Origin of the sequence: Cryobacterium sp. M23 (genome assembly GCF_002929655.1) — a bacterium.
In the GTDB taxonomy this organism is placed as follows: domain Bacteria; phylum Actinomycetota; class Actinomycetes; order Actinomycetales; family Microbacteriaceae; genus Cryobacterium; species Cryobacterium sandaracinum.
In genome coordinates, this window is sequence record NZ_PJJV01000072.1 from 57672 (window position 1) to 100862 (window position 43191).

At 69.1% G+C, this 43191-nt stretch carries 36 protein-coding genes and 2 tRNA genes (1 of these 38 cut by a window edge); 23 read left to right on the forward strand and 15 right to left on the reverse strand.

Annotation, left to right across the window (positions count from 1 at the left end):
* The 6 genes from CXY82_RS09795 to CXY82_RS09820 form a co-directional block, all read right to left on the reverse strand.
* Positions 1-566, reverse strand: partial view of a UTP--glucose-1-phosphate uridylyltransferase gene (locus CXY82_RS09795; protein ID WP_104170778.1) — the 5' portion only. It extends 340 nt beyond the left edge of the window; 566 of the gene's 906 nt are visible here — the first part of the coding sequence; it begins with the start codon at positions 564-566; its stop codon lies beyond the left edge, outside the window.
* A 537-nt stretch (positions 567-1103) separates the two neighbouring features.
* A complete protein-coding gene (locus CXY82_RS09800; protein ID WP_104170779.1) occupies positions 1104-1589 on the reverse strand; it encodes a VanZ family protein in 486 nt (161 codons plus the stop codon).
* A gap of 222 nt (positions 1590-1811) precedes the next feature.
* Positions 1812-3281: a DHA2 family efflux MFS transporter permease subunit gene (locus CXY82_RS09805; protein ID WP_104170780.1), complete on the reverse strand. Its 1470-nt coding sequence runs from the start codon at positions 3279-3281 to the stop codon at positions 1812-1814.
* Positions 3282-3406: 125 nt separating this feature from the next.
* Positions 3407-3480, reverse strand: a tRNA-Pro gene (locus tag CXY82_RS09810).
* An 80-nt stretch (positions 3481-3560) separates the two neighbouring features.
* Positions 3561-4544, reverse strand: a complete 984-nt coding sequence (locus CXY82_RS09815; protein ID WP_104170781.1) for a metallophosphoesterase — start codon at positions 4542-4544, stop codon at positions 3561-3563.
* Positions 4541-7135, reverse strand: coding sequence for a transglycosylase domain-containing protein (locus tag CXY82_RS09820; RefSeq protein ID WP_104170782.1), 2595 nt, complete (start codon positions 7133-7135; stop codon positions 4541-4543). The genes CXY82_RS09815 and CXY82_RS09820 overlap by 4 nt, the downstream gene beginning before the upstream one ends.
* Before the next feature lie 50 nt (positions 7136-7185).
* Between CXY82_RS09820 and CXY82_RS17040 the strand changes: the two genes are divergently transcribed.
* The gene (locus tag CXY82_RS17040) at positions 7186-7350 is read left to right on the forward strand and encodes a DUF4177 domain-containing protein (protein ID WP_134342594.1); all 165 of its coding nucleotides are present in this window, start codon (positions 7186-7188) and stop codon (positions 7348-7350) included.
* Positions 7351-7353: 3 nt separating this feature from the next.
* Entirely contained in the window at positions 7354-7824 is a 471-nt protein-coding gene (locus CXY82_RS09825; protein ID WP_104170783.1) for a RidA family protein, read from the forward strand.
* Between the two features lie 87 nt (positions 7825-7911).
* On the opposite strand, the gene acs is transcribed toward CXY82_RS09825, so the two are convergent.
* A complete protein-coding gene (acs, locus tag CXY82_RS09830; RefSeq protein WP_104170784.1) occupies positions 7912-9867 on the reverse strand; it encodes an acetate--CoA ligase in 1956 nt (651 codons plus the stop codon).
* A gap of 438 nt (positions 9868-10305) precedes the next feature.
* Here acs and CXY82_RS09835 point away from each other — a divergent pair, with 438 nt between their 5' ends.
* The 5 genes from CXY82_RS09835 (at position 10306) to CXY82_RS09855 (ending at position 13950) form a co-directional block, all read left to right on the forward strand.
* Positions 10306-11499: a TadA family conjugal transfer-associated ATPase gene (locus CXY82_RS09835; protein ID WP_104170785.1), complete on the forward strand. Its 1194-nt coding sequence runs from the start codon at positions 10306-10308 to the stop codon at positions 11497-11499.
* A 32-nt stretch (positions 11500-11531) separates the two neighbouring features.
* A complete protein-coding gene (locus CXY82_RS09840; protein ID WP_104170808.1) occupies positions 11532-12536 on the forward strand; it encodes a type II secretion system F family protein in 1005 nt (334 codons plus the stop codon).
* Positions 12537-12903: 367 nt separating this feature from the next.
* A complete protein-coding gene (locus CXY82_RS09845) occupies positions 12904-13068 on the forward strand; it encodes a DUF4244 domain-containing protein (protein ID WP_233191137.1) in 165 nt (54 codons plus the stop codon).
* Complete coding sequence (locus tag CXY82_RS09850) at positions 13049-13507, forward strand: TadE family protein (RefSeq protein WP_104170786.1); 459 nt, start codon at positions 13049-13051, stop codon at positions 13505-13507. The genes CXY82_RS09845 and CXY82_RS09850 overlap by 20 nt, the downstream gene beginning before the upstream one ends.
* A gap of 56 nt (positions 13508-13563) precedes the next feature.
* Positions 13564-13950, forward strand: coding sequence for an Rv3654c family TadE-like protein (locus CXY82_RS09855; RefSeq protein WP_233194002.1), 387 nt, complete (start codon positions 13564-13566; stop codon positions 13948-13950).
* A 34-nt stretch (positions 13951-13984) separates the two neighbouring features.
* Here CXY82_RS09855 and CXY82_RS09860 read toward each other — a convergent pair whose 3' ends face one another.
* Positions 13985-14224, reverse strand: a complete 240-nt coding sequence (locus tag CXY82_RS09860; protein WP_104170787.1) for a hypothetical protein — start codon at positions 14222-14224, stop codon at positions 13985-13987.
* Positions 14225-14362: 138 nt separating this feature from the next.
* On the opposite strand from CXY82_RS09860, the gene topA reads away from it, so the two are divergent.
* The 16 genes from topA to CXY82_RS09945 all read left to right on the forward strand — a co-directional run bounded on the left by topA (position 14363) and on the right by CXY82_RS09945 (position 33961).
* Complete coding sequence (gene topA / locus CXY82_RS09865; RefSeq protein WP_104170788.1) at positions 14363-17386, forward strand: type I DNA topoisomerase; 3024 nt, start codon at positions 14363-14365, stop codon at positions 17384-17386.
* Positions 17383-18039: a dTMP kinase gene (gene tmk, locus CXY82_RS09870; RefSeq protein ID WP_233199283.1), complete on the forward strand. Its 657-nt coding sequence runs from the start codon at positions 17383-17385 to the stop codon at positions 18037-18039. Before topA ends, tmk begins: the two co-directional genes overlap by 4 nt.
* Positions 18040-18358: 319 nt before the next feature.
* Positions 18359-19522, forward strand: a complete 1164-nt coding sequence (locus CXY82_RS09880; protein ID WP_104170791.1) for a DNA polymerase III subunit delta' — start codon at positions 18359-18361, stop codon at positions 19520-19522.
* Positions 19523-19553: 31 nt separating this feature from the next.
* The gene (locus tag CXY82_RS09885; RefSeq protein WP_233199284.1) at positions 19554-21107 is read left to right on the forward strand and encodes an alpha/beta hydrolase; all 1554 of its coding nucleotides are present in this window, start codon (positions 19554-19556) and stop codon (positions 21105-21107) included.
* A gap of 45 nt (positions 21108-21152) precedes the next feature.
* The gene (locus CXY82_RS09890) at positions 21153-21791 is read left to right on the forward strand and encodes a TetR/AcrR family transcriptional regulator (protein ID WP_104170792.1); all 639 of its coding nucleotides are present in this window, start codon (positions 21153-21155) and stop codon (positions 21789-21791) included.
* 45 nt (positions 21792-21836) lie between these two features.
* Positions 21837-21912, forward strand: a tRNA-Thr gene (locus tag CXY82_RS09895).
* Between the two features lie 473 nt (positions 21913-22385).
* A complete protein-coding gene (locus CXY82_RS09900; RefSeq protein WP_104170793.1) occupies positions 22386-23384 on the forward strand; it encodes a Gfo/Idh/MocA family protein in 999 nt (332 codons plus the stop codon).
* Positions 23385-23651: 267 nt separating this feature from the next.
* Positions 23652-25952 (forward strand): bifunctional diguanylate cyclase/phosphodiesterase, encoded by a 2301-nt coding sequence (locus CXY82_RS09905; protein WP_146069102.1) that lies wholly within the window; start codon positions 23652-23654, stop codon positions 25950-25952.
* A 97-nt stretch (positions 25953-26049) separates the two neighbouring features.
* Positions 26050-27468: a D-alanyl-D-alanine carboxypeptidase/D-alanyl-D-alanine-endopeptidase gene (locus CXY82_RS09910; protein ID WP_233199285.1), complete on the forward strand. Its 1419-nt coding sequence runs from the start codon at positions 26050-26052 to the stop codon at positions 27466-27468.
* 28 nt (positions 27469-27496) lie between these two features.
* Positions 27497-28087, forward strand: coding sequence for an isochorismatase family protein (locus CXY82_RS09915; RefSeq protein ID WP_104170795.1), 591 nt, complete (start codon positions 27497-27499; stop codon positions 28085-28087).
* A 155-nt stretch (positions 28088-28242) separates the two neighbouring features.
* The gene (locus CXY82_RS09920) at positions 28243-28944 is read left to right on the forward strand and encodes an alpha/beta fold hydrolase (RefSeq protein WP_104170796.1); all 702 of its coding nucleotides are present in this window, start codon (positions 28243-28245) and stop codon (positions 28942-28944) included.
* A gap of 533 nt (positions 28945-29477) precedes the next feature.
* Positions 29478-30764 (forward strand): MFS transporter, encoded by a 1287-nt coding sequence (locus CXY82_RS09925; protein WP_198415673.1) that lies wholly within the window; start codon positions 29478-29480, stop codon positions 30762-30764.
* A 154-nt stretch (positions 30765-30918) separates the two neighbouring features.
* Positions 30919-31758 (forward strand): DUF4397 domain-containing protein, encoded by an 840-nt coding sequence (locus CXY82_RS09930; protein ID WP_104170797.1) that lies wholly within the window; start codon positions 30919-30921, stop codon positions 31756-31758.
* A gap of 28 nt (positions 31759-31786) precedes the next feature.
* Positions 31787-32446: a class F sortase gene (locus CXY82_RS09935; protein ID WP_104170798.1), complete on the forward strand. Its 660-nt coding sequence runs from the start codon at positions 31787-31789 to the stop codon at positions 32444-32446.
* Positions 32447-32475: 29 nt separating this feature from the next.
* A complete protein-coding gene (locus tag CXY82_RS09940) occupies positions 32476-33132 on the forward strand; it encodes an RNA polymerase sigma factor (RefSeq protein WP_233199286.1) in 657 nt (218 codons plus the stop codon).
* Complete coding sequence (locus CXY82_RS09945; RefSeq protein WP_104170799.1) at positions 33119-33961, forward strand: anti-sigma factor domain-containing protein; 843 nt, start codon at positions 33119-33121, stop codon at positions 33959-33961. Before CXY82_RS09940 ends, CXY82_RS09945 begins: the two co-directional genes overlap by 14 nt.
* A 19-nt stretch (positions 33962-33980) precedes the next feature.
* Here the strand turns inward: CXY82_RS09945 and hpaD are convergent, their stop codons facing one another.
* The 7 genes from hpaD to CXY82_RS09980 form a co-directional block, all read right to left on the reverse strand.
* Positions 33981-35057: a 3,4-dihydroxyphenylacetate 2,3-dioxygenase gene (gene hpaD / locus CXY82_RS09950; protein WP_104170800.1), complete on the reverse strand. Its 1077-nt coding sequence runs from the start codon at positions 35055-35057 to the stop codon at positions 33981-33983.
* 59 nt (positions 35058-35116) lie between these two features.
* A complete protein-coding gene (gene hpaE, locus CXY82_RS09955; protein ID WP_104170801.1) occupies positions 35117-36658 on the reverse strand; it encodes a 5-carboxymethyl-2-hydroxymuconate semialdehyde dehydrogenase in 1542 nt (513 codons plus the stop codon).
* A 3-nt stretch (positions 36659-36661) separates the two neighbouring features.
* Entirely contained in the window at positions 36662-37621 is a 960-nt protein-coding gene (gene dapA / locus CXY82_RS09960; protein WP_104170802.1) for a 4-hydroxy-tetrahydrodipicolinate synthase, read from the reverse strand.
* Between the two features lie 113 nt (positions 37622-37734).
* Positions 37735-38568: a GntR family transcriptional regulator gene (locus CXY82_RS09965; protein ID WP_104170803.1), complete on the reverse strand. Its 834-nt coding sequence runs from the start codon at positions 38566-38568 to the stop codon at positions 37735-37737.
* The gene (locus CXY82_RS09970) at positions 38565-40124 is read right to left on the reverse strand and encodes a fumarylacetoacetate hydrolase family protein (protein WP_104170804.1); all 1560 of its coding nucleotides are present in this window, start codon (positions 40122-40124) and stop codon (positions 38565-38567) included. The genes CXY82_RS09965 and CXY82_RS09970 overlap by 4 nt, the downstream gene beginning before the upstream one ends.
* Before the next feature lie 13 nt (positions 40125-40137).
* Complete coding sequence (locus CXY82_RS09975; RefSeq protein ID WP_104170805.1) at positions 40138-41493, reverse strand: MFS transporter; 1356 nt, start codon at positions 41491-41493, stop codon at positions 40138-40140.
* Positions 41494-41738: 245 nt separating this feature from the next.
* Positions 41739-42476 (reverse strand): IclR family transcriptional regulator, encoded by a 738-nt coding sequence (locus tag CXY82_RS09980; protein WP_104170806.1) that lies wholly within the window; start codon positions 42474-42476, stop codon positions 41739-41741.
* Between the last annotated feature and the right edge of the window lie 715 nt (positions 42477-43191).

The following is a 43191-nucleotide window of genomic DNA, read 5'->3' on the forward strand; positions in this document are numbered from 1 at the left end:
CCGGTCACGCGCACCACGTCGGGGTCGTCGGTGGGCTCGATCGCGGCACAGCCGTAGAGGTGGATCTGCGACGGATCGACCTCCATCAGCGCCACGATGCTGGCGTTGCGCGCGCCCTGCTCCACCAGCATCCGGGCCAGCAACGGGTCACGGATGTCGATCAGGTCATCACCCAGCAGCACCGCGAACGGCTCGTCGCCGACGTGCATCTTCGCGCGTAGCACCGCATGACCGAGTCCGAGCGGGTCGCCCTGGCGCAAGTAGTGGATGTCGGCCAGCCGGGTGGGGTGCCGCACCTTCGCCAGGCGGTCGTGGTCGCCCTTCTTCTCGAGCAGCGACTCCAACTCGGTCATGCGGTCGAAGTGGTTCTCCAACGCGTTCTTATGCCGCCCTGTCACCATCAGCAGGTCGGTCAGGCCGGCCGCGGCTGCCTCCTCGACCACGTACTGGATCGCGGGCTTGTCGACGACGGGAAGCATTTCCTTCGGCATGGCCTTGGTCGCCGGTAGGAAGCGTGTTCCCAGTCCTGCCGCGGGAATGACGGCCTTGGTAATCTCGGAGCTCATGAGACTCAGACTAAGGGCGCAGTGTTGCCGCCGCATCTCCCACCGCGGATCTTTCGGTCTGGCGCCGTGATCTGTCTCGGCCACCGGCCACTGCCCGTGAGGTCACCTGCCGCCCGCTCTGTGCCGCCTTGCCGTACCCCTGAGTCGGGCTGGCAGCTGCGGCTAATTCAGGAGAAACCCGGCCACAGTCATCCGTTGCGCCGGGTTTCCGGGGGCTGTGCCGGACATCCAGCCCAGATCTCCTGAGTTAGCCACCAGTGAGGCCGGTGGCCGGTGCCTCAGCTGGCATAACTCCTGCAATTTGCGGCCGGAGGGTCACGCCAGGCCGAATCGGGCACATCCGTCAGAATCTGCAGGAGTTATGCGCGCCCGGAGGGGGCTAACTCAGGAAAACCGGGCCGGCTGCGGCTTGCGCCCCCGGAATTACGCAACGGATACCGAGGCCTATCCCGGATCTCCTGAGTTAGCCACAGAAAAAGCACGTGCACGTGCCGACGGGCACCCCGGCGCACACCCGCACCCGACCTGCAGTCCCCGTCAGCGCCCGCGGCCGCCGCGCAACAGAACCAGCCCGAGCACCCCGCCGACGGCGGCCCCAACCGTGTTTGCGACCACGTCGGCGAGGGTGGCGAAGCGGTCCGGAAGGAAGATCAGCTGCCCGAGTTCGATGGTGCAACTCGCCGCGAACCCGACCAGCACGGCCAGCCACCACCGTCGTGCGCCGGCCACGAGCACGACGAACAGGCCGACCGGCACGAACAGGGCGATGTTGGCGATGAACTCGACCAGGCTGTAGCGCACCCAGCCCGGCGCGCCGTGTTCCTGCAGCCAATCGATAAGGGCCAGCAGTGAGTCGTACGCCGCCCGGTCGACCGGCACCGGCCAGAACGCGATGAAGGCCAGCGCGACCAGATAGGCGAGCATGAGCCAAGGCGCCCACCGACGCAGCCGGGTGTGCGCGGCTCCGCCCGCCGCGGGAGGGCCCGGCGGTGTCGGCGGGAGAGTGCGACTCGCGTCGGTCATGTCTCGCCTCCCGGTACGTCACGGTCGGCGAACCGACGGCGCCGGGACCTGACCGCAACACTGTCGATCTACCTACCCTAGACGCGTGCGTGCGCGGGGGGTCGCAAATACGCTCTGAGCCGAAGGATGCCCACCGCCGACCGTTTCCATTCCGGTCGAGAGTGACCGGTAAAGGGGGCACTCTCGACCGGAACGGGCACCCTCACGACGGGAACCCCGCCCCTAGCGCCCGGCCGACACCCGCTTCGGCAGCACGAAGACGAGCAGCAGTGCCAGCACGCTGAACGCGGCGCTCACGCCCATCGCCGCGGTGGCGCTGTCGGTGAAGCCGGCGGCGACGGCCTCCGCACCGGGGCCGGCCACGACCAGCGTGCCGAAGAAAACGCTGCCGATCACGGCGATGCCCACGGCGCTGCCGACCCGCTGCATCACGCCGACCACGCCGCTGGCCGCACCGGCCTCGGAGCGGTCCACGGTCGCCACGATGAACTGGGCGTTCGGCGCGATGAAGAATCCGCTGCCGAGACCCGCGATCAGCAGCGGCGGCAGCAGCTCCCAGTTGGTGATCGCCGGGCCGATCAGGAGCAGGGCGAGCCAGACCCAGACCAGGCCGATGGTGACCAGGGACACGCCGATGATCAGCACGGTGCGGCCGAGCCGCTGCGCCAGCCGGTTGCTCTGCGAGGCGCCGATGATGGTTCCGATCGCGAACGGGATCGATACCAGCCCCGACTCGAGGGCGGTGTGCCCGAGGCCGGCCTGCCAGAGGATCGAAATGGTGAAGAAGATGCTGGTGAACGCGGCGAAGTAGACCAGGGCGAGCACGATGCCGCCGGTGAACGCCGGATGCCGGAACAGCCGCGGCGGCACCAGTGGGCTCTTGCCCCACCGGGTGTACGCCACCTCCCAGAAGCCGAATGCCACAATCAACAGCGCCCCCGCCGCCAGGGTCAGGTAGGTCCAGAGCGGCCAGCCCTGGTCCTCGCCCTCGATCAGGGGGACGAGCAGCGCCACGAGCCCGCCGGAGATCAGCAGCAGGCCCACCCAGTCGATGCCGCCGCTCGGGGTGCCCGGGGCACGTTCGGAGCCGGCCGGCAACAGGATCGCCGCCGCGACGAGGGCGACGATGCCGATCGGCAGGTTGACCCAGAAGACCAGGCGCCATCCGTTCTCGTCGCCGAAGGCCTCGATGATCAGGCCGCCGATGATCGGGCCGAGCGCCGTGGATACGCCGATCACCGTGCCCATGATCGCGAACGCCTTGCCGCGGGTGGTGGGCGGGAACAGAAGCTGGATCACAGCGGTCACGGCCGGCACGAACATGCCGCCGGCAAGCCCCTGCACGACCCGGGCGATGATCAGCTGCAGATCGTTCTGCGCGAGCCCGCAGGCGAGGCTGGCCAGGGTGAACAGCAGCAGACCGGTGAAGAAGACCCACTTGTGGCCGATGCGGTCGCCGAGCCGCCCGGCCGGGATCAGCGCGATCCCGAAGGCGAGCGCGTAGCCGGAGATGATCCAGGAGAGGGTGGCCTCCGAGGCATCCAGGCTGGTACGGATGGTCGGAAGCGCCACATTCACGATCGTGGTGTCGAGCAGCGCCATGAACATGCCGGCCAGCAGCACGATCAGGGCCTGCCAGGCGTGCCGTGGGATAGCGACAGGTGCGGGGAGACCCGGGCTGGAATCGGTCATGACATGATCCTCTCGCGCTTCTGGCCGCGCCGGCCCGGCCGCACCAAACACCAACTACCGAACACCAACTACCAACTACCAACTACAAAACCCCCACTCCGAAGAGTGAGGGTTTTGCATATCTGTCGGGGTAACAGGATTTGAACCTGCGACCTCGTCGTCCCGAACGACGCGCGCTACCAAGCTGCGCCATACCCCGATGGCCCGTAAGCCTTGACTAGTATAACCCCCCGGATGCCCTAACACGACCATCCGGCGCCGAGCCTGCCGAGACCCCCGCTACGCCGCCGTCAGCGTGAGCAGGGTCGCCTCCGGCGCGCAGGCGAACCGCACCGGCGCGTAGATCGACGTGCCGAGCCCTGCGGACACGTTGAGGTACGAGGTGTGCAGTCCGGAGTCCCAGAGGCTGAGGCCCTTGACCTGCTTGCGCGGGATGTCGCAGTTGGTGACGAGGGCGCCGTACCGGGGAACGCACACCTGCCCGCCGTGCGTGTGCCCGGCCAGGATCAGCTGGGCGCCATGGTTGACGAACGAGTTGAGCACCCGCTGGTAGGGCGCGTGGACGACGCCCACCGTGAGCGTCGACCGCGGCGGGGTCGCCTCCTCGGGGTCGGGCCAGTGCTCCTCCGACAACGGGTCGTTCGCGCGCAGGTCGTCGATCGCCCGGGTGATCAGGTCGAGGCGGTCGAGCCCGATGTGCGGGTCGTCCACCCCGAACAGCTCCAGGTGGGTGCCGTTGATGTCGAGCGCGGCTGCCGCGTTGTCGAGGTCGATCCAGCCGAGGTCGCCGAACACCCGGTGCAGGTGGGCGATGTCGAGCTTCTCGTGAAACGCCGAGCGAAGCGTCGACGGGGTACGGAAATACCGCATCGGGTTCTTCAACTGCGGCCCGTAGTAGTCGTTCGACCCGTTGACGAAGATGCCCGGAATGCCGCGGAACGGTTCGAGGACATACTCGATCCCGGAAATGCCGTCGGCGTGACCGAGGTTGTCGCCCGTGTTCACGATCAGGTCCGGTTCGAGGTCGGCCAAGCCGCGCACCCAGTCCTGTTTATCCCGCTGCCACGGTGCCATGTGCAGGTCGGAGAGGTGCAGCACCTTGATCGGGGCGGATCCCGGCGCGAGCACCGGAACGAGAACCTCGCGGAGGGTGAACATGCGGCGCTCCACGAGAGAGCCCCAGGCGAACGCGACGACTCCGGCCGCGGCTACCACCCCGGCGCTGACGGCCAAGGAGGTGCCTGCGGAGTTGGCGCGCGTCATCCGTTGCCCCCGCCGTTCGCGTCGGGTTTCGCGTCGGGCTTCGCGTCGGGCTTCGCGCCGGCGGCAAGCTTGCCGACCACGATCGTGACGGCGCTGCCCGCCGCGGCGCCGGAGCCGGCGGTCGGTGTCATGGAGAGCACCGTGCCGACCTGCTTCGGATCGGTGACGTCCTGCTCCTGCTTGGCGATGCTGAAGCCCGCCAGGGTGGAGGTAGCTTCGGCCTCGGTCTTGCCCACGACATCGGGCACGATCTTGAGCACACCGTTGCTGGAGTAGACGGTCACTGTCGAGCCGCGGCTGGCGCTGCTGCCGCCGGCCGGGTCGGTGCGGGCCACGGTGCCGGCGGGCATCTCGGAGTCGGTCACACCGCCGTCGACCACGTCGAAGCCGGCCGAGGTCAGGGTGGAGGCGGCTTCGCTCATCGACTTGCCGCGCAGGTCGGGGACCGGAATCTGAACGGCCTGCAGCACCTTGTTGGATGCCTCGGCGAAGGCGTCTCCGCCGTACTTCGCGTTCGCGACGCTCATCACCTCCGGCCACATGCGGTGACGGGCGGTGGCAGCCGTGCCGCCCTCCCAGTCGTCCACGAGACGCTGGTTGATGTCGCCGGTGACGCTGACGACGCCGATCACCGTGGCGACCTTGGTGCTCGCGCCGCTCATCCAGGTGTCCTTGTTGCCGTCGGTGGTTCCGGTCTTGCCGATCATCGGCACCTTCGGGGAGGTCGCGGAATTCGACGCGCGTCCCGAGCCTTCGGTCATCACCTTTTGCATGGCATACGTCATGCCGGCGTCGACCTCAGGGGTGACCGCCTGGGTGCACTTGGTCTGCGGCGGGGTCATGTCGACGCCGTCGCCGCCGACGATCCGGTCGATCACGATCGGGCTGCAGCTGACGCCGTTGTTGGCGATGCCGGCGAAGGCGATGGCCATGCTGAGCGGCGCGACCTCGTTCGTGCCGAGCACGGCCGAGGGACCTTGTTCAAGAGGCTTCAGGTCGGCGCGGCCCACTCCGAAGGCGTTGGCCATCGTGGCGATGCCGCACTGGTCCAGCTTCTTCGCCATGCCGATGAAGCCGGTGTTGATGGAGTCGATCGTCGACTGCAGCGCGCTGTAGTTGGTGCCGGGCTCGTTCGCGTCGTTCTTGGGGTTGAAGACATAGCTCTGGTTGCCTTCACAGCTGTTCTTGAACACGCCCCAGTCGCTCTTGCGGCGGGAGTCGACGCGCTCGTTGAGCGTGTGCCCCTGGGTCAGCCACTCGGCGAGGGTGAAGACCTTGTAGGTCGAGCCGGGCTGGAACCCGAGCGAGCCGCCCTCGTTGGAGTTGGTGTTGTAGTTGATGCCCGTGTAGTCATTATTGTTCTCGGTCACGGCCGGGTCCTGGCTGTAATCCTTGTTCTGGGTCATGGCCAACACTCGGCCGGTGCCCACCTCGACGCTGGTGATCACACCGCCCACGTCCCAGTCCCCGTACTGCTTCGGCACGTGCTTCTTCATGGTGGTCTCGGCGGCGTTCTGCAGGTCGAGGTCGAGCGTGGTGTAGATCTCGTAGCCGCCACGACGGAAGTTGGCCATGCGGGTGACTTCGTCTTCACCGAAGGAGGGGTCGTTCCGCAGGGTGTTGACGACCAGGTCGCAGAAGTAGGCGCTGCCGCCGGCTGTCGCACACCCGGTGCTGGGTTCCGTGATGGTGGGCTCGATCACGGTGGCCAGGGCGGCGTCGTGGTCTTCCTGGGTGATCTTCTGGTACTTGAGCATCTCGCCCAGGATGTAGTCGCGGCGTTCCTTGTTGGCGGCATACCCGTTGGCGACGCCGTTGGTTTCGCTGTCCGGGTTGTCGAGCTGGAACTTGACCGGGTTGTTCACGATCGCCACCAGGCTCGCCGCCTGCGCCAGTGACAGGCCCGCGGCGGTGGTGTTGTAGTAGTAGTTGGCGGCCGATTCGATGCCGTAGACCGTGCCGCCGAAACCGGTGATGTTCAGGTACTGGCGAAGGATGTCGTCTTTCGCGTACTGCTTCTCCACGCCGATGGCGAGGCGCATCTCCTTGAGCTTGCGGTCGGGGGTGGTCTCCGTGGCCGTGTCGTAGCAGCTCATGCGCTTCTTTTCGTCGGCTAGAGCCTCGCACTTCTGCACCTGCACGTTTTTCACGTACTGCTGGGTGATCGAGGAGCCGCCGCGCGCGGTGCCGGTGGCCACGGTGCTCACGACGCCCTTGACGGTGCCCTCGAGGTCGATGCCGCCATGCTCATAGAAGCGGGGGTCCTCGCCCGCGATCACGGCATCCTTCACGAACGGGCTGATCGCGTCCCACTCGACTTCCACCCGGTTCTGATCGTAGAACGAGGCCAGAAGCAGGGGGCTGCCGTCGGCGTTGGTCGCGTAGATGTTGCTCTTCTGCGCCAGCTGGTCGATCGCGAGGTAGTCGGGGAGGCTCTCGAACATGTTGATCGTGTTCGTGGCTGTCATGCCGGAGAGGGCCAGAGCGGGGGTGACAGCGGCGGCGACGAGGACGCCGGCCACGGCGCTCATCCCGACGAAACCGAGGAACCCGCCGAGCGCTCCACTAACCGTACGATTTTTGGCAGACATACTATTGAGACTAAGTGACAAATCTGAATAACCGCCTGAATCGGAGCCTTATGCCTGCCTGGGAGTACCTTACGACGCCGCTGATGATTCACAACACAGCTGCCATTTTGAACAACTGGGGCTCGGAGGGCTGGGAGCTCGTGCAGGTCGTTCCCGGACCCGAGGGTGGGCTTGTCGCCTACCTCAAGCGCCCCGTCGCCACCGAAGGAGCCTGAGGCGTGGCGCAGATCGCTGCTCGGCTGGCCGAGCTCGGCATCGAGCTGCCGAGCGTCGTGCCGCCCGTGGCCACCTACGTGCCGGCCGTGGTCTCCGGCTCGCTGGTGTTCACCAGCGGTCAGCTGCCGATGATCTCGGGGGCGCTGCCGGCCACCGGCAAGGTCGGCGACGGCCACGGACTCGTGCCGGCCGCCGACGCCCAGGACTACGCCCGGCAGTGCGCGCTCAACGGGCTTGCCGCCATCCAGGCCGCGATCGGATCGCTGGACCGAGTGACGCAGGTCGTCAAGGTCACCGGCTTCGTCGCATCCGACCCGTCGTTCACCGGCCAGCCCGGTGTCGTCAACGGTGCCTCCCAGGTGCTCGGCGAGATCTTCGGCGACCGGGGCGTGCATGCCCGCTCGGCCGTCGGCGTCGCTGTGCTGCCGCTGGATTCCCCGGTCGAGCTGGAGCTCATCGTCTCCTTCGCCTGAGCCCCAGAAAGCGGGCAGGCTCACTGGGCCTGCCCGCTTTCGTGTGTCTACTCGGGTGCGTGCCCGAACGAATTGGTTAGACGCTGGTTACTTCAGGGTGGACATGATCGCCGTCATCACCGAGGTGTCAGCGAGGGTGGTGGTGTCGCCGACCTCGCGGCCCTCCGCGACATCCTGCAGCAGACGCCGGATGATCTTGCCCGAGCGCGTCTTCGGCAGCTCGCTCACGATGAAGATCTGGCGGGGCCTCGCGATGGCACCGATCTGCTGGGACACGTGCGCCCGCAGCACGGCCTGGATGTCCGCGTGCGAGGACTCCTCCAGGTGGCTGTACTTGATGATGACGAACGCCACCACCGCCTGGCCGGTCGTGTCGTCGTGCGCGCCGACCACGGCCGCCTCGGCGGTCATCGGGTGCGCCACCAGCGACGACTCGATCTCGGCCGTGGACAGACGGTGCCCCGACACGTTCATCACGTCGTCGACCCGGCCGAGCAGCCAGATCTCACCGTCACGATCGAGGCGGGCGCCATCACCGGCGAAGTAGCGCGGGTTCTCCGAACCGAACTTCTCCCAGTACGTCTCCTTGAAGCGCTCCGGGTCACCCCAGATGCCGCGCAGCATCGACGGCCACGGTTCGGTCACCACAAGCAGGCCACCGTTGTCGCGGCCCACGTGGTTTCCCTCGTCGTCGAGCACGTCGATCACGACGCCGGGGATCGGGCTCTGCGCCGATCCGGGCTTGGTCGTCGTCACGCCGGGCAGGGCGGAAATCATGATCGCGCCGGTCTCGGTCTGCCACCAGGTGTCGACCACCGGCGCGACATTGCCGCCGATGACCTCGCGATACCACATCCACGCCTCCGGGTTGATGGGCTCGCCCACCGAACCGAGCAGGCGCAGGCTGGTCAGGTCGAAGCCCTGCGGGATCTGGCGACCCAGCTTCATGAAGGTACGGATGGCCGTGGGCGCCGTGTACAGGATGCTCACCTTGTACTTCTCAACGATTTCCCACCACCGGCCGGGGTGCGGGGTGTCCGGGGTGCCCTCGAAGAGCACCTGGGTGGCGCCGTTGGCGAGCGGGCCGTAGACCACGTAGCTGTGGCCGGTGATCCAGCCGACGTCGGCGGTGCACCAGTAGACATCCGTCTCGGGGTGTAGGTCGAACACGTTCTTGTGGGTGAACGCCACCTGCGTGAGGTAGCCACCGGTGGTGTGCAGGATGCCCTTGGGCTTGCCGGTGGTGCCGGACGTGTAGAGGATGAACAGCGGGTTCTCGGCCGGGAAGCCCAGCGCCTCATGCTCTCCCGCGACCGAGGCGAGCTCATCGTGCCACCACAGGTCGCGGTCGAACCACTCCACGAAGCCGTCGGTGCGCTTGACCACCAGCACGTTGCGCACGGTGGTCTCGCCGCCCTCCAGAGCCGCGTCGACGGCCGGCTTGAGAGCGGACGCCTTGCCCTTGCGGTAACCGCCGTCGGCGGTGATCACGAGCACGGCGCTGGCGTCATCGATGCGCGAACGGAGGCTTTCGGCGCTGAAACCGCCGAAGATGACCGAGTGCACGGCGCCGATGCGGGCCACGGCGAGCATCGAGATGACGGCCTCCGGGATCATCGGCAGGTAGATCGCGACGCGATCCCCGGCATTCACGCCGAGTTTTGTCAGCACATTCGCAGCACGCTTCACTTCGGCAGTGAGCTCGGCATATGTGATGTCGCGGGAGTCTCCCGGCTCACCCTCGAAGTGCAGCGCGACCCGGTCGCCGTTGCCGGCCAGCACGTGCCGGTCGAGGCAGTTCCAGGCCACGTTCAATTCGCCGTCTTCGAACCATTTGGCGAACGGTGGATTGGTCCAGTCCAGTGTTTTTGTGAACGGCTTGTGCCAGTGCAGAAGCTCGCGGGCCTGATCAGCCCAGAATTTCAAACGGTCGTCCGCGGCGTCCTGATAGATCTGCGGCTTCGCGATGGATTGTGCGGCAAATTCCGGTGTCGGCGGGAATCTGCGGGATTCATGGAGAAGGTTATCGATCTTGACGCTCATACGTATGTCGCTCCTTTGCGATGCGCTGCGTGTATCGGGCGCGTTAACCCAGCCCCCTCCTGAACCCTACACGGCGACATGTGTCGCCCAGGTTGCGCGGAATTGCGGTGAGTTCCCACCCCCAATTGTGGTCTCATCAGGCGCCCGGGTTCCGTGTCCTCATTTATGAGGACACGGGGGACTTGCGCATCCGTAATTCCCCTTGTACATTGATTATCGTCTGAACGAAAGTTTTGACCTGCGGTGTGTCTGGTTCCCCCCAATCAGCGCACTGCCGAGGCGGCACCTGTTCCCCCCAATAGGTGCCGCCCCCCTTTTTTAACCGGTGGTTTTTCGCGGTGGTGCGTCCCGGTCCTCCCCAGCCGGCGGTCGGCCCGGGTTCTCCTCGATCCGGCGCAGGGGCCGGATGCGCTCCCACCGCCGATCTAACGTCGGGGCATGCCCGAGCCGTTCGTCGCCGTCCCGTCGTATGGCAGGTCCGTGCCTGCCCGCCCTCCCGTCGGCGCTCCCGACCGCCGCACGGATGCCCGGCCGCCCGGTGCGCTCAGCCCCGGTGTGCTCAGCCCCGGTGTGCTCCCGGCGATCCGGCCCCTCGACGTGTTCGTGCTCGGCCCGCTCGCCGAGTTCGCCGCCGACGGCGAGGTCACCGATCTGTTCGTCAACGGCGCCGCCGGGCTGTGGGTGGATGCCGGCCACGGACTGCTGCACGCCCCGCAGTGGAGCTGCCCGGAACCGGCTGTGCGGGAACTGGCGGTGCGCCTGATCGCCCTCGGCGGGCGCCACATCGACGAGGCCAGCCCCTGCGTCGATGTGCGGCTGTCCGACGGCATCCGGGTGCATGCGGTGCTGCCGCCGGCGTCGAGCACGGGCACGCTGCTGTCCATCCGGCTGCCTCGCGCCGAGCGGCTGAGCCTTGCCGCGCTCGCCGCCGGGGGTCTGTTCGGGGTGGGGGAGGCATCCGTCGCCGTCGCCGACCGGCTGCGCGCGGCCGTGCACCGGCGCGAGAACCTGCTCATCACGGGAGCCGCCGGCAGCGGCAAGACCACCCTGCTCGCGGCGCTGCTGGGCGAGGCACCGCCTGGGGAACGCATCGTGGCCATCGAGGACGTCGCCGAACTGCGCATCGACCACCCGCATGTCGTGGCGCTCGAGGCACGGCAGCCGAACCTCGAGGGTGCCGGCCGGATCGGCCTGGAGAGTCTCCTGCGCGAGGCGTTACGGATGCGCCCCGACCGGCTGGTGCTCGGCGAATGCCGCGGTGCCGAGATCAGGGAGCTGCTGGCCGCGCTCAACACCGGCCACGACGGCGGCGCCGGCACCCTGCACGCGAACTCCCTGCACGACGTTCCGGCCCGACTCGAGGCCCTCGGCGCTCTCGCCGGACTGAGTCCGGAAGCGGTGGCGCGGCAGGCGGTGAGCGCGATCGGGCTGGTGCTGCACCTCGAGCGCCGCGAGGGCCGCCGCCGGCTCGCTCCGCTCGGCCGGTTCGTGCTGGACGCCCGGGATCGCCTGCTGGTGATCGCCGCGGCCCCGGGGAACCGCTGGACCCCGGGGGAGTCCGGCCCGCCCAGACCGGTCCGCACACACGGGCGGCGGGCCGCCGCGCCCGCCGAGACTGGAGAATCGGCATGAGACTCGGCACGTGGCTCGGCGTGAGAGTCGGCATGAGACTCGGCACGTGGCTCGGCGTGAAACGGCGGCACGGTCCGGCCAGCCCGGCCATCGAGGAGGTGGCGCAGGTGACCCAACGCATCGCGGTTCTCCTCGCCGCCGGCGTCTCTCCGGCATCCGCGTGGGCCTACCTCGAACCCGTCGCTTCGCACCCCGTCGGCGAAAAGTCTCTGTCGCCGACACCGCCCTCTTCGGGGGCACAGATCATCCGGGCGGCGGCCGACGCCGGGCGCCGCGGCGACAACATCGCCGACGCCGTGGCCGCCGAGGCCCGCGCACTTGGCGGCCAGATCGGCGCCGCCTGGCTGGGCCTCGCCGCGGCCTGGCAGGTGGCCACCCAGGCCGGAGCGCCGCTGGCCTCCTGCCTGCGGCAACTGGCGTCATCCTTCCGGGACCTCGGCCAGTTGCACGCCGACCTCGCCGTGGCGCTCGCCGGCCCGAGCGCCACGGCACGGATGGTCGCGTTCCTGCCGGTCGTCGGTGTGCTGTTCGGCAGCCTTCTGGGCTTCAACACGCTGCAGACGCTGTTCCTCACCGCACCCGGCTGGGCCTGCCTCGCCGGCGGCGGCGCCCTCATGCTGGCGGCGGACCGCTGGAACCGGCGGCTCGTGCACTCCGCCCGGGCACGGGACCCGACCCCCGGGCTCGAACTGGACCTCACCGCCATCGCCATGACCGGCGGCGGCTCCGTCGACCGCGCACGAACCCTGGTCGACGCGGCGGCAGAGCGGTTCGCCCTGCACCGCGCGGACTCGGCGGCCAGCATCGACCGGGTGCTCGCTCTGTCGGTGCGCGCCGGCGTTCCCGCCGCGGAGCTGTTGCGAAGCGAGGCCGACCAGCTGCGTCGGCAGGCCCGCAGCGACGGCCAGCACCGGGCCGCCACCCTCGCGGTCACGCTCATGATCCCGCTCGGGGTGTGCGTGCTGCCCGCATTCATGCTGATCGGAGTTCTGCCGCTGTTGATGACCGTCCTCTCGTCCACAGTGCTCGTTTTCTGAAGTTCTGCACCGAAGCGAGCGGCTGTCGGTGTTCCGCCCTCGCCCGCGCCAGTCTGAGACCACTCGTGCCGCCCACACACCGCGTCGCCCGACGCGAGAAGGAGACGAACGAATGCCCACCATCGAACCGACCACCGATTCTGCCCTGACACCGACCACCGATCAGGCCGCCAAACCGACCAAAGGTCAGGCCCTGCAACCGACCGTTGAACCGGCCACCGACGAGGTCACCAACCTGACCAGGAACCTGATCGCCGAGCGCGCCACCGGCACGATCGACGCAGCGACCACCGGCCCCGGCCTTGGCCACGATTCTCTGCGCAAGGCGGCACCGGCACCTCGGCTCCCGCGTCCCGACCGGTTCCGGCTGCCGCGCGGCCTGCGCGCCGAGACGGGTGCAGCCACCGCCGAATACGCCGTCGCCACGATGGCGGCGGTCGGATTCGCCGGCCTGCTGATCGTCATCCTGCGCGGCGACGAGGTGCGCGGCATCCTGACCGATCTGGTGCGCAATGCGCTTTCCGTGGGGTAGCCGCCGGCCGGAAGGGCACTCCGACGGGCACTCCGACGACGCCCCGAGCGCCCGAAGCCGCGCCCGAAGCCGCGCCCGGCGCCGCCCCGGCCCCAGGGACCGCCCCCGCGACCGCGGCAGCGTCACCGCCGAGTTCGCGACGGTCGTTCCGGCTGTACTGCTCGTGCTCGCCTGCTGCCTGGGCGCCCTACAGATGATCGGCCAGCAGGTGCGCCTCACGGATGCCGCGGCCGACGCCGCCCGGTCCCTCTCCCGCGGCGACAGCGTCGACCGGGCCTCTGGGCTGGTGCAGCGGGCGGTGCAGGGGGCCTCGATGACCCCGGAGCGCCGGGGTGAGTTCGTCTGCGTAAACCTGCGCGCACCGAGCTCGTTCGGCGCTTTCGCGGCCTTCGGCCTCACGCTCCGGGCCGGGTCCTGCGCGCTCGGCGGTGGCCGGTGAGGCCCCGCCGGGGGAGGTCCCGGACCCTGACTTCCCGGGCTGTGCGGCGGCGGACCGTGACTCGCCGGGCTCTGCGGCGGCGGCACTGGTCAGCACCCGAGCGCGGCTCGGGCACGGTGCTTGCTGTCGGGGTGCTGGGCGCGGTCATGCTCCTGACGGCGGTGCTGCTGCCGCTGTTCGCCGCGCTGGTGGTCGGCCAGGCGGTGCAGGGGGCAGCGGATGCCGCGGCGCTTGCCGCCGCCGACACCGCCTCGGGCGCCGTGGCCGGCGTTCCCTGCGCGGCGGCGGCCGAAGCCGCGAGGCTGAATGGGGCATCCGTCACCGTCTGCACGGTGGAGGGGCTGATCGCATCGGTGACCGCGGTGCGCGGCTACCTCGGGTTCGAGCTGGGCGCGCAGGCACGGGCCGGGCCGCCCGATTCGCCCGGCGGCCCCGCCGGCTGACCACGTCTCAGCGGGCGCGAAAGCCACGGGCGGCTCAGTCGAAGAGGGCCTCGATGTAGCGGTAGTCCACGGCGGTGGGTCGATCCGGGAATTTGCTGGAGTCGAATTCGAGGCCGGAGCCGCGTAGATAGAGGTAGCGCTTGTTGCCGTCGGCAGGAATCTCGAGTCGCGGCCGCGGATCGCCGGATTCCAGGAACTGGGTGGTGACTGTCTTGCCTTGGAGGGGGCCGTCCGTGAGCTTCGCAGTGTACGTGCCCGTCGCTGAATTCGCCATGCTCCAATTGTCTCCGCCAGCGCAGGCCTGGCAACCCCCAATGGTCTCGCGCGGCGTGGTCGATTAGGCAGGCACCATATTGAAGTGTGTATGGTGTGCCATGGCCCACTTGGACCCGTACCTATAAAGAGGAGTCTGGTGCCAGGCACTAAGAAGCTGGTCATTGTCGAATCGCCGACGAAGATGAAATCGATCGCCGCGTATCTGGGCGACGGCTACGAGGTCTTGTCCTCGGTCGGCCATATTCGCGACTTGATCGAGCCCAAGAACCTGCCACCCGAACTGAAAAAGGGTCCGCTCGGCAAGTTCTCGGTCGACGTGGAAAACGGTTTCGAGCCGTACTACGTCGTGTCCGACGCGAAGAAGAAGACCGTGGCCGAACTCAAACGGGCCATGAAGAACGCCGATGAACTCCTGCTCGCAACTGATGAGGACCGCGAAGGCGAGGCCATCGCCTGGCACCTGCTGCAGGTCCTGCAGCCCAAGGTGCCGGTCAAGCGCATGGTCTTCCACGAAATCACCAAGGAAGCCATCCTTCAGGCGAAGGACAACACCCGCGACCTCGACACCGCCCTCGTCGACGCGCAGGAGACCCGGCGCATCCTCGACCGTATCTACGGCTACGAGATTTCCCCCGTGCTTTGGCGCAAGGTCGGCCCGGGCCTGTCCGCCGGCCGCGTGCAGTCCGCGGCCACCCGCCTCGTCGTCGAACGCGAACGCGAGCGCCTCGCGTTCGTGTCGGCCGGCTACTGGGACCTCATCGCCCAGCTCGCTACCGGCGCGTCCCGGGCGGATTCCGCGTTCCAGTCGAAGCTCGTGCGCCTGGGCGGAGAGCGCATCGCCTCCGGCGGCGACTTCGACGACCTCGGCCGGCTGAAACCCAAGGTGACGGCGGTCACGCTCGACGAGGCATCCGCCCTCGCCCTGGCCACTGCCCTCAAGGAACCATCGGTCGCCCTGACCGTGACGAAGGTGACCGCCAAGCCCTACCGTCGTAGCCCGGCCGCGCCCTTCACCACCTCGACCCTGCAGCAGGAGGCGGCCCGCAAGCTGCGCTTCACCGCCCGCCAGACCATGAGCGTGGCCCAGTCGCTCTACGAAAACGGGTACATCACCTATATGCGAACCGACTCGCCGTCGCTGTCGCAGCAGGCGATCACGGCCGCGCGCACCCAGGCGGCGGCGCTCTACGGCCCCGAAACGGTGCCCGACAAGCCCCGCCTGTACAAGGGCAAGAGCAAGAACGCTCAGGAGGCGCACGAGGCGATCCGTCCGTCCGGTGACACGTTCCGCACCCCTTCGGCGCTCGCATCCACTCTGCGCGGCAACGACTTCAAGCTCTATGACCTGATCTGGAAACGCACCGTCGCCTCGCAGATGGCGGATGCGACCGGCTCGACCGCGTCGGTGACCATCGCGGCCGGGCCGACCGGCACGTCCACGCACCCCGCGACATCCGGGGTGCTCGCGGAATTCGCCGCCAGCGGCACCGTGATCACGTTCCGCGGCTTCATGCTGGCCTATGAGGAATCCCGTGACGAGGAGCGCAACGCACCCACCGACGCCACCGAGTCCAAGCTGCCGCCGCTCGAAGAGGGCCAGAAGCTGACCCTGCTCGACGTGGAAGCCAAGGGCCACGAGACCACCCCGGCCGCCCGCTACACCGAGGCGAGCCTGGTGAAGAAGCTCGAGGAGCTCGGCATCGGCCGCCCTTCGACGTACGCGTCGATCATCTCCACGATCACCGAGCGCGGCTACGTCACCCCCCGCGGCCAGTCGCTGGTGCCCAACTGGATCGCCTTCTCCGTCGTTCGCCTGCTCGAGGAGTACTTCTCCGACCTGGTCGAATACGACTTCACCGCCGAGATGGAAGACGACCTCGACCGGATCGCCGACGGCAAAGCCGACCGGGTGGACTGGCTGACCAGCTTCTACTTCGGTTCCGACAAGCACCGCGGCCTGCGCCAGGTCATCGACAACCTCGGCGAGATCGATGCGCGCTCGATCAACTCGATGCCCATCGGCGACGACATCACCCTGCGAATCGGCAAGTACGGTCCCTACCTCGAGGTCATCGACCCGGGCGCGGCACCGGATGCCCCGCCGCGCCGGGTGAACATCCCGCCGGACCTGGCCCCCGACGAGCTGACCCCGGCGAAGGCCCGCGAACTCATCGACGCGCCGGTCATCACCGACCGCGTGATCGGCGAGAACCCGGAGAACGGCAAGCGGATCGTGGCGAAGGACGGCCGGTTCGGCCCCTACGTCACCGAGCTGGAGCCCGAGGTCGAGGTCGTCGAACCCGGCGAGACCATCGACCCGGTCACCGGCGAGGTGACCCTGCTTGCCGATTCGGCCGCCGCCGAGGCTGCCTCCACGACCAAAACGACGGCCGCGGCCGCGAAGCCCAAGCGCAAGCCCCCGGCGAAGAAGGTCGCCGCGGTGAAACCGCGCACGGCCTCGTTGTTCAAGACCATGGACCTCGCCACGATCGACCTCGACACGGCCCTGCATTTGCTCGCCCTGCCGCGCGTGGTCGGCCTCGACCCGGAGACGGGCGCGGAGATCACGGCCCAGAACGGCAAGTTCGGCCCGTATCTCAAGAAGGGCGTGGACACCCGGTCACTGACCAGCGAGGACCAGATCTTCGAGATCGATCTGGCCGGTGCGGTCGACCTGTACGCCCAGCCCAAGTACGGCGCCCGGCGGGCGTCGAGCGCGCTCAAGGAGTTCGAGGCTCCCGACCCCGAGAGCGGCAAGGCGGTCAAGATCAAGGACGGCCGGTTCGGCGCCTACGTCACCGACGGCATCACCAACGCCACCATCCCGAAAGCCGAGACGGTGGAGGAGGTCGACTTCGACCGCGCCGTGCAGCTGCTCGCCGACAAGCGCGCCAAGGGCCCGGCCGTCAAGAAGGCGCCGGCGAAGAAGGCCCCGGCCAAGAAGACGGCGGTCAAGAAGGCCCCGGCGAAGAAGGCGGCGGTCAGGAAGGCCCCGGCTCGGAAGTCGGCCGTCAAAAAGCCGACTCCGTCGGGTGCCACCACGACGGTGCGCGCTCTGCGCACCCCGGCTCAGAAGGCCGCGACGGCGGCCAAGGCTGCGGCGACCCGGGCGGCCACCGCGGCCGCGAAGGCCGCGACCCAGGCGTCGTCGCTGTCGTGACCCGAGAAGCTCCGGAAGCCGTGACCGGTCCCGCCGCTGCCGGGCTGTTCATCACCCTCGAGGGTGGTGACGGGTGCGGCAAGACGACCCAGTCGGAGCTTCTCACCGACTGGCTCCGGCAGAGCGGGCGCACCGTGCTGCGCACCCGCGAGCCCGGCGGAACGGATGTCGGCGGCGCCATCCGTGAGATCGTGCTGCACCACCGCGGTGAGATCGCACCGCGGGCCGAGGCGCTCCTCTACGCCGCCGACCGGGCCCAGCACATCGCGACCGCGGTGCGGCCGGCGCTCGCCCGAGGCGAAGTGGTGATCCAGGACCGCTACCTGGACTCATCCGTCGCCTACCAGGGTGCCGGACGGGTGCTCGACGCCACCCCGGTGCGTGATCTGTCGCTCTGGGCGGCGGAGGGACTGTTGCCCGCGCTGACCGTGCTGCTCGACCTCGACGAGACCGTGGCGCGCGGCCGCCTCGACGCTGAGAACAAGCCCTTCGACCGGCTCGAGGCGGAGAAGAGCGACTTTCACCGCCGGGTGCGCGCCGCGTTCCTCACCCTGGCCGACGCCGAGCCGGAGCGGTTTCTGGTCGTGGACGCCGGGCGTCCGGTGGCCGAGATCGCCGCCGTCATCCGCGACCGGGTCGCCGCGCTGCTCTAGGGATGGTGTGAACGGATGTCCGAGGCCGCCGCGGCCCGGCGGCCCGCCGCTGCGGCGGCATCCGTTTCACGCGCGGGCTCGCCGTGCGCCGTGCGCCGTGCGAATTCGACGGAGATTTTGGCCCTGGACCCCGTTTTCGGCCCCAAACCGGCCGTTTTCGGCAAAATCTCCGGCGAATTGGTTCGGCACCAGGCGCGGTGCTGCGCCGGCTGGACGGAATGCGCCGACTGGACGGGCTCTGCCGGGGGCGCAACCAGCGGACGGCGCCGGCTGGACGAGCTCTAAGCCCTCTGTCACCGACGAAAGGTACTCTGGTCCGATGACTGTGTGGGATGGCCTGACGGGTCAGGCGAGAGCGATCGCGATCTTCCGCGCGGCGGCCGAACGTCCGAGTGGCGGAGACGCCGAGGCGCGCGCCGGGTCGGCCATGACGCACGCCTGGCTGATCACCGGGCCGCCCGGTTCGGGCCGCTCCAACCTCGCGTTCGCCTTCGCGACCGCGCTGCTCAGCCCCGGCACCGAGGCCGGCGACGAGAGCGCCCGCCGCCTGGTCGACGCCCGGACGCATCCCGACCTGACCGTGCTCTCCACCGAGGGCGTCATCATCAAGATGGACTCGGTCAAAGAGGCCGTGAAGCGCTCGCAGTACTCACCGTCGGTGGGCCGCTACCGGGTGGTCGTGGTCGAAGACGCCGATCGCATGGTCGAGCGTACCTCCAACGTTCTGCTCAAGGCTTTGGAAGAGCCGCCGGAGCGCACCGTGTGGATCCTCTGCGCTCCCAGCGAGGCTGACCTGCTGCCCACGATCCGGTCCCGCGTGCGATCGGTGCGGTTGCGGGTGCCGAGCATCGACGACGTCGCCGAGCTGCTCGTGGCCCGGGACGGTGTCGACCGGGCCACCGCCGAACGGGCCGCTCGGGAGGCGCAGAGCCACATCGGCATGGCCCGCCGCCTGGCGACGAACCCCGAGGCGCGAGCGCGACGCGAGGAGACCCTGCGGGCGGCCCTCGGCATCCGCGGCGTGTCGGCGGCGGTGAATGCGGCGGCCCGGCTGCTCGCCATCGCCGGTGACGACGCGAAGGCGATCACGCTCGAGCGCGACGCCGCCGAGCGTGAGGGCGTGTTGCGCTCCCTGGGCGTCGAGCCGGGACAGTCGGTCCCGCCCGGCCTGCGCAGCCAGATCAAGGCCCTCGAAGATGACCAGAAGCGGAGGGCCACCCGCAGCCTCCGCGACGGGATCGACCGCATCCTGGTCGACCTCACCTCGCTGTACCGCGACGTGATCATGGTGCAGCTCGGCCGGGAGACCAGCGTCATCAACCGGGAACTCCTCACGGAGGTGCGGGCGGCGGGAGCCGTCTGTGCGCCCGCCGCCACGCTGTTCACCCTGGACGCGATCGCCCAAGCCCGGCAGCGGATCGAATCGAACGTGGCGCCGGCGCTGGCCCTCGAGGCCATGCTCGTATCGGCAATCCGCCGGTGACCGAGAACACGTCCCAGAAAAGGGGAATCCGTTGACCAGACGAACTCGCGTGCGCACCCTGTCGGCGCGTGCCAGGGCCACCGCCCTGGCACTGGTGCTCGCCATGGGCCTCAGCGGCTGCGTGCCGCTGTTCCTGCCGGAGCAGGCGCCGACCTCCTCGGTCCCGACCGGGGAGAAGGTCGACACCGACCTCGAACCGTTCTATGACCAGGTGCTGAAGTGGGCGGACTGCGACTCCGGCCTGCAGTGCACCACGGCTTCGGCGCCGCTCGACTGGGCCGACCCGGGCAGCGGCGAGACGGTCGACCTGGCGCTGGTGCGGCATCCGGCCACGGGCACCCGGGTGGGTTCCCTGCTGGTCAATCCCGGAGGCCCCGGCGGCTCCGGTTACGACTTCGTGAAGGATTCCCTCGACTACGCCACGGATGCGAAGCTGCAGGCCGGTTTCGACGTCGTCGGTTTCGACCCGCGAGGGGTGGGCCGTTCCTCGGCGGTGAGCTGTTACGAACCGGCTGAGATGGACGAGTACCTCTACGGCCTGCCCGCCGCGGTGCGGGGGAGCGACGCCTGGATCCAGGAGCTGTCGACGGCCGCCGTCGACTTCGGGGCCGCCTGCCAGGAGAATACCGGCGCCCTGCTCGCACACGTCGACAGCCTCAGCGCAGCCCGCGACCTCGACCTGCTGCGCGCCGCGCTCGGTGACGAGAAGCTCAACTTCCTCGGCTACTCCTACGGCACCTTCCTCGGTGCGACCTACGCGGACCTCTACCCCGAGCGGGTCGGACGCCTCGCCCTCGACGGCGCCCTCGACCCGTCCACCGGCAACGCCGATGTGACCCGGGTGCAGGCCACCGGGTTCGAGAACGCGCTGCGCTCCTATCTGGCCGACTGCCTGGCCGGCGAGGAGTGCCCCTTCGACGGCACCGTCGACGAGGCCATGACTACCATCGGAGCCCTGCTCGCCTCGGTCGACGTCAGCCCGATCACGGCCACCGACGGCCGTCGACTCGGCGCGAACACGCTGCTCACCGCCATCATCTACCCGCTCTACCAGGCCACCGCGTGGCCGAACCTGAGCGAGATGTTCGCGAGCGTTCTGCAGGGCGACGCCGACATGGCCTTCCAGTTCGCGGACGGCTACAACGGCCGGTCCGCCGACGGCACCTACCGCGACAACGCGACCGAGGCCTTTCTGGCCATCAACTGCGTGGACTACAGCTACAACGACGATCCCGCCTCGATGCGCGCGCAGGCCGCCGAGATCGAACAGGCCGCCCCGACGATCGGCAAGTACATGGCGTTCGGCGACATCGGCTGCGCCAACTGGCCCTACCAGTTTGACGGGGAGCGGTCCGAGATCGCCGCCGAGGGGGCCGACCCGATCCTGGTCATCGGCACCACCAACGACCCGGCCACACCCTATGTGTGGGCCGAGAACCTGTCGGAGCAGCTCGCCAGCGGCCACCTCGTCACCTTCACCGGCGAGGGGCACACCGCCTACAACAAATCGAACGACTGTGTGAACTCGGCCGTCGACGACTACCTGCTGAAGGGCACGGTGCCGGCCGAAGACCCGATGTGCTGAGCATCCGCCTGGCTGCAGATTTGCGCGCTGTGTAAGAATTGAGGCATGTCGCTGCACCACGAGGAACCGGGCCTACGCGAACGTAAGCGGCTCGCAACGCGACGCGCCATCCAGCGCGCCGTGTTGACGCTCTCCTGCGAGCGGGGGCTCGAAAAGGTGACCGTCGAGGACATCAGCCGGCTCGCCGACGTGTCGCCGCGCACCTTCTTCAACTACTTCCCCTCGAAGGATGCCGCGCTGGTCGGCGACGAACTCGACCTCGCGTCCGAAGAGCAGATCGAGGCCTTCGTGCACGGCGGCCGCGATGGGGACATCCTGGCCCAGCTGGCCGCGCTGCTCTCGGTCAGCCTCAGGAACACCGAGGGTGACCGGGAGATCCACCAGCTGCGGCGTCAGGTCATGAAGGAGAATCCCTACCTGTTCGGGATGCGGATGGCCACCCTGCGCAACTTCGAGGGTCGACTGCAGGAGATCGTCACCCGGCGCTTCGTCGTCGACCACCCCGAGCTCGGCGCCGGCTCGGCGCAGCTTGAGCAGCGGGCCCTCCTGTTCACCCTGGTGGCCGTGGCTGCGCTCCGCCACGCCTGGCGGTGCTGGGCCGACTCCGACGCGGCCCGCCCCCTGGCCACGCACGTCGCGGCATCCTTCGCGGACCTGTACGAGATGACCCTGAAGACCAGCTAGACTGTGTAGCTGTGTCCGAGGTTTTCCGAGAGGAATAATCGTGACGCCGCCTTAGCTCAGTCGGTAGAGCGTCTCACTCGTAATGAGAAGGTCATCAGTTCGATTCTGATAGGCGGCTCCATCTCAACGCAGGCAGCCGTGGCTTTCGCTCGCGCCGCGCACACCCCGCACGCGAGTGCGCACCGCGAACTCACCCGAATCGCGCAAATGGGCGTTGGGCTCGTGGCCGGGACGAAATCTGCCGCCTCATCGACCGAAGTCGCCTCACCCGCGTGGTCGCCAACCGCAACCTCGCGGAAAGCCACTTGGTGCAGGCGCGCACGCACGCGGCGCGGCTCATCGAGCTGATACCGCCCTACTGACTAACTGAGCCCGCAACCTGAGGCTGACTGAGCCGACCGGGGCATCCGTCGTCACGTAAACGCGGAGATTTTCGGGAAACGCCGGTTCTACGGCCCGGCCGAGCGGCGTGTTGCGAAAATCTCCGGAGTTACCGTGCTGTCCCCACGGATGCCCGGTGCCGGGCATCCGGGCCAGGTCGCCGGGTCGTGACGGGCTCGACCGCCGGCCGCACGCGATCGCTAGGCTGATCCCATGACCGACACAACCCGCACAGACACTATTCGCTGGGGAATCCTGGCCACGGGCGGGATCGCCCACGCATTCACGAACGACCTCGTCCGGAACGGTTTTCAGGTGCAGGCGGTCGGTTCCCGCTCGCAGGCGTCGGCGGATGCCTTCGCGGCCGAGTTCGGCATTCCCACGGCTCATCCGAGCTACGAGGCCCTGGCCGCGGACCCGGATGTCGATATCATCTACATTTCGACCCCGCATCCGTTTCACGCAGAGAACGCCAAGCTCGCCCTGAATGCCGGCAAGCATGTTCTGATCGAGAAGCCGATCACCCTGAACGGCGCCGAGGCCCGCGAGGTCGTCGACCTCGCCGCGACCCTGGGGCTGCTGGTGCTCGAGGGAATGTGGACCCGGTTCCTGCCGCACATGGTGCGCATCCGCGAGATCCTCGCCGAGGGCACCCTCGGCGACGTGCGCACCCTGATCGCCGATCACACCCAGGACCTGCCGGATGACCCGGCGCACCGGCTGAACGCCATGCACCTGGGCGGCGGGGCGCTCCTCGACCTCGGCATCTACCCGCTCACCTTCGCGTCCGAACTGTTCGGACGCCCCGAGACGATCCTCGCGACCGCCACCTTCAAGGCCACCGGCGCCGACGCGCAGATCGCCACGACCTTCCGCTACGCGGGCGGGCAGATCGCCCAGACCCTGTCGGCCAGCAACACCACCGGCCCGAACACGGCCACCATCCTCGGCACGCTGGGCCGCATCGACATCGACCGGGTCTGGTACTCGCCCACGGACTTCCGGGTGCTCAACAGCGCCAACGAGGTCATCGAGACCTTCACCGCCGAGATCAACGGGCGCGGCATGCACTACCAGGCGGCCGAAGCGGAGCAACTGATCCGGGCCGGCAAGATCTCGAGCGACATCCTGCCGGTCGAGGAAGTGGTGGCGATCATGGAGACGCTCGACCTGGTGCGCGCGCAAATCGGCCTGCGGTACCCCGGGGAGTAAGCGGGAGTCCGTGCGCTGTGCTCCGGTCGATAATCTGACCAGTAGAGCGGGAGGGGGGCAGAATGGCGCTGCGTGGATCCCGTGGTGGTGTCACGAACCGGCCTCACCGCCCCCACACGTGGCCGTTGCGGCTCCTCGGCGCGCTGGTCGCGTGCTCCGTCGTCGAGCCGCTCGAGTTCGTTCCGCCCGTCGGATGACGCCACCCCCCGTTTTGGGGTGGTCGTACTCGGTGGCGTTGGTCCGTCGGCCCATGACGGCTCGGCTAGCGTGTACGCAACGGGAGCGGGGGATCCGATGCACGCCAACGCGCACGCGGATCGAATCGATGACCGCTCCCTTCGCCATGCGCGGCTCGGCCGCTGGATCCTGTGGCTGATGTGGGTGCTGCTGATCGGTTACGCGATCGGCCTGTTCGCCGCCTTCGGCCCGGTTTTCACCGGCTCCTTGTCGCTAATCACTGCGGGGCTCCCGGCCCTGCTCTGCTGGGCAGCCGCGCTCTGCGCGGAGCGCGGCCGCACGCAGCTGATTCTGGTGTCGGCCGCGATGACGGCCTTTACCCTCGGCAGCACCTATTACCTGCTCGCGGGCGCGGCGACGCTTTCGTTTCCGTCTCCGGCCGACATCGGTTACACGCTTTTCTATCCGCTGATCCTGGCCGGACTGGCTGTCCTGGTCCACCGTCAGCGTGGTGAAATACCCCGGTCGGTCCTGGTGGACGGAGCCATCGGGTCGCTTGGCGCGGCATCCGTGCTGGCCGTGTTGCTCAGCCCGGTGATTGCATCCGCGGGTGTCTGGCCGCCCTCCCCGGCCGCCCTGGTGTCCGCCAGCTACCCTCTGCTCGATCTGTTGCTCGTGTCGGTCATCACGGGGATTGCCGCCGCCCGCGGACTCGACGTGGGCCGACGGTGGGCGCTGCTGGTGCTCGGGCTCCTGATCTTCGCGGCAACCGACGCCGTCTACGCCTTCCAGGTTTCCGCCGGAACGTACACCTTCGGTGAGCCGTTGGATGCGGGCTGGGCGCTCGGCCTCACCCTCATTGCGGTCTGGGCGTGGGACTTGGCTCGGCCCGGTGTCACCGCCCGGCGCCCCCTGAGCGGCGTGTGGACCCTCGCGGTGCCCGGGGCAGCCACGATCGCCGGAATGGCGGTGCTCGTCCTCGGCACGCAGGTGAAGATCTCCACAGGCGCCGTGCTCCTCGCAGGCGTGACCCTGGTGCTCGGGACCGTGCGCACCCAGCTCGCCTCCCGGCAGATCGGGCGGATGGCCGACCTTCACCGCCAGGCGAGCACCGACGACCTGACCGGGCTGCCGAACCGGCGCGCCCTCTACGCCGAGGCATCCGCTCACCTCATGTCCGGGGACGGCCACCGGTGCGCCCTGCTGCTCCTGGATATCGACCGGTTCAAGGAAGTGAACGACAGTCTCGGCCACGACGTCGGCGATCTGCTGCTGGTGCAGGCCGGATCGCGCCTGTTCGATCAGCGACGACCGGGCGATCTTCTCGCCCGGCTCGGCGGCGACGAGTTCGCGCTTCTGATCCAGGACGCCGGCCATGACGAGGCCGTGGCGGCGGCCGTGCGGCTGCGGGCGGTCCTGGCCCGGCCGTTCACGCTGGAGGGCATCGCGATCGAGTCCAACGTCAGCATCGGCATCGCCCTATTCCCCGACCAGGGCGACACCCTCAAGGTGCTGCTGCGCAAGGCCGACATGGCCATGTACAAGGCCAAGACCTCCCGCAGCGGGCACCACGTCTTCGTCTGCTCCGACGACGATCACGGCGACTCCAGGCTGCGGATGATGGAAGACCTGCGCGGCGCCCTCGCCACCGACGAACTCGTGCTGCACTACCAGCCCAAGATCGAGCTGGCCACCGGGCACGTGCACGGTGTGGAGGCGCTGGTGCGCTGGCAGCACCCGAGCCGGGGTCTGCTGCCTCCCGACGCGTTCCTGACCCTGGCCGAAGACGTCGGGCTCATGCGCGACCTGACCCGGATCGTGCTGGGAAAGGCGCTCGACCAGGCCGCGGTCTGGCGTGCGCAGGGAACACCGCTGACCGTTGCGGTCAACATGTCTCCCAGCACCCTGATCGAGTCCGATCTGCCCGCACGCATCGCCGCCATGATCCAGGTGCGGGGGTTGTCGGCCGCCGACCTGATGCTGGAGATCACCGAAGAGTTCCTGATGGAAGACCGGGCCAGGGCCAGGGACATCCTGATCCGCCTGCGGGAGAGCGGCATCCGCATCGCCGTGGATGATTTCGGCACCGGCTACAGCTCCCTCGCCTACCTCCGGGACCTGCCGATCGACGAGCTCAAACTCGACAAGTCCTTCGTGTTCCCGATGGCCGACGACGCCAGGGCCGCGGCCCTGGTGGCCTCGATCATCGCGCTCGCGCACAGCCTCGGCGTGCGCATGGTGGCGGAGGGCGTCGAGGACGCCGTCGCCTACGCCGAGCTGACCCGGTACGGCTGCGACGAGGCCCAGGGCTTCCACATGTCCCGCCCGCTTCCGGCCGCGGCACTGGATGCCTGGCTCGCCGCCCGGCACGCGCCGGCGGCCACGCGCTAGCCACGCGGGCGCCGTCGCAACGCCGCAGCAACGCCGCAGTAACGCCGTGGGCACGAGGCACAGGGTGACTCACAAGCCCGGCGGGTAGGGTTCACGGGTGGAAGAATCGAAGCCTCGCAAATGCCTCGCGGCCGTCCTCGTCGCCGTGGCGGTGCTGCTGGGCGCGGGTGCCGTCCTGATCGGGGCGTCGACCCGGGCTCCGGATGCCGCGGCCACCGCCTCCATCGCCGCCGCGAACACCGGTGCGAGCGTGATTGTGCCGGCCGCGGAACCCGTTTCGGAGCGCCCCGTGCCGGCCACCGCCTCCGATGCCAGAAACCTGCGTACGTGTTCGGTCTCAGCGCTGGCCGCCGACCCCCGGCTGGCTGATTTCCAGGCCCAGGTGGTCAACGCCAGCACCGGCGAGGTGCTCTTCGACCGCGGCGGCGATACCTCCTCACGCACGGCGAGCGTGCTCAAGGTGCTGACCAGCGCCGCCGCCCTTGAGGTGCTCGGACCGGACTACCGGGCCACGACCACCGTCGTCACCGGCAGCACACCGGGGTCTGTCGTGCTGGTCGGCGGGGGAGACCTCACCCTCACGCGCCTGCCCACCGGCACGGAATCCGTCTACCCCGGCGCAGCCCACGTCGATGAGCTCGCCCGCCAGACCCTCGCCGCTTGGCGGGCGAACCCGGCGAACCCGCCGATCACCTCCCTCGTGCTGGACGCCTCGTTCTTCGGCGGGCCCGGCTGGGAACCGAGCTGGGATGAACTGGAACGCAACGCCGGTTCCATGCCCGACGTGACCGCCCTGCAGGTCGACGGTGACCGCGACGACCCCTCGCGTCAGAGCTCTTCCCGCAGCGCCGACCCCGTCGGGCGCGCCGGCGCGGCCTTCGCCGCCGCGCTCGGCGGCGGCGTGAGCGTCAGCGTCGGCACCGCGCCGGCCGGGGCCGAACAGCTCGCCGCCGCTCGGTCCCAGCCCGTGTCCGTGCTGATCGGGCAGTCGCTGATCGTGTCGGACAACACCCTCGCCGAGATGCTCGCCCGGCTCGTCGCGGTGGAGTCCGGGGCCGGCAACACCTTCGGCGCCCTGCAGGAGTCCGTCGTCGCGGCGCTCGACGCCTATGGCATCGACACGACCGGCATCATCATCCGGGACGGCTCAGGCCTCAGCGACGACAACGCCGTACCGCCGTCGTATCTCACCCGGCTGTTCGTCAAGATCAACGCGCGCGACGGCGACCTCGGCGTCATCTTCGACGGCCTACCGATCGCCGGTGGACCCACCGGATCGCTGTCCTACAGCGACCGGTTCACGGGCGACAACGCCGTCGCCGACGGCGCCGTCTTCGCCAAGACAGGCTGGATCGACACCGGCTACACGCTCTCCGGCATTATCCGGGCGGCCGACGGCACGCCGCTCACCTTCGCCGTTTACGCGCTCGGGGATGTGAGCGATAATGCGAAGCAGGCGCTCGACACCATCACCGCCGGGTTCTTCCGCTGCGGCGACAACCTGTCGAACTCCTGACTTCAACCGGCGACAGAAGGAGCAATCCGTGACCAGGGCCCTGTTCATCATCGACGTTCAGAACGATTTCACCGAGGGCGGGGCCCTCGCCGTCGAGGGTGGGTCTGCGGTGGCCGCGGGCGTCAGCGCGCTGCTGGCGGAACATCCGGATGCCTATGACGTGATCTTCGCCTCCCGCGACTGGCACGACCCCGACAGCGACAACGGCGGACACTTCGCCCGGGCCGGCGAGCCAGGCTCCACGGACTCCTGGCCCGTGCACTGCGTGGCGGGCACCCCCGGCGCCGAGTACCACCCCTCGCTGCTGTTGCCGGACACGACCATCCACATTCGCAAGGGGCAGGGCCAAGCGGGCTACTCCATTTTCGACGGCATCTCGGTGGGCGGCGAGAAGACGGGCGAGCTGCTCATCGCGAACGGGGTGACCGACATCGACATCGTCGGCCTCGCCACCGACCACTGTGTGCGCGCGTCCGGCCTGGATGCGCGGGGCCACGGCCAGCATGTGCGGGTACTGACCGACCTCGTCGCCGGCGTCGCCCCGGACACGAGTGACGCGGCCCTGGGCGAGCTGGCCTATGCCGGTGCCGTGCTCGTCACCTCCGACGTGGTCGTCTGAGCGTGGGGGTGACCGACCGGGCGGGACCGGCCCCGGCGGGACCGGCCGCGGCGGGGCCGGCCGCGGCGGGCTCTGCTCCGGCGGGCTCTGCTCCGGCGGGCTCTGCTCCGGCGGGCTCTGCAGGGGGGGCGCTGTTCGCGCGGCGCCTCGACGGCGTGCGGATCGCCTACGACGTCGTGCCCGGCGAGCGCCCGATCCTGCTCGTGCACGGGTTCGCGTCGACATCGCAGGTCACCTGGGTCGGCACCGGCTGGGTGCGAGCCCTGCAGGACGCCGGGCGCGGCGTGATCACCCTCGACCTCCGCGGTCACGGCCGCAGCGACAAGCCGCACCGCAGCATCGACTACCTGCCCCGGCAACTCGCAGCCGACCTCGTGGTCGTGCTCGACGCCCTCGGGCTGGAGCAGGTCGACGTGGTCGCCTATTCGATGGGCTCGCGCGTGGCGGCGGCGCTCGCGCGGCTGGCGCCGTCCCGGGTGCGCCGACTGGTGCTCGGCGGAGCCGGGCCGGACGAACTGTTCGAGACGTGGCATCCGGATGCCGTGCGCCGGTTCGTGACCGACGGCACCGCCGGCACCGACCCGTCGATCGCGGCGATACTGGGTGCCGCGATCACCGCCGGCGCCGACCGTGAGGCCCTCGTGGCGTGCGTCGGCGGGGTGGCCGGCTCCTCGCTGGACGTGCCGGCCGAGATTCCCGTGCTCTACGTCGCCGGCGGCGCCGACTCCATCCCGGCCGGGGTCGCCGAACTTGCCCGCGCGCGCGGTGCCGACTACCTCGAACTGGCGGGCCGGGACCACGTGAACACGCTCACCTCCCGCGAGTTCAAGCGCGCCGCACTGCAGTTCCTGGCCTGAGCGCCCCGAGTCCGGGCACTCGCTCGCCTCTCACGCCCCTAACGAATTCGACGGAGATTTTGCCCGCATCGCCCTAAACACCTTCAGAAACCCGCACATATCGCAAAATCTCCGTCGAATTCGTTCGGGCTGTGGGGCGGAGCGCGTGGGGGCTGCCTGAACCGCACAAGAGATGCTGCGCATCCGGCTGGCGCTGCTGGGCAACCGGCCGGTGTTGGGGCTAACTCAGGAGATCCGTCCGGGCCGGCCCGGACATCCGCGCTGGTTCCGCACTGATCCGGGGCGGCCGGGCCACCGGGCGACGGATGTCCTGAGTTGGCCACACGCGCGAGCTCGGCTGGCCCTGGCCCTGACGAATTCGACGGAGATTGTGCCCATAACCGCGTCCAACACTCCGAAAACCCGCACATATTGCAAAATCTCCGTCGAATTGGTTTGCCGCCGGCTGGGGGAGTGAGCCCCGGCGCCTCCCCTAGGCTGGGGGTGTGCGGGCCTCGCTGCCGAGGCCGCCGAATGCCGACCGGGGGACCGTCATGACAACCGACATCCAGGATGCGATGGGTTCGGTTTCGACAGGCTCGACCACCGGATCCGGCTCGTTCACCGGCGCCCGGGGCAGGAAGTACTGGCTCGCGCCGGCCGCCGCGATCTTCGCCGTCGCCTGGGGCGGCAACGAATTCACCCCACTGCTGGTGATGTACCGACAGGCGGACGGGTTCTCCAACCAGCTGGCGAACCTGCTGCTCGGGGCCTACGTACTCGGCATCATCCCGGCGCTACTGATCGCCGGCCCGTTGTCGGACCGGTTCGGCCGCCGACCGCTGATGCTGCCCGCGCCCTGGGTCGCGATCGCGGGGAGCGTGCTGCTGGCCCTGTCCGCGGGAAATGTGCCCATGCTGCTGGCCGGCCGCATCCTCTCCGGCGTCGCCCTCGGCCTGGCCATGGCCGTGGGCACCAGCTGGGTGAAGGAACTCTCCGCGCGACCGTTCGACTTCGGGGCCGACCGTTCCTCGGGGGCACGACGGGCGACCATCGCGCTGTCCCTCGGTTTCGCACTCGGTGCGGCGAGCTCCGGAGCGCTGGCCCAGTGGGCGCCGTTCCCCGGCGTGCTGCCGTACGCGGCGCACACCGTCATCGCCGTGCTCTTCGGCCTTCTGCTGTTTTGCACCCCGGAGTCCCAGGGACGGGGCATCGCGGCCGGGGCCCTGCCGGCCGTCCACCCGGCCATCTCCCCGTACCCGCGGTTCCTGCTCCTGATCGTGCCGGTGGCGCCGTGGGTCTTCGGAACGGCCACGACCGCCTACGCCATCCTGCCGGCGCTCGCCGCGACCGAGATCCCGTCCGCGCCGGTGGCGTTCGCGGCCCTGCTCTGCGTGGTGGCTCTCGTCGCGGGAGCGTCGCTGCAGCTCTTCAGCCACCGCATCACCGCCGGGCACAATGCCCGAGGAATCATGTTCGCGCTGATGCTGACCGTCGGGTCGCTGCTGCTCGCATCCGTCGCCGTGAGCCCACCCGTGCTCTGGCTGATTTTGCCGGCGGCGGCCCTGCTCGGCGCCGCGTACGGCCTGCTGATGGTGTCGGGGCTGCAGGAGGTGCAGCGGATCGCGCCGCCCGACCACCTCGCCCGACTGACCGCGATCTACTACGGCATCACCTACCTGGGGTTCTTCGTGCCGTTGGCGCTGTCCCTGCTCGAGCCGTGGCTCGGCTACCCGGCGATGTTCGCGGGCGGGGCCGCGTTCTCGGCCGTGTCGCTGGTGGTGGTGATGCTGGTCTTCCGCCGGGACATCTCCCTGCATCGCGCCGCGGCGAGCCGATGAAATCGCGCGCGACCTGCAGCCCGCAAAAAAGTTTTACAGAGATTTCCATGCATGTGCATCCGTTTGGGGACGTGCGAGAGAAGTAGGGGTTAGAGAGGTTTCAAGAATCTCTTCAGAGTGACCCACTCACAGATCCATTACGCAGGAGGAAACGATGCACAAGTCCCTCAAGATCGGAATGACGGCCAGCGCTCTCGGTGCTCTCGTCGCCCTCGGCGGTCTCGCTCCGGCACAGGCAGCCGAAGACGTCGCGAAGCTGTCCGTGTTCCACGGAGTTCCCGGCCTCACCGTCGACGTCTACGTGAACGACAAGCTGACCCTGGACGACTTCAAGCCGGGCGACCTCGCCGGTCCGCTCGACCTCGCACCCGGCACCTACAAGGTGGCCATCACCGCGTCGGACGCAGCGGATGCCAGCGCACCTGCCATCGGCCCGGTCGACCTCCCGCTCGAAGCCGGCAAGAACTACACCGCCGCCGCGCACCTCGACGAGGCCGGCAAGCCCACGGCGTCGCTGTTCACCAACGACATCTCGCAGCTCGCCGCCGGGGAGGGCCGCCTGACGGTTCGCCACGTGGCAGCAGCCCCCGCGGTCGATGTTCTCGCCAACGGAGCCGTCGCGATCACCGCCCTGGTGAACCCGAAGGAATCCGTGCTCACGTTGCCGGCCGGCACCATCTCGGCCGCCGTCGCCGCAACCGGAACGACTGACCCGGTGATCGGCCCGGCAGACGTCAACGTCGCAGAGGGCACGAACACGATCGTCTACGCGTGGGGCAGCCTGACCGACAAGAACCTGGCCCTGGCCGTTCAGACCATCGACGGGCTTCACTCCAACCCGGACAGCATCCCCGCCGGTGAGGCCGGTCTCGTCGCCACCAACCAGGCGGACGACTCCACGGGTCTCATGGTCGGTGGCTTCGCCGCCGCGCTGATGGGTCTGGTCGCCGCCGCCGTCGTCGGTATGCGTCGCCTGTCCGCGGCTCGCCGCTAGTCACGCCAGTCAGAAAGAGAGATCCACAATGAGAGCCACAGCGGGCACTTTCACAGCGCTCGCTGTGGCTCTCGCCCTGCTCACGGGCTGCAGCAGCGCCCCGAGCACATCATCGCCCACGGCCTACGTTCCCCCGACGAACGCAGCGCCGACTCCGACGCCGTCGGCCCCGCTACCCGTCGCTGAGGTCGACGTGCCGACCGTCAGTTCCTCGCTGGATCAGAACCAGACCCCGCAGGCCCGGCCGCCCCAGACCATCCGAGTCGACTCCCTCGGAATCGACATGGCAATCGAGTCCGTCGGTCTGGCCGACGACGGGGCGATGGAGCTGCCAAAAGACCCCTCGCTCGCCGCCTGGTATCGCTTTGGACCGTCACCGGCCAGCACCGCCGGCGCGACCGTGATCGCCGCCCACGTCGACTCCCTGATTTACGACATCGGACCGTTCGCCCAGCTCGCCTCGGCGCGTGCGGGCACCGAGATCGTGGTGACCACCGACGACGGTCAGGAGCGTCGCTACTCCGTGGAATCCGTTCAAACCGTGGCCAAACAGGGTGTGCCCTGGGACTCGATCTTCGACCGGTCCGGTCCCAACCGGCTCACCCTTGTGACCTGCGGCGGCGAATTCGACTACAGTGCCCGCACCTATCTGTCCAACGTAATCGTCTCGGCGAGTCCAATCGTATGACCCAGGCACCATGACGCAGAGGGGTGGCTATGCTGGGCATCACGGTGGTCGAGGCTTGCTCTCCGGCGGAGTCTGACATGTACGACCTCCCGATGCGCTCACCAACCGGGGGACACCGATACGACGTGACGGCACTCACCGACGAAGATGACCACGCCCAGCTCGTTCTCGCGTTTCGGGCGGGAGACGAACGTGCGCTCGCCGAGGCCTACGCCCGCTGGTCATCCCTCGTCTACACGATCGCCGTTCGTTCGCTCGGCGATCCCGGCGAAGCCGAAGACGTCACCCAGAAGGTCTTCATCGCCGCCTGGCGCGGGCGGAACGGATTTGATGCGTCACGGTCGCCTCTGCCGGCCTGGCTCGTCGGGATCACCCGGCACACCGTTGCGGATGCCCACGAGGCCCGCTCACGACGGCGGCGGGTCGAGGAGGCTGTCCTCGTTGACACCGCGCTCAGCCAGACCGACGAATCCGCCGACATCGCGGATCGTGTGCTGATGAGCGACGAACTTCGCCGGCTCGGACCCGTTCCGCAGCAGGTGATGCAGCTGGCCTTCTACGACGATCTCACGCACACCCAAATCGCCGATAACCTCGGACTGCCGCTCGGCACCGTTAAGAGTCACATCCGCCGAAGTCTTTCGAGACTGCGCACCAGATTGGAGGCGAACGATGACACACATTGACCAGGAAAACCTCGCTCTCATTGCAATGACAGAGTTCGACCTCACCGAACCCGAACGCCAGCACCTGTCGGAATGCCCCGAGTGCTCCCTGGAACTCATCGCCCTGCAGCACACCGCCCACGTCGGCCGGTCCGCGCGCAGCGTGCAACTCGTGGAGCCCGGCGATCGAGTCTGGGCCGGCATCCACGCCGCCCTCGGCCTGTCCGACGCCGTGGCCGCCACCCCCGGGCGCAGCGGCTACGAGGCAGCGGACCAGACCCCTGCAGCGGACCAGCCCACTGCAGCGGTCGAGCCTGTCGAGACCCCTGCACCGGTGGTCGAGCCTGTCGAGACCCCGTCCGCCACGGTCACCGACATCGGCTCCGCCCTGCGCCCCCTCCCACGACGCCGCAACTGGATGCCGATGGCCGTGGCCGCCGGCATCGCCGGGCTGCTCGGCGGCCTCGGCGGCGGCATCTGGTGGCAGTCCGCGCAGCAGCAGGAACCCGCGCCGGTGCTACTCGCCGAGGCCCAGCTGGACCCGTACCCCGGCTGGGACGCCGCCGGCAGCGCCTACGTCGCGAAGACGGCCGACGGCCACCGGGAGGTCGTGCTCGACGTCACCGGGGTGAGCGCCGACACCGATCTGCGCGAGGTGTGGCTGATCAAGGCGGATGCGTCCGGGCTGATCAGCATCGGACTGCTCGACGGTGAGTCCGGGCGCTTCGCCATCCCCGACGGCGTCGACCTGTCGCAGTACCCGCTGGTCGACGTCTCCGCGGAACCCGACGACGGCGACCCGCAGCACTCCGGCGAGTCGATCCTGCGCGGGGAACTGCGCACGGCCTGACACCACCCGCACGTGAGTGTCAGAGCGTATTGCCGAGCTTGAAGCCGTGCTCCACGTCGTTCTTGCGGGTGTACGAGAACCCGTCGGCGCCGACCGTGACGGCCATCTCGCTGGACTCGGTGCGGGCCATGACCGGCTGGGGGTTGCCGTCCAGGTCGAGCACCAGTGAGGCATCCGTGTACCAGCTCGGCACGACCGCGTTGCCCCACCAGTCGCGGCGCTGGTTGTCGTGCACGTCCCAGGTGACGACGGGGTTGTCGGGGTCGCCGGTGTAGTAGTCCTGGGTGTAGATCTCGACCCGGTGGCCGTCGGGGTCGCGCAGGTAGAGGTAGAACGCGTTCGAGACGCCGTGGCGGCCGGGGCCGCGCTCGATGACGTCCGACATCCGCAGGGCGCCGAGCTTGTCGCAGATGTAGATGATGTTGTGCTTCTCGTGCGTGGAGAAGGCGATGTGGTGCATCCGCGGGCCGTCACCGCCGGTCAGGGCGGTGTCGTGCACGGTGTCCTTGCGGCGCATCCAGGCCGCGTAGGTGACGCCGTCTTCGTCCTGGATGTCCTCGGTGACGCGGAAGCCGAGGTCCTCGAGGTAGCCGCGGCCGAGTCCCACGTCGGGGGTGACCTGGTTGAAGTGGTCCAGGCGCACGAGGGCGCCGGGACCCTGCAGGTCGTAGCGCCAGGCCAGGCGTTCGACGTGGTCGACTGAGCAGAAGAACTCGTAGGGGAAGCCGAGCGGGTCTTCGACGCGCACGGAGTCACCGACACCCTTCACGAACCCGTTGATGCGGCGTTCGGTGCGGCAGCCGAGCTCCTGATACCAGGCCTCGGCCAGACCCACGTCTTCGGGGGCGCGCACCCGAAAGGCCATCGCGGCGACTGCGGCGACCGGGCCCTGGCGCAGCACCAGGTTGTGGTGGATGAACTCCTCGAAGCTGCGCAGGTAGATCTCGGTGTCGCTCTCCTCGGTCACGACGAGGCCGAGCACGTCGACGTAGAACGCACGCGAGCGGGCCAGGTCGGTGACGACGATGTCCATGTAGGCGCAGCGCAGGATGTCCGGCGGGGTCGCGGTCGGCGTGGGGATGGGGGTGGTGGTCATGGAATCCTCCTCATTGAGATGTCGCGGTGGTCGAGCGTGTCGGGACCCGGGACCCGGGATCAGTGGGCGCCGAAGCGGGCGGTGTGCACAGGCCCGAGGGAAACGTGCACGGCCTGCTGCTCGGTGTAGAAGTCGATCGAGCGGTAGCCGCCCTCGTGGCCGAGGCCCGAGGCCTTGACCCCTCCGAACGGGGTGCGCAGGTCCCGCACGTTGTGTGAGTTGAGCCAGACCATGCCCGCCTCGATCGACTGCGCGAAGGTGTGCGCCCGGGTGAGGTTGCTGGTCCAGATGTATGCGGCCAGGCCATACTTGACGCCGTTGGCCAGCTCGAGGGCTTCTTCGTCGGTGTCGAACGGCGTGATCGCCACGACCGGTCCGAAGATCTCCTCCTGGAAGATGCGGGCCGTCGGGGCGACATCCACGAACACGGTCGGGGACACGTAGTTGCCCTCCGGCAGGTTCTGGGGGCGGCCGCCGCCGGCGAGCAGGCGGCCCTCGCTCTTGCCGATCTCGACGTAGCTCATCACCTTGGCGTAGTGCTCGGGGTGCACGAGCGCGCCGACCTCGGTGGCAGGGTCGTGTGGGTCGCCGACGACGATGTTCTGTGCCCGGGCCGCATAGCGGGCGCAGAAGTCGTCGTAGATCGGGCGTTCCACCAGGATGCGGCTGCTGGCGGTGCAGCGCTCGCCGTTGAGCGAGAACACCCCGAACAGGGTCGAGTCGAGCGCGGCCTCGAGGTCGGCGTCGGCGAAGACCACGGCGGGGGACTTGCCGCCGAGCTCCATCGACATGCCCTTGAGGTTCGCGGCGCAGTTGCGGTAGATGGTCTGACCCGTGGTGGTCTCGCCCGTGAACGAGATGAGGGGGACATCCGGATGCTTGACCAGCGCGTCCCCGGCCTCCTCACCCAGCCCGTTGACCAGGTTGAAGACCCCGTCGGGCAGCCCGGCGGAGCGGAAGATCTCCGCCCACAGGCTCGCCGACAGCGGCGTGAACTCGGCCGGCTTGAGCACGACCGTGCAGCCGGCGGCCAGTGCGGGGGCGAGCTTCCAGCTCTCCAGCATGAACGGGGTGTTCCACGGGGTGATCAGCCCGGCCACGCCGACCGGTTTGCGGAAGACGTAGTTGATCTGGCTGCCGGGCACCTGGTAGGTGTCGTCGGTCTGCGCCACGATCAGGTCGGCGAAGAAGCGGAAGTTCTCGGCCGCCCGCTTGGCCTGGCCGAGGGCCTGGGTGATCGGCAGGCCGGTGTCGAACGTCTCGAGTTCGGCGAGGCGGGCATCCTGGGCCTCGACGGCGTCGGCGATCTTGTTCAGGATGCGGGAGCGTTCGCGCGGCTTCATCCTCGGCCACGGCCCGGCCACGAAGGCGTCGGTCGCGGCGGCGACGGCGAGGTCGACGTCTTCCTTCTGGCCGGCCGCGGCGGTGGCGTAGGTCTGGTTCGACACCGGGTCGAGCACGTTGAAGGTCGCGCCGGAGACGCTGTCGACGAACCGGCCGCCGATGAAGTGCTGGATGCGGGACGGCAGGTTCTCGGGCACGTGCTGCGCGCGGGTTCTCGTGGTGGTGGTGTCGGTCACGGTGGTCTCGGTCTCGGTCATGGCTCAGGCTGCTTTCGGGGTGAAGTCGGCGACAGTGAAGCCGTCGACGGGGGAGAGGTACTGCTCGCCGGCGGCCAGGAGCGCCTGCATTTTGGCGATGCCCGCATCCGTCGGGGTGATCAGCGGCGGGCGCACGAAGCCGCTCTCGATCAGGCCGCGCTGCTCGAGCACCCATTTGCCCGGGGCCGGGTTCGTCTCGACGAAAAGCAGGTCGACGAGTGGGTGCAGGCCGTAGTGGATGCGCCGGGCCGTCTCGATGTCGCCGGCCATCCACGCGTTGTACATCTCGACGTGCGCGACCGGGGCGATGTTGCTCGTGGCGCTGATGTATCCCACGCCGCCGAGGGCCAGCAGAGGCAGGCAGAGCAGTTCGATGCCGCTCCAGACCAGCAGTTCGGGGCCGCAGAGCTGCAGCACCCGGGAGAAGTGCTCGAAGTCCTTGGTGGTCTCCTTGACGCCGACGAAGTTGTCGAAATCGCGGTAGAGGCGGGCGATGGTCTCCGGGGCGATGTCCACGGCGGTGCGGCTGGGCACGTTGTAGGCGACGATCGGCAGGTCCGGAAACTCCTCGGCCACGGTCTTGTACCAGACGTAGAGGGCTTCCTGGGTGGGGCGGGCGTAGTAGGGGGTGATGATCAGGGCGGCGTCGACGCCGGCGTCCCGGGCCGCGGCGGTGAGCTCGAGGGTCTCGTCGAGCTTGGCCGAGCCGGTGCCGGGCATGAACGGCACCCGGTCGCCGACCGCGGCGGCCACGGTGCGGATCGCGCTGGCACGCTCGACGATGGTCTGCGAGCTCGGCTCGCCGGTGGAGCCGCCGAGCGAGATCCCGTGCGTGCCGGAGGCGAGCTGCCAGTTCACGAGGTTGGTGAGGCCGGCGTGGTCGACGGCGCCGTCGGCCGTGAACGGGCTCATCAGGGGCGCGATAGAGCCTGTGATCTGACTCGGATCGGTGCGGAACTTCATTGTTCTTCCTTTCGAGGGCAACGGAGGCGTCCGCGACTGTTGCCGAATCGGACGAATGTTCCCGGTGTGCGGGCAACAGTCGTCCGTTACGGGAACAGTTGCGGGATTGGCTGTTAGGGGGTGGAGGCGGTGGGGGCGGTGTGCTGCTGGGCGAGGAAGGCGTTCAGGGTGCCGAGCCGGTGGTCGCGCGCGGCCAGTTCGATCTGCAGGGGATCGGCGCCGTCCTCGATCAGGTCGAGCAGCGCGGTGTGCTCGGCGACGGACTCGTGCGCCCGACCGGGCACGAAGCTGAACGTGGATTCGCGCAGGGTGCCGAGCCGGCTCCAGCCCCGCTGCACCAGGTCGAGGATGTGCGCATTGCTGCAGGCCTCGAACAGGGCCGAGTGGAACTCGCGGTTCAGGCTGGTGAAACGCACCGGGTCGAAGTGGTGCAGGCACTCGTCCATCTCCGCGTTGATCTCCCGGGCGCGCAGCAGCGTCTCCGGGTCGAGCCGCGGCGCCGACAGGGCGGTGGCGTAGCCCTCGACGAGGGCCAGCGTCTGCATCGTGTGGGTGTACTCGGTGACGTCGAGCATGGCCACCTGGGCGCCGACGTTGCGCTCGAACGTGACCAGACCCTCTGCCTCCAGCAGGCGGATGGCCTCCCGCACCGGCACGGTGCTGACACCGATCTCCCGGGCGATCTGCCCGAGCACCAGGCGGTAGCCCGGGCTGAAGCTGCCGTCGGAGATGCGGGCCCGGATCCACCGGTGGGCGAGCTGCGCCTTGCTCAGCGACGCCTCCGCGCCGGTGGTCGAGACGCCGGTGGTCGAGCCAGTCGCAACGCCAGTCGAGCCCGCCGAGCCTGTCGAGCCTGCCGAGCCAACCGAGCCTGCCGAGCCTGCCGAGCCTGCCGAGCCTGCCGAGCCAGTCGAGCCAGTCGAGCCAGCCGAGACCGAGGCCGTCATGCCTGTTCCTCCAGCCAGACCCGATACCGGGCCTTCCACTCGGCGTTCATCGGGTAGAGCCCGTCGACGCCGTGCCCGGCCGTGACCATGGCGGCGATGAAGGTCTCCTCGCGCTCCTGCACGATGGCTGCGGCGACCACCTCCTCAACCAGGTGCGGCGGGATCACGATCAGCCCGTCGGCGTCCCCGACGATCAAATCGCCGGGCTGCACGGATGCCCCGCCGCAGGCCACGGTCAGGTCCGTGTCCCACGGCACGTGCCGGCGTCCGAGCACGGCAGGGTGCGGTCCGGCGTGGTAGGTCGGGATCTCCAGGGCGGTGACGGCCGCGAGATCGCGCACACCGCCATCCGTCACGATGCCGGCCGCGCCGCGCATCTGGGCGCGCAGGGCGAGGATGTCGCCGACCGTGCCCGTGCCGCGCTCGCCGCGGGCCTCGATCACGAGCACGTCGCCCTGTCCGAGCGAGTCGAAGGCGCGCTTCTGGGCGTTGTAGCCGCCGCCGTGCGACTCGAACAGGTCCTCCCGCGCCGGAATGTACCGGAGTGTGCGGGCCCGGCCGACGAGACGGGCACCCGGCCGGGTCGAGCCGAGGCCGTCGATCGACACTGAGTTGAGCCCGCGCTTGCGCAACTGGGCGCTGAGGGTGGCGGTGCCCACACTGTTGATCCGGGCCTTCAGCTCGGGGGTGAGGGCGAACGGCGGGGGCGTCTGCTCCGCTGTGGGTGCGGTGACGGATGCCGGTGCGAGCCCGGCCGCCTCCGCCGAACCCCACGCCTCGGTGCGCTGCAGATCGTCGACCCGCGGGCCGGCCCCGAACGCGCCGAACGGCACCGTGCCCTGCCGAATCGGGCTGACGAGGCGGCCGGTGCGGGGTGCGCCCGGGGCTCCTGGGGCATCCACTTCGACCTCGACGATGTCGCCGGGCACGACGACCGACGAACCGGCCGGCGTGCCGGTGAGGATCAGGTCGCCGGGCTCGAGCGTGAGCAGCTGCGAGAGGTCGGCGACGAGCCGGCCGAACCCGAAGAGCAGGTCGGCCGTCGTGTCCTCCTGTACGAGCGTGCCGTTGACCCAGGTGCGGATGCGCAGCGCTGCCGGGTCGAGGCCGGCCGCCGGCAGCAGTGTCGGCCCGACGGGGGTGAAGCCGTCGGCGCCCTTCGAGCGCAGGTTCGAGCCCTTGTCGGCGTAGCGCAGGTCGTACACGCCGAAGTCGTTGGCGCAGGTCACGTGCGAGACCGCCGCCCAGCCCTCCTCGGGCGAGACGCCGCGGGTGCGGCGCCCGATCACCAGCGCGATCTCGCCCTCGAACACCAGCAGCTCGCATCCGTCGGGCCGTTCCACCGGCGTGCCGCTGGAACTCCGCGACGACGCCGGCTTGAGGAAGTACGACGGCTGCTCCGGCGTGCGGCCGCGCTGGGCGGCCCGGCTCGGGTAGTTGAGGTGCACCGCAATGATCTTGCCCGGTGTGGCGAGATCGGTGGTGGCGGTGACGCTGATACCCGCGCTGTTGCTTGCGCTGACGTCGGCGGCGCCCACGGAGGTCGAGTTCGGCATGTTTTGTGGCTTTCTAGTCGTGCTGGGAAATGCCGAGCGGGACTCCACGGGTTTCCTTCACCACGGAGACCGCGACGAAGGAGATCGTGGCCAGCACCATGATGTAGATGCCGATCGACGGTGACCAGGCGGTCTCGTCCAGCAGCAGCTGCGCGATCAGGGGAGCGAACGCCCCACCGAGGATGGCACCCATGGCGTAGCCGATGGACACGCCCGAGTAGCGTACCTGAGCCGGGAACATCTCCGCGTAGAGCGCCGCCTGTGGACCGTACGAGAAGCCGAGCCCGCTGGCCAGCACGACGAGCGCTACCGTGAACCAGAGGATCTCGCCGGTGTCGATCAGCAGGAACATCGGGATGGCCCAGAGGAACAGCCAGGCGTAGCCGAACTGGAACGTGCGGATGCGCCCGATCTTGTCGGACAGGATGCCGCCGATCATCGTCGACGCGAGCCAGAACGCGGCGGCGATGGTGCTGGCCAGCAGCACGGGGGAGCGTTCCATGCCCAGGCCGCCGGCCTCGACCGGCTTGGTGGCGTAGGAGGAGAAGAACGCGATCAACAGGTAGCCGGCGGCGTTGTTGGCGATGAAGATCAGGGCGGTGAGGATGACTTGGCGCCAGTGGCCGCGGAAGAGCTGGCGGAGGGGGGCGGCCGATTCTTTCTTGCGATCCTGCATCTCCTTGAAGACGGGGCTCTCGTCGACCGAGCGGCGAATGATGAAGCCGACCACGATAAGCAGCACCGAGACGAGGAACGGGATGCGCCAGCCCCAGGCGAGGAAGGCCTCCTCGCTCATCGTGCTGGTCACCAGGAGCATGACGCCGGTGGCGAGGATGAGTCCGGTCGGCACGCCGATCTGCGGGTACGCGCCGAAGAATCCGCGCTTGTTGACCGGGGCGTGCTCAACCGACATCAGGGCGGCACCGCCCCATTCCCCGCCGGCCGAGAAGCCCTGCAGGATGCGCAGCACGATCAGCAGGATCGGCGCCCAGACGCCGATCTGCTCGAAGGTCGGCAGGAGGCCGATCAGTGCCGTGGCCGCGCCCATGATGACGAGGGTCAGCACGAGCATGGCCTTGCGGCCGAGGCGGTCACCGAGGTGGCCGGCCACGACCGCGCCCAGCGGGCGGAAGAGGAAGCTGATGCCGAGGGAGGCCCAGGCCACGAGCTGCGCCAGACCGGCGTTGTCGTTGGCGAGCGGGGCGAAGTACAGCCCGGCCAGCACGAGGCCGGCGGCCTGCGCGTAGATGAAGAAGTCGTACCACTCGATGGTGGTGCCCACCATGGTGCCGGCGAGGACCCGGCGTTCCTCGTGTCGTTTCGCGGCGGTCGCTTTCGCGGCGCTCGTTCGGTCGGTCGTCAATGCCATGGAATACCCCTTTGTATTTCCCTGTGTGGTGCTGGAATCGTGCGATCTCGAAACGGTATCACAAATCGTATATTATCTACAGGGGTAGGAACGGGGTCGTCCGGGGGGCCTGGATGGTGCCGCCGTCTCGTGGTCCGGATGCCGCCGTGCGCCGGGCCGGCTGCCGGCGCCCGCCCGGCTGCCGGCGCCCGCTCGGTCGGCGGCGCTTGGTCGAAGCGCCCGCGTCTGGCCCGGTGTGGCGGCAATTAGCGCAGGTCGGCTGCAATTACGGCCGCGGCCGTCACGAGACGCGCGCCGATCGCGGCGTCACTCTGCCCGGTGCCGAGGTAGACGACCGCCAGAGCCGCCGGTGCCTCGCCGGGCACGACCAGCGGCACCGCCACGGAGGCCAGCCCCGGAATGACCTCGTCATGACTGGTGGCGAAGCCGCGTGCGCGCACGTCGGCGGCTTCGTCGCGGCGGGCGCCCTCGCCGAGGTTCACCCACTGGGTCGCCGTGAGCAGGGACTGGATGGCGATCCCGGGTGCACCCCGGCCGAGCGGATGCCGCGTGCCGGGGCGCTGCGCGACCGTGGCGTGCGCCTGTCGCGGTTCCACGCTGACCAGAGTGACGACCTCCGCCCGGTCCAGCACGGTCACGAAGGCTGTCATCCCCAACTCGTTCGCGACGCTCGTCAGCTCGGGCAGCGCCGCGGCCTGCAGACCGCGGGAGACACCGCGGGCGAGCGCGGCCATCCGTGGGCCGAGGCGTACGGCGCCCGCGGCATCCCGGATCACGACCCCATGGTCCTCCAACGTGCGTAATATTCGGTAGGCGATCGAGCGGTGCACGCCGAGGGCGGCGGCCACGTCGGCAATGGTCAGGGCCTCGTCGGCGTCGGCGAGAATCTCGAGCACGCGGATGCCGCGCGACAGGGTCTGCGAATGCGGCGCACCGTTCGGGCCGTTGGCACTGGGCCCGCTGGGCTTGCTCTGCTCGCTCATCCCGTTACCCCGCTCATTGACGTCGACACGGTGCCATTCTCGCATTCGTGGTTCAGGGCCCGCGGTCGCCCCAGGAGCTATGCACTCGGTGTGTGTGTGTGTGTGTGTGTGTGTGCGTGTACGTGTGCGTGCGTGGCCAACTCAGGAGATTCGGGTGGGGCGCGGCATCCGTCGCCCGGACCAGTGCGGGGAGCGAGGGGGTGCTGCGGCGCGTCTCCTGAGTTGGCCACACCACCGTGTCGGCGCGCCCGCGCGCGAGGGTTCCCGGTCCTCGGGTCCGAATCCTCCTCGTGCATATCTCCTGCAAATTGTGGGGGGCCGCATCGCGCCCCCGTCCGGGTCTTTCGGCGGCCCGGGCCGGCGCCCCCACCAGAGTGCAGAAGTTATGCCGGGTTCGCGGAGGCTAACTCAGGAGTTCCGGAATCGGGGCGGCCGATTCGGCACGGGCCAGTGCGGACCCGTGCGCCACAGGTGCGGGATGGTGGTTTCGCCGCGGTGAATCTCCTGAGTTAGCCACACGGAGCGCTGTCGCCTCGCATCCGTGCGCTGACAGGCAAGACCCAGGGGGGAGACCGGCCTATCGTGAGCCGAACGACCGCGATCTGGGTGTTCGTGTGCCTGGTCGCCGCCGTCGCGGAATTTGTCAAGGTGAATGAGGCCAGCGTGAGTTTAGGCGGCTAGTTTCGGCTCTTGTTCTTGAGCTTCGGCGGGTTTG

Bases quoted from the DNA above. Each gene is read 5' to 3' on its own strand.
- CXY82_RS09940 (WP_233199286.1), top strand. From the start codon at position 32,476: ATGCTGGGCATCACGGTGGTCGAGGCTTGCTCTCCGGCGGAGTCTGAC.
- CXY82_RS09900 (WP_104170793.1), top strand. From the start codon at position 22,386: ATGACCGACACAACCCGCACAGACACTATTCGCTGGGGAATCCTGGCC.
- CXY82_RS09935 (WP_104170798.1), top strand. From the start codon at position 31,787: ATGAGAGCCACAGCGGGCACTTTCACAGCGCTCGCTGTGGCTCTCGCC.
- CXY82_RS09840 (WP_104170808.1), top strand. From the start codon at position 11,532: ATGAGACTCGGCACGTGGCTCGGCGTGAAACGGCGGCACGGTCCGGCC.
- CXY82_RS09860 (WP_104170787.1), bottom strand. From the start codon at position 14,224: ATGGCGAATTCAGCGACGGGCACGTACACTGCGAAGCTCACGGACGGC.
- CXY82_RS09800 (WP_104170779.1), bottom strand. From the start codon at position 1,589: ATGACCGACGCGAGTCGCACTCTCCCGCCGACACCGCCGGGCCCTCCC.
- CXY82_RS09820 (WP_104170782.1), bottom strand. From the start codon at position 7,135: ATGTCTGCCAAAAATCGTACGGTTAGTGGAGCGCTCGGCGGGTTCCTC.
- CXY82_RS17040 (WP_134342594.1), top strand. From the start codon at position 7,186: ATGCCTGCCTGGGAGTACCTTACGACGCCGCTGATGATTCACAACACA.
- CXY82_RS09945 (WP_104170799.1), top strand. From the start codon at position 33,119: ATGACACACATTGACCAGGAAAACCTCGCTCTCATTGCAATGACAGAG.
- CXY82_RS09930 (WP_104170797.1), top strand. From the start codon at position 30,919: ATGCACAAGTCCCTCAAGATCGGAATGACGGCCAGCGCTCTCGGTGCT.
- CXY82_RS09805 (WP_104170780.1), bottom strand. From the start codon at position 3,281: ATGACCGATTCCAGCCCGGGTCTCCCCGCACCTGTCGCTATCCCACGG.
- CXY82_RS09970 (WP_104170804.1), bottom strand. From the start codon at position 40,124: ATGCCGAACTCGACCTCCGTGGGCGCCGCCGACGTCAGCGCAAGCAAC.
- CXY82_RS09835 (WP_104170785.1), top strand. From the start codon at position 10,306: ATGCCCGAGCCGTTCGTCGCCGTCCCGTCGTATGGCAGGTCCGTGCCT.
- CXY82_RS09850 (WP_104170786.1), top strand. From the start codon at position 13,049: ATGCGCTTTCCGTGGGGTAGCCGCCGGCCGGAAGGGCACTCCGACGGG.
- CXY82_RS09975 (WP_104170805.1), bottom strand. From the start codon at position 41,493: ATGGCATTGACGACCGACCGAACGAGCGCCGCGAAAGCGACCGCCGCG.
- acs (WP_104170784.1), bottom strand. From the start codon at position 9,867: ATGAGCGTCAAGATCGATAACCTTCTCCATGAATCCCGCAGATTCCCG.
- CXY82_RS09880 (WP_104170791.1), top strand. From the start codon at position 18,359: ATGACTGTGTGGGATGGCCTGACGGGTCAGGCGAGAGCGATCGCGATC.
- dapA (WP_104170802.1), bottom strand. From the start codon at position 37,621: ATGAAGTTCCGCACCGATCCGAGTCAGATCACAGGCTCTATCGCGCCC.
- hpaE (WP_104170801.1), bottom strand. From the start codon at position 36,658: ATGACCGAGACCGAGACCACCGTGACCGACACCACCACCACGAGAACC.
- CXY82_RS09890 (WP_104170792.1), top strand. From the start codon at position 21,153: ATGTCGCTGCACCACGAGGAACCGGGCCTACGCGAACGTAAGCGGCTC.
- CXY82_RS09965 (WP_104170803.1), bottom strand. From the start codon at position 38,568: ATGACGGCCTCGGTCTCGGCTGGCTCGACTGGCTCGACTGGCTCGGCA.
- CXY82_RS09815 (WP_104170781.1), bottom strand. From the start codon at position 4,544: ATGACGCGCGCCAACTCCGCAGGCACCTCCTTGGCCGTCAGCGCCGGG.
- hpaD (WP_104170800.1), bottom strand. From the start codon at position 35,057: ATGACCACCACCCCCATCCCCACGCCGACCGCGACCCCGCCGGACATC.
- CXY82_RS09980 (WP_104170806.1), bottom strand. From the start codon at position 42,476: ATGAGCGAGCAGAGCAAGCCCAGCGGGCCCAGTGCCAACGGCCCGAAC.
- CXY82_RS09925 (WP_198415673.1), top strand. From the start codon at position 29,478: ATGACAACCGACATCCAGGATGCGATGGGTTCGGTTTCGACAGGCTCG.